The sequence below is a fragment of the Pseudomonas sp. LJDD11 genome (assembly GCF_024584215.1).
Lineage (GTDB): Bacteria > Pseudomonadota > Gammaproteobacteria > Pseudomonadales > Pseudomonadaceae > Aquipseudomonas.
The window spans coordinates 114150-171820 of record NZ_JANJFL010000010.1 but is presented as its reverse complement, the minus strand read 5'-3'; the positions used below and the strand labels follow the sequence as shown (position 1 = coordinate 171820).

The window sequence follows — 57671 nt, the reverse complement described above, 5'->3', positions numbered from 1 at the left end:
GCCACCACCTGGCGCAGCACTTCGCGCGGGTCGGCAAAGAACGGCTGGCCGTCCAGCTCGTGCATGGTCATCAGCAACTGCGCAGTCGGGCGCTTTTGCCAGGGCTCATAGGCCAGGGTGCCGGGGATCGGGTAGCAAACCCGGTCCGAGTCGCCGATGTCCAGGCCAAGCCCGGTGCTTTCCACCGTCGAGCCGTTGATGTCCAGGGCGAACAGCGACGCTGGCAGATTGATGCCGCGCTCGTAGACCTTATGCAGGCTGGGGCGCTCGATGCGCTTGCCGCGCACCACACCGTTCATATCAGAGATCAGCAGATCGACGAACTGGACTTCAGGGTGAGCCTGGAGGAACTCACTCACTTCATCAGCACAGACAATGGCGCGCGGGGATACCGACGACATGATGGACACCTTCTGGTTTTTTGTGGGGCAACAGAGGTGGCAGAGAGAAAGCAGCAAGCGACGCAGTGAAGATTGGCGGCATTGTTGTTTTTCTGTGCCTTGTGCCCCGAAGAATTACGTTCTACGGCGTTTTTGCCGTGGCCTGCCAAATAACCCTTGGCAGCCCGAAGTCACTGTAAATTACAATCAGTGCAATAAATATTGGCGTTTTGGCAATCCGGGTTTGCATCGATGCAATATGAAATCAACCATAACGACCTGACTCTGGTGCTCGCGCTGGTGCGCGGCCGCTCGTTGGCCAGGGCCGCAGAACTGCTGCAGGTCGACATTTCCACGGTGTTTCGTTCGATCCGCCGGCTGGAAAGTTCATTGGGCAGCGCGCTGTTTGAAAAGAGCCGACGCGGTTATGTGCCCACTGACATCGCCCAAGCCATGGCCGAGCAGGCCGAGCGCGCCGAACAGGCACTGAGCGCTGCACGCATGGCGCTGCAACAGGGTGAACAGGTGGTCAGCGGCACGGTGCGCCTGACCTGCACCGAAGCGGTGTTGCACAGCCTGTTGCTGCCAGCACTGGCGCGCTTCATGCCGGCTTATCCGGCGCTGAACCTGGAGCTGTCGACCTCCAATAATTTCGCCAACCTCAGCCGCCGCGATGCCGACATCGCCCTGCGCCTGACCGACACCCCGCCCGAGCATCTGGTGGGCCGCGAGCTGGGCAGTGCCGACTATGTGATCTGCGGGCGGCCGGATTATCGTGAAGCGCTGGAAAAAGACCCCACCTCGGTGCCATGGATCGCCCCGGACGACTCGATGCCCGAGCACGTTTCGGTGATCTGGCGCGAGCGTACCTGGCCCAATGTCGTGCCGCGCTATCGCTGCAGCAGCATGGCGGCGGTCTCGCAACTGGTCGGCGCCGGCCTTGGCGTGGCAGCGCTCACCGACTTCACCGCCCGTGACCTGCAGGGCGTCGAGGCCTTGAGCGAACCACTGGTGGGCTGCAACACTGGCGTCTGGCTGCTGACCCGTCCCGATTGCCGGGCACTGCGCTCGGTGCAGACGCTGTTCGATGAACTGACACCGAGGCTGCGCGAAGCACTGGAATGATGTCGGGCGTCGTACCATTGAGCCACCACGTTCGACTGCCTTAGCAGCACAGCCTGCCGCGTCAAGCCCCGCGTCGCTAGACCATCGTCGAGTATCCGGGCTAGCCCCCATTCCAGAGCGTTCGAACTGATCCAGGCGCACCTTGCAAGGTGCGCAACACGACCTAATATCTCAATCAGCATTGACACATTTTTTTAAGATTGCTATCAATCTTAATGTCGTACGACAACGCACAACAAAAACAAAAAATGATGAGTATGCCCATGTCGCCACTTTATCCGTTCGCCCACGATCCCCCCTTCTGTACGCCCTCGATAGCAGTCGGTAACCGCGCCGGCCACGCCAGGCGTTGAACCGCACTGCGTCAGCTACTCGGACTCAAGGCCCCACGGCTCAGCCAGGCCGGGCCTGATGACTCCTGCCACAGGCGTTCGCAGCCTGACGGCTGGAAGCTCTTTGCAACTTGGGAGTGCACAAGGATGAATACCCGCAAGACGCTACGCCTCGCGCTGATTGGCGCCAGTGTGATCGGTAGTTTGCCATGCGCTGCCAGCGCCGCCGGTTTCACCGACGACGCCAAGGCCACCCTCGGCCTGCGCAACTTCTACATCAACCGTAATTTCACCAACCCGGCCAACGCTCAGAGCAAGGCTGAGGAATGGACCCAGAGTTTCATCCTCGATGCCCGTTCCGGCTTTACTGAAGGGCCGGTCGGCTTCGGTGTCGATGTGCTTGGTCGCTGGTCGCTCAAGCTCGATGGCGGCGGCGGCACTTACGGAACCGCGCTGCTGCCACGCCATGACGACGGCCGCCCGGCGGATGATTTCGGGCGCCTGGGGGTAGCGGCCAAGGCGAGGATTTCCAAGACCGAACTGAAAGTCGGTGAGTGGATGCCGGTGTTGCCGATCCTGCGGGCCGACGACGGACGCTCACAGCCACAGACCTTGCGCGGCGGGCAGATCACCTCCAAAGAGATCGATGGCCTGACCTTGTATGCCGGGCAGTTTCGCGCCAATAGCCCGCGCAACGATGCCAGCATGGAGGACATGAGTTACGGCGGCGGTCTGTCAGACCGTTTCAACTTTGCCGGTGGTGAGTACACGTTTAACCAAAACCGCACCCTGATCGGTTTGTGGAACGCGCAGCTCAAGGACGTCTACCAACAGCAGTACCTGCAACTGACTCATAGCCAGCCGCTTGGCGACTGGACCCTGGGCGCCAACCTGGGCTATTTCCGGGGTGATGACGACGGCGCCCGACGCGCTGGACGGCTCGACAACAAGACCTGGTCGGGCCTGTTCTCAGCCAGGATCGGCGCCAACACGTTCTACCTTGGCCTGCAGAAAGTCGATGGCAATACCTGGATGCGCGTCAACGGCACCAGCGGCGGCACCCTGGCCAACGACAGTTACAACTCAAGCTTCGACAACGCCAACGAACGCTCCTGGCAAGTGCGCCACGACCTTAACTTCGCCTCTCTGGGCGTTCCTGGCCTGACCCTGATGAATCGCTACATCAGCGGCCAGGACGTGCACAGCGGCGTGATTACCGATGGCAAGGAATGGATCCGTGAATCTGAACTGGCCTACGTCATCCAGAGCGGCAGCCTCAAAAATCTGAGCGTCAGATGGCGCAACTCCAGCATTCGTCGCGACTTCAGCAACAACGAGTTCGACGAGAACCGGCTGATTTTCAACTACCCGCTGTCGATTCTCTGACGCCGACCGATCAGCTAACGATCCCCTATTAACCATTGACGATTACAGGCAGAGCCAAGCATGACTCACACACCCTTCAAGCGCCTGCTGCTCACCGGAGCGGCAGGCGGACTCGGCAAAGTGCTGCGTGAACGCCTCAAGGGCTTTACCGAAGTGCTGCGCCTTTCTGATATCAGCCCGATCGAGCCGGCCAGCACCGCGCAGGAAGAAATCGTGCAATGCGACCTGGCCGACAAGGCCGCGGTGCACGACCTGGTCGCCGGCGTCGACGCGATCATCCACTTTGGCGGCGTATCGACCGAGCACGCCTTCGAAGACATCCTCGGCCCGAACATCTGCGGCGTGTTTCATATCTACGAAGCGGCGCGCAAGCACGGGGTCAAACGCATCATCTTTGCCAGCTCCAACCATGTGATTGGCTTCTACCGCCAGGACGAGCGCATCGACGCCCACTCGCAACGGCGTCCCGACAGTTACTACGGGCTGTCGAAGTGCTACGGCGAAGACGTCGCCAGTTTCTACTTTGACCGCTATGGCATCGAGACCGTCAGCCTGCGCATCGGCTCGTCATTCCCGGAGCCGGCCAACCGGCGGATGCTCAGCACCTGGCTGAGCTATGACGACCTGACCCATTTGATTGAGCGCAGCCTGTTCACCCCTGACGTCGGTCACACCGTGGTTTACGGCGCCTCAGCCAACCGCGAGGTCTGGTGGGACAACCGCCACGCTGCCCACCTGGGTTTTCAGCCCAAGGATTGTTCAGAGCAGTTCCGCGCGCAGGTCGAGAAGCAGCCGGCACCGGCCGCCGATGATCCGAACCGGGTCTATCAGGGCGGTGCCTTCGTGGCGGCTGGCCCCTTCGACTGATCGACAACCCGCAAGGATGCCCGACATGCAAAGTGAATTGCCTGTTACCCCGCTCACAGCAAGCACCTTTGGCAGACGAGCCAGCATGGCGCTGGCCATCGCTCGGCTCCCCTTCTCGGCATCCTCTGCCCGGTCCATGCACGCCAAATCAGACAATAACAACACCGGAGTTTCATCATGACCTTCAAACGCAAGCTGCTCCTGGCCGTTCTGCCGTTCGCCCTCAGCCTGTCGACCAGCGCCTCGGCGCTGGATATCAAGTTCGCTGAAATCCACCCGGCGGGCTACCCGACCGTGGTCGCTGAACAGAACATGGGCAAAAAACTCGAACAGGCCACCAACGGCAAAATCACCTTCAAGATGTTTGCCGGCGGCGTGCTGGGCTCCGAGAAGGAGGTTGTCGAACAGGTCCAGATCGGCGCGGTGCAGATGGCCCGTGTCAGCCTGGGCATTGTTGGGCCGGTGGTGCCGGATGTGAACGTGTTCAACATGCCGTTCGTGTTCCGTGACCACGAACACATGCGCAAGATCATCGACGGCGAGATCGGCCAGGAGATCCTCGACAAAATCACCAATTCCGACTTCAACCTGGTAGCGCTGGCCTGGATGGATGGCGGCACCCGCAGCATCTACACCAAAAAGCCGGTGCGCAAGATCGAAGACCTCAAGGGCATGAAGATCCGCGTACAGGGCAACCCGCTGTTCATCGACATGATGAATGCAATGGGCGGCAACGGCATTGCCATGGACACCGGTGAGATTTTCAGTGCCCTGCAGACCGGGGTCATCGACGGTGCCGAGAACAACCCGCCGACCCTGCTGGAGCACAACCACTTCCAGAGCGCCAAGTTCTACACCCTGACCGGCCACTTGATCCTGCCAGAGCCGGTGGTGATCTCCAAAACCACCTGGAACAAGCTCAGCGCCGACGAACAGACCCTGGTCAAGAAACTGGCCCGCGAAGCGCAGATGGAAGAACGCACCCTGTGGGACGCCAAGTCGGCAGCCAGTGAAGAAAAACTCAAGGCCGCCGGCGTTGAATTCATCACCGTCGACAAGAAGCCGTTCTATGACGCCACCGCGCCGGTACGGGAAAAATACGGCGCGCCGTTTGCCGACCTGATGAAACGCATCGCCGCCGTACAGTAACCCTGGCCCCTGCCCCGAGACCTGCAGCAGGGCGGCCTTACCGCCCTGCTGCCCTGGATGTGCCTTATGAAAAACCTCTTCCTGCGCCTCAACGATGTGTTGTACAGCAGTTGTATCTGGATCGCAGGCCTATCGATCCTGGCCATGTCGCTGATCATTCCCTGGGGCATCTTCGCCCGCTATGTGCTCGGCAGCGGCTCCAGTTGGCCGGAGCCGGTGGCAATCCTGCTGATGGTGGTGTTCTGTTTCATCGGTGCAGCCGCCAGTTACCGGGCCGGAGCGCACATGGCCGTGGCCATGGTCACCGACCGCCTGCCACCGGTCCCCAAACGAGCCGCCGCCCTGCTCGTGCAAGTGTTGATGGTCGCCGTGTGCGTGTACATGACCTATTACGGCACCCGGCTGTGCATGACCACCTGGAACCAGTACCTGGCGTCACTGCCGGGCGTGCGGGTCGGCATGACCTATGCCCCGATTCCGGTCGGCGGTCTGCTGACCCTGAGCTTCGTACTGGAAAAACTCATCTGGGGCGACCAGAGCCACCGCAAGGTGGTGCGTTTCGACCTGGTGGAAGAAAACGAGGGAGCAGCATAAATGGATGCCTTCATTCTCCTGGGCAGTTTTATCCTGCTCATCCTGTTGGGCATGCCGGTAGCCTATGCGCTGGGCCTTTCGGCGCTGATCGGCGCCTGGTGGATCGACATTCCCTTGCAGGCCATGCTGATTCAGGTCGCCAGCGGGGTTAACAAGTTTTCCTTGCTGGCCATCCCGTTCTTCGTGCTGGCCGGTGCGATCATGGCCGAGGGCGGCATGTCACGCAGGCTGGTGGCGTTTGCCGGGGTGCTGGTGGGCTTTGTCCGTGGCGGGCTGTCACTGGTCAACATCACGGCCTCGACGTTCTTTGGCGCCATCTCCGGCTCGTCGGTGGCCGACACCGCCTCGGTCGGCTCGGTGCTGATTCCGGAAATGGAGCGCAAGGGTTACCCGCGCGACTTCTCCACGGCGGTCACGGTCAGCGGTTCGGTCCAGGCCCTGCTCACCCCGCCCAGCCATAACTCGGTGCTCTACTCACTGGCCGCTGGCGGCACGGTGTCGATTGCCTCGTTGTTCATGGCCGGGGTCATGCCGGGCCTGCTGATGAGCGCGGTGCTGATGGGCCTGTGCCTGATCTTCGCCCGCAAGCGCAACTACCCCAAGGGTGAAGTGATTCCGCTGCGCCAGGCCTTGAAGATCGCCGCCGATGCACTCTGGGGGCTGATGGCCATGGTCATCATCCTCGGCGGCATTCTGTCGGGGGTGTTCACTGCCACCGAATCGGCGGCCATCGCGGTGGTCTGGTCATTCTTCGTGACCATGTTCATCTACCGTGACTATAAATGGCGCGATCTGCCGAAACTGATGCACCGCACGGTAAGAACCATCTCGATCGTGATGATCCTGATCGGGTTTGCGGCCAGCTTCGGTTACGTCATGACCCTGATGCAGATCCCGGCGAAGATCACCACGACCTTTCTGACCCTGTCGGACAACCGCTATGTGATCCTGATGTGCATCAATGTCATGCTCCTGCTGCTGGGTGCGGTGATGGACATGGCGCCGCTGATCCTGATCCTGACCCCGATCCTGCTGCCGGTGATCAGCGGCATCGGCGTGGACCCGGTGCACTTCGGCATGATCATGCTGGTCAACCTTGGCATCGGGCTGATAACGCCGCCGGTAGGTGCGGTGCTGTTTGTCGGCTCGGCGATCGGCAAGGTCAGCATCGAGGCGACGGTCAAGGCACTGCTGCCGTTCTACCTGGCGCTGTTTCTGGTGCTGATGGCTGTGACCTACATTCCGGCCATTTCCCTTTGGCTGCCTGGCGTGGTGCTTTAAACGTTATCGGCGGGCTGTAAAAGGCCCGCCCCTGTTCTGCAAATGGATGTGCACATGGCGGTTGCTTCTGTTACTCCAAATCTTTTACCGCGCAAGCTGGCCGTCGCGATTCTCGCGCTGCTGGCATGCTCGTTTGCCGGCAATCACATTGCCGCACGCTTTGCCTTCGACAACGACACCGGGGTGCTGCTGACGATTCTGTGTCGCTCCGGCATCACCCTGCTGGTGCTGGCGGCGGTGGTGGCCTGGCAACGCCAGCCACTGGGGCTGCCGGTTGGCACGCGGGGCTGGCAGTTGTTGCTGGGCCTGCTGATCGCCACCCAGAGCCTGTGCCTGTACTCGGCCGTGGCGCGGATCCCGGTTGCCCTGGCGTTACTGGTCGGCAACACCTTTCCGATTCTGCTGGTGCTGCTCGGCTGGAGCCTGGGCGGGCCACGTCCGACCCTGCGTACAGTGCTGCTGATGGGGGTGATCCTGATCGGGCTGATCCTGGCGCTGGACGTCCCTGCGCGGCTGGCCAGCCGCGGCGAGGCCAATGCGCACTGGACGCTTGGCATCAGCCTGGCGTTCTGCGCCGCCTGTGTATTTGCCGGCGCGCTGTGGATAACCGATCACAAGCTGGCCAGCGTGCGGGGGCCGGTGCGCAGCCTGCTGACCCTGTCGGTGGTATTTATCAGCATGCTCGTTGCCGGCGCCAGCGGGGTCATGCCGTCAGGCTTGTCCCTGCCGGGCAACAGTACCGGCTGGATCGCCCTGGCAAGCCTGGTGGTGTTGTACGGCATGGCCTTTACCTTGCTGTTTGTCTGCGTGCCGCGGTTGAACATGGCGCAGAACGCGCCGGTGATGAATGTCGAGCCCATTGCCACCTTGCTGCTGGGCTGGACACTGCTGGATCAGGCGCTGGGCACTCTGCAAGTGCTGGGCGCGGCAGTGGTGGTGTGTGCGATTGTGCTGCTGACTTATCGTAAATAACCCCATCAGCATGGGGAGCATTGCCCCCCATGCGTCAGCAGGACTTACTTCTGCTGCTGCCTACTGCTGCTGCCCTGACTGCCCGATGGCGCGTCGTCATCCTGGGACTGCTCGGGTTGATCGTCTTCATCCTGAGAAGTCGAACCGCCTTGACTGCCACCTTCCGAACCCTGCTGGCCTTTGTCATCAGAAGACTGACCGCCTTGACTGCCGCCCTGGGATCCGGACTGGTTACTGCTGTCAGAAGACTCGCTGTCCTTGCTACCACCTTCGGCGCTGTTGCCCCCAGAGGCCTGACCGCCTTTACGGCCGGCCTCGGCCGCTTTCTCAGGATCATTCTTGAAATTGCCCCCCGAAACGCTGCCACCTTTGGCGCCCTCTTCCGAGGCACGCTTGGGGTCGTTGGCAAAGTTGCCGGGGTTGCTGTTATCAGTGCTGGACATTTGCATATTCTCCATAAACGCGGACCGCTTTAGCGCAGTCGCATTGGTTATGAGTGTGGCCAGTAGTACGGGTGATCCATGCACGCGACCAATGGAGACACTCAGGAGCGGCAAACCGCTGCCGATGGTCGGATCAGCAATCAGCAACAGAACGCCGAGCAAAGAAGAGCATCGGTTATAACCTTAGAACATATCTCTCTAACCATTCAGAACATAAGCCGCTATGCTGCCCGCCACTTTTTACCTGACAACAGATAACAGTGATACAGGGCGTGATAATGGATGTTGGCGGTCTTGGCTTTACAGTGGCTGGCCTGGTAGTCGGCTTTATCGTCGGCATGACCGGCGTGGGTGGCGGTTCGTTGATGACCCCGATCCTGCTGTGGTTCGGCATCAACCCCGCCACAGCGGTGGGCACCGACCTGCTTTACGCAGCGGTAACCAAAGCCGGCGGTGTGTACGTTCACAAGAAGAACGACAACATCGACTGGAAAATTACCGGCTGGCTGACCCTCGGTAGCGTACCGGCAGTGCTGCTGACCCTGTGGTTCCTCAGTTCTCTGGACCATGCCCCGGACGCCCTGAATGCAATCATCAAACAGGCGCTGGGCTTTGTCCTGCTGCTGACGGCGCTGGCGATTCTGTTCAAGAACAAGCTGCTGGCCTTTGCCCATGACCGGGTCGAAGGCCATTCGCTGTTCAAAGGCTCCAGCCTCAATGCCTTCACGGTCATCACCGGGATGATCCTTGGCACGATGGTGGCGCTGACCTCGATTGGCGCCGGCGCGCTGGGCACCGTGGCGCTGTTCATCCTCTACCCGCTGCTGCCCACCCGCCGTCTGGTGGGCACCGAGATCGCCCACGCCGTACCGCTGACCCTGGTGGCCGGTATCGGTCATGCCAGCATGGGCAATATGGACTGGAGCCTGCTGGGCTTCCTGTTGCTGGGTTCGCTGCCAGGCATCTATCTGGGCAGTCATATGGCCGGCCGGGTTTCCGACAACCTGCTGCGGCCATGTCTGGCGATCATGCTGGGCCTGATCGGCTTCAAGCTGGCGTTCTGATGGCCAAACGGCGCAGGGCCATGGCCCTGCGTCGTTACGCCTCATCAGTGGCCCGCCGGTCATTGATCAGCAGCATGACATTCATCGCATCACGCAAATAGCACTGGAGCCTGCCGCCAATCAGGTGCACGATGGCCTGCGCGATTACCCGTGCCGGTCATCCGGCTCCGTTCACCTTGGCTGACAAGCCTGCTATTGGAGATTGCGTCATGCTTATCCAGATAGAAGAAGGGATCAGTGCTTCAGAGTGGATCGTGAAACTCGACGACTACCCGGTTATTTGCCGCAGTCGCCAAGAGGCCGATGAATTCGCTGAGCGGATGCAGACCCGGCTGGCGGCCCCCCACCCCCTGCCAGGCCCGCCCCGGCCTGCGGCAGACGAGCCGCCAAGCCCAACCGCCCATTGAGCGGCCGTTACAGGCTCGAAATCAAAGCGTGAACATCGCGGCCATAAGGCACGCTGGTAACTTGCATTTCCCCTACATCCATTTCACATCCTCTTCACGTCCGGGGTCTTACAGTTACCTCACTCCTTTGATGAATCCCCTTGGCTCGCCGTTTGGCGGGCCATTTTTTTTGCCTGCCCGTTTTTCATTTTGACGGTCAGTGAGCCGTGCCGTCTGCAGGCTGGGTCGTCACCGCCGCGGTAACCGGCCCGCCCAGCATCGGAGCAGGCTGTAGCTGGGCCAGCCGCTCGCTGCTGGTGCCATTGATCATCTTGCTGCTCCACTGCCCCGCCACGCTGGCAAGCCAGGCGAACAGGAACAGAACCGCAAGTTGCAGCGTCCATTTGGCGACGGTCGACATGGTTAATCCTCCAGGCTGTTTTCGATGGAGGGATCTAACCATTGCTGTGTTGCAGAGGCATTGCAGCGAGCACTGCAACGCAGGGCCGGGGGCTGCAGCACGGAGCCACCCGGCGGGGGGAAAGCCTCAGTAGCGCGCGGCGTCCGAGGCGTGGCGTGGGCCGGCGACGATCCAGGCCAGTACCCCGATAATCGGCACAGCGACGATACCGATGATCCACATGGCTTTGTTGGATGAGTTGGTCTGGCTTTTGCGGACCCGCAGTACGGCCCACAGGTCGGCCAGAATAATGACTGCGACCAGCAGGGCGCTTGTCCACAAGCCCATTTCTGATAATGGCATCTGAAACCTCCCGACATTTATTGTCTGCGGCGCCCTTGTGGCCCCCTTGCAATAGAAGAGGGTATCGAGCGTCGTAAAGTTCAGATTAGTAGAAGAATCGGGCTGTCTAGTGCTCGCCTATCCAGTAGGAGCGGCTTTAGCCGCGAAGATCTTTAGCCGCGAAGATCTTGCGGTCGGTGGAAGGTTCTTTGCCACAGTTGACTGAACTGTGGGTTTCGCCCCGACGGGCGACCCCATTTTGTGCTTGGTGTACGGACCGGGGAAAACCGCTTGCTCCTGGTTTGGGTCTGCCCTGCGGGCAGACTTCCCTCCGTCCGGCGCCGATTCGCGGCGTCTGTGCCCTCTCGGCTCACAGAGCAAAAGCAAGATCACGATCAACGGCAAAATCAACGGCTATATAGCGTTGATCCCGTTGAGAAGGTCTGGATGCGGGCTTGCGGGGCGCCAGGTCGTGGCGAACACAGTGAGGGGAGAAGCTGACGAGGTGTGCCAGCCCGTGATACAGCACGGGCCGGCACGCTCGGTGAGGCAGGATCAGGTCACTGGAGCGGGGTTGAACAGCGCCAGGTCGTTGTGCAACCGGTAGTGTTCGGTCCAGGTTTTTTTCTTGCCGCTGGCCACATCCAGGTAGTAGTGGAACAGCTCCCAGCCCAGGTCTTCGATGCTCGCCCGACCGGTGGCGATACGCCCGGCATCGACGTCGATCAGGTCCGGCCAGCGGTGTGCCAGCTCGGTGCGGGTCGAAACCTTGACCACCGGTGCCATGGCCAGCCCGTAGGGCGTGCCGCGGCCAGTGGTGAACACGTGCAGGTTCATCCCGGCTGCCAGTTGCAAGGTGCCGCAGATAAAGTCGCTGGCCGGGGTGGCGCAGAAGATCAGCCCCTTGCCTTTGACCCGCTCGCCAGGGCCCAGTACGCCGTTGATGGCGCTGTTGCCGGACTTGACGATCGAGCCCAGCGACTTCTCGACAATATTCGACAACCCGCCCTTCTTGTTGCCCGGCGTGGTGTTGGCGCTGCGGTCAGCCTCGCCCTTGGCCAGATAACGGTCGTACCAGTCCATCTCGCGCACCAGCTCACTCGCGACCTGCTGGTCCTGAGCACGGGAGGTGAGCAGGTAGATGGCGTCACGAACCTCGGTAACTTCCGAGAACATCACCGTGGCGCCGGCCCGCAGCAGCAGGTCGGAAGCGTAGCCCAGGGCCGGATTGGCGGTAATGCCCGAGAAGGCGTCACTGCCACCGCACTGCATGCCCAGAATCAACTCCGAAGCCGGCACGGTCTCGCGACGGCGCAGGTCAAGCTTCTTCAGCCGCACTTCGGCCAGGTCCATGATCTGTTCGACCATTTCATTGAAGCCGTTGCCAGCATCCTGCAAGCGATACAGCCATTCGTCGCTCAGATCTACCGACGGGTCATCTTCGTGCATCACCTGGCCGGCCTGGAGCTTTTCGCAGCCCAGGCTGATTACCAGGGCTTCACCGCCCAGATTGGGGTTGCGGGCCAGATTGCGCACGGTGCGAATCGGGATATACGCATCGGTGGCGGAGATCGCCACGCCACAACCATAGGTGTGGGTCAGGGCGATCACGTCATCGACGTTGGGATACTTGGGCAGCAACTCGTCGCGAATGCGCTTGACCGCATGGCCAAGCACGCCCGCCACGCACTGCACCGTGGTGGTAATGCCAAGGATGTTGCGAGTGCCGACGGTGCCGTCGGCATTGCGATAGCCCTCGAAGGTGTAGCCTTCCAGCGGCGCCTCCTTCTCGGGGACTGCGTCGGACATCGGCAGGCTGTCCAGTTCAGGCGCTGCCGGCATGCGCAACAGATCTTCCCTGACCCAACTGCCGCGTGGAATCGGCTGCAAGGCGTAACCGATGGTCTGGCCGTAACGGACTACGGCGTCACCTTCGGCCAGATCAACGGTATTGATCTTGTGGCTCTGTGGAACGTTGTCCACAGTTTCCAGGCCATCATCGAATCGGGTGCCCGCAGGCACACCCTGGTCATTGACCACCACGACCACGTTATCCAGCGGATGCAGCCGGATAGAACGCGGTGAATCGGCATGTTGAATCAGGTTCATCACGATTTTCCTCAGGATTTGGCTTGGGAAAGGTCGCTGCCAGGTTCGCTCAGCGATGACCCCTTGGTTGGGGGTTCTTTCAATTCCACACGCTTGATCTCACCCACCACAAACAGATAGCTGAATACCGCTATCAGTGCGTTGGCACCGACATACACCAGCGCCCATTTGAACGAGCCGGTGCTGCTGATGATGTAGCCAATCACGATTGGCGTAGTGATCGAAGCAATGTTACCGAAGGTGTTGAACAGGCCACCACTGAGACCGGCGATCTGTTTTGGCGATACGTCGGACATGACTGCCCAACCCAGTGCGCCAATGCCTTTACCAAAGAATGCCAGGGCCATGAAGCCCACGACCATCCACTCCAGGTCGACATAGTTGCAGGTGACGATACTGGTCGACAGCATCAGGCCACAGATGATCGGTGCCTTGCGGGCGAAGGTCAGGGTGTGACCGCGACGCAGCAGCCAGTCGGAGATCACCCCGCCCAGTACCCCACCGATGAAGCCGCAGATGGCCGGCAAGGAGGCGATAATGCCAGCCTTGAGGATGGTCATGCCGCGCTCCTGAACCAGGTACACCGGGAACCAGGTCAGGAAGAAGTAGGTGATGGCGTTGATGCAGTACTGGCTCAGGTAGATGCCCAGCATCATGCGGTTGGTCAGCAACTGGCGGATGTAATCCCACTTGGGACCGCTGGCAGCCTTGCCACCGGTTTTGTCCTTGGCCTTCTCGTCCAGGTCGACCATGCCGCCGTTGCTGGCGATGTGCTCAAGTTCGGCTTCGTTGATCATCGGGTGCTGGCGTGGGCTGTAGATCACTTTCAGCCAGATACCGGAGAAGATGATGCCGGCCGCGCCCATGACGACAAACACGTGCTGCCAGCCGAAGCGGTAGACGATCCAGCCCATCAGCGGAGCGAACAGTACAGTGGCGAAGTATTGCGCCGAGTTGAAGATCGCCGAGGCGGTGCCGCGCTCGGAAGTCGGGAACCAGGCCGCAACGATACGTGCGTTACCAGGGAACGACGGTGCTTCGGCCAGGCCCACCAGAAAGCGCAGCATGAACAGCGCAACCACGGCAGTGGACATGCCGAACTCGCCGACATAGCCCTGCAGCAGGGTAAACAGCGACCAGGTGAAAATACTCAAGGCATAGACTTTCTTCGAGCCGAAACGGTCGAGCAGCCAGCCACCGGGAATCTGGCCAGCCACGTAGGCCCAGCCGAATGCGGAGAAGATATAACCGAGGGTTACGGCATCGATGCCGAGGTCTTTTTGCAGGCTTGAACCTGCGATAGCGATGGTGGCGCGGTCAGCGTAGTTGATCGTGGTAACCAGAAACAGCATCAACAGGATCAAATAGCGGACGTGCGTCGGCTTGGACTTTTGCATTTGGTAGAACTCCCACTCATTATTTTTTTTACGCGGGTTAATGCTGATTTTGGTGTAGCGCTACAGGCCCCTTGGAAACACCGGTGGCGACGGCGTTTTCCACCTGCAGGTCGTGCAACGACAAAGACCGCGGAGCGAACTCAGCGGCCTTTGTGCGGTGTTACTTATTGCTTGCCTTGCTTGTCCATCAGCGCAGCGAGCATGTCCACTTCTTCGTTGGTCAGGTCGGTCAATGGCGCGCGAACCGGACCTGCATCGTAGCCAGCGATCTTGGCACCGGCCTTGACGATGCTCACCGCGTAGCCGGCTTTACGGTTACGGATGTCCAGGTAAGGCAGGAAGAAGTCGTCGATGTACTTGCCGACTGCTTCGTGGTCGTCACGGGCGATGGCGTGGTAGAAGTCCATGGCCAGCTTCGGTACGAAGTTGAAAACCGCCGAGGAGTAGACCGGTACGCCCAGTGCCTTGTAGGCAGCGGCGTAGACTTCAGCGGTCGGCAGGCCACCCAGGTACGAGAAGCGGTCGCCCAGACGGCGGCGGATCGAAACCATCAGCTCGATGTCACCCAGGCCGTCCTTGTAGCCGATCAGGTTAGGGCAGCGCTCAGCCAGTTTTTCCAGCAGTGGTGCGGTCAGGCGGCAAACGTTGCGGTTGTAGACAACCACGCCGATCTTGACCGACTTACATACGGCTTCAACGTGAGCGGCAACGCCGTCCTGGCTGGCTTCGGTCAGGTAGTGCGGCAGCAGCAGCAGACCTTTGGCACCCAGGCGCTCGGCTTCTTGAGCCATTTCAATGGCCTGACGGGTCGGGCCACCGACGCCGGCCAGGATTGGCACGCTTTTCTCGCAGGTATCAACGGCAGTCTTGATGATCTGCGAGTATTCGCCGGACGACAGCGAGAAGAACTCACCGGTACCGCCAGCGGCGAACAGGGCGCTGGCGCCGTACGGGGCCAGCCACTCCAGACGCTTGATGTAGCCTTCGCGATGGAAATCGCCTTGAGCATTGAAGTCAGTGACAGGGAACGACAGAAGACCGTGGGAGAGGATGGACTTGAGTTCTTGTGGATTCATTATTCGAACACCCTGGGGGACATGAATGAAAAAAATCATCAGCTCCGTGCTGATGTCGTAGGTCATCGTACAACTGAACTTGAAATGTCACAACAGGGATTTGCAGATTTTTCTTACGAGCCCCTTTTTTTGCCTTCAAACCCTTTGGCTATAAGGGATTGATCAGAAAATCAAGAGCGACCATAGTCATACGATCACCCTATATCACAGGCACGAATAGCTTGCCCGATCAGGCGACAGGAGGTCTGGAGAGGCTTCAGGCGGGGGGTGCAGGACAAACTGCAGAAGGTGTAGCGTGCCCGGCGGGAGAAACCCGCCAGGCAGTGCGAACGCTCAGGCGCTCTGCGAGGCGGCTTCTTCGTGGGCCTGGCGCAGGCGCTCACGACTGTTGGTCAGATGCAGGCGCATCGCGGCGCGGGCCGCGTCGGCATCCTGGCGCGCGATGGCGTCGTAGATTTCTTCGTGCTCACGGCTCAGGCGCACCATATAGTGCTGCTGGTCATCATGGGCCAGACGCGCCGAGTTCAGCCGGGTGCGCGGAATGATACTGGCGCCCAGGTGAGTCATGATGTCGGTGAAATAGCGGTTGCCGGTCGCCAGGGCAATCTGCAGATGGAACTGGAAGTCCATGGCCACCGCATCGCTGGCGTGCGCGGCGCTCTCGTTCAAGGCATCGAGGGCCTGGCGCATCAGTTGCAGTTGCTCATCGGTGCGCCGCTGCGCCGCCAGGCCTGCGGTTTCGACTTCCAGGCTGATGCGCAATTCCAGAATCGCCAGCACGTCACGCAAGGTGACGATAGTCGCCGGATCGATGCGAAAACCGCTGGTACTCGGCACGTCGAGCACGAAGGTACCGATACCGTGACGGGTTTCCACCAGACCGGAAGCCTGCAGGCGGGAAATCGCTTCGCGCACCACGGTGCGGCTGACGCCCTGCTCTTCCATGATGGCCGATTCGGTGGGCAGCTTGTCCCCGCGCTTGAGCTGGCCGCTGCGAATACGCTCGGACAGCTCGGCAACCAATTCCTGAGCAAGACTGCGATGCCTGCGCCGTGCGCGGGGTTGCTCGCTTTGAGTATCCATATCCAACGTGGGTTTCCAGGTATGTTATGACGCACAATCATAGCGCAGCGCTTGTACGATCACACCCCATGATACCGAGGGTGTGAGCCCCATCTGCCCATTGGTCATGGGCCGCACGCCATACAATGCGTCGCAGATTGTTGCGCTGGCGCTCAAGGCCGGGCCTTTGAGCCGTTAGCCGATGTCGCCGGCAATGCTCAGCGACGCACCGGACGCTTCTGCAATTTGCGCTGCAAGGTACGCCGGTGCATGCCCAGCGCACGGGCGGTTGCCGAAATATTGCCCTCATGCTCGGTCAGCACCCGCTGGATGTGCTCCCACTGCAGACGGTCGACCGACATCGGGTTTTCCGGCACCAGGTTGTCGAGGTTGGCATGTTCCGACAGCAATGCTGCCAGCACATCATCAGCATCGGCCGGCTTGCACAGGTAGTTGCAGGCGCCGCGTTTGATGGCTTCGACAGCGGTGGCGATGCTCGAATAGCCGGTCAGGATCACCACCCGCATGTCCGGGTCCATTTCCAGTAGCTTGGGCAGCAGTACCAGGCCCGAGTCACCGTCCATTTTCAGGTCCAGCGCGGCGTATTCAGGAATATCCTGCTGCGCCAGGATCAGGCCTTCTTCGGCTGAGCCTGCGGTGCTGACCCGAAAACCGCGGCGGGTCATTGCCCGGGCCATGACCCGGGTAAACGTCGCATCGTCATCGACCAGCAACAGGTGCGGCAGCTCTTCGCCATCGGCCTGTTCGGCCAGGTTCTCTTCACTCATGCTTGTTCTCCTTTCTTGTCACGGGGCAGGCGCAACTCGGTGAGCGTGCCGCCTTCTTCATGACGATAGAGCCTGACCGAACCACCCGCCCGGGTGACGCTGGCCTTGCTCAGAAAAAGACCCAGGCCGAAGCCTTTGCCTTTGGTGGTGAAAAACGGTTTGCCAATTTGCTCGGCAATCGCGGCAGGCACACCCGGCCCCTGATCGCGAATCCTGATAAAGACCTCGGCACTGTCCCAGTCGAGACTCACCTGCAAATTCTCGGCGCAGGCATCGGCGGCGTTGTTGAGCAGGTTAAGCAACGCCTGGGTCAGGTCCGGCGGCGGCGCCAGCATCGGCACGCTGCCCTGCCCCAGCTGCTGGAAGCGGTAGCTGACCTCAGGGCGCATCAGGTGCCAGCGGTTCAGTGACTCGTCCAGCCAGCGTGATGCGGTCTGGTACTGCACGGCCATACGCCGGTTGGCTTCTGCGGCACGAACCAGCTGTTGCAAGGTGTGCTTGCACTGCCCGACCTGTTCCTGAAGCACCGCGAGGTCTTCTTGCAGCCCCGGGTCCTTGTGGTCCTGGCGCATTTCATTGAGCAACACGCTCATGGTTGCCAGCGGCGTGCCCAACTCATGGGCCGCGCCGGCTGCCTGGGTTGCCACCGCCAGCAGTTGCTCGTCGCGCAGGCCCTCTTCGCGGCGCTCGGCGCGCAGTTGTTCCTGACGCCGCAGTTCTTCGGCCATCCGCGCGGCAAAAAAGGTAATCACCCCGGCGGCAAGCACGAAGCTCAGCCACATGCCGTAGATCTGCATGTTTTCCTTGGCGATCGGGTAAGTCTCCAGCGGGTAGACCTGGGCCAGCAACCAGGTGTACAGCGCCAGCGCAATCCCGGAGAGAATCAGCGAATAGCGCCATGGCAGGGTGACCGCGGCGATGGTCAAGGGCACCAGGTAATAAGACACGAACGGGTTGGTCGAGCCGCCGGAGTAATACAGCAGGGCGCTGTGGATGATCAGGTCCAGGGCCAGTTGCACGGCATATTCCTGTTCGCTGACCAGCCACGGCGTGCGCAGGCGCAGCGCCGTCAGGGCGCAGAGGATCGCCGAACAGCCGAGGGTGATCGACAGCGGCAGCCACGGCAGCGGCAACACCTCAAACAACCAGGCAATGCCCACCGAGCCTGCCTGGGCAGCCAGGACCAGCACACGAATAAAGGTCAGACGCCACAGGTTTTGCCGGGTGGCTGAAAGCATTTGAACGGGGACGAGCATGAGCTCTCCTGCTGAGCGCACCGGGCGCGGATGAATCACAATGAGTATAACCAAGCACAGGTCAAAACCGGCAATCATGCGGCAATGCGCCACAGATACAATCGCTGCAATGAATTGTTCAGCCACACTGCCGGAACCGGCCCCGCAGCCCATAGTCTGATGGGCCATGCCGAACGACAACCGTCGCAGGCCATTCAACAAGGAGTTCCCATGCTTAAACTTCGCCCTGCCGCCGCCCTGCTGGCCCTGAGCGCCGCCGTGCTGGCCAGCGTCCCGGCGCTTGCCGATGAGCCGCGCTACAACCAGGTTTCGCTGCGCGCCGAAGTCGACAAGGAAGTGGCCCGCGACCTGATGGAGGTCACCCTGTACACCGAAGCCCAGGACCGTGATCCTGGCAAACTCGCCGCGCAGGTCAGCGAAGCCCTCAACAAGGCTATCGGCCAGGCTCGTCAGGTCAAGGAAATCGAGGTCCGCCAGGGCAGCCGCAACAGCTCGCCGATCTACGACGACAAAGGCCAGAAAATCACCGGCTGGCGCGAGCGTGCCGAGATTCGCCTGGAAAGCGCCGACTTCACCGCATTGTCGAAACTCACCGGCGAGCTGCTCACCGATCTGAAAATGGGCGGCATGGAGTTCTCGATTTCTTCGCCAACCCGCAAAACCAGCGAAGACGCCCTGCTCAAAGATGCCGTGGCCGCGTTCAAGGCCCGCGCCCAACTGGTCACTGAAGCCATGGGTGGCCAAGGCTACAAAGTGGTCAGCCTGAACCTCAATACCTCAGGTTATCCACAACCCTACCTGCGCTCGCCGGCACCCATGATGATGAAAGCCGACCGTGCCGAAGCGTCGGTCACCCCGGATATCGAAGCCGGCACCTCGAAGGTCACCGTCGCCGCAGACGGAGTGATCGAGGTGCAGATCCCCTGACACCTGCTGCCTTGCCCGCGATGCCTGATCGCGGGCGAGGCTGTTTGTGCTGAACGGCCCTGCCTGACGCTTTCTGCCTGCCACACCAGCCAACACCCCGCGCCGGCGCCTAAAAATCCCACAGCCTGCGTATAGCGCGTCCGATTTTGCATTCCTGATCAAACCGTACACTCGGTCCTTGCAAACACTCATTGACAGTTGTTCAAGGAATCAAGGAATGAATCCTCTTATCTCGGCTACCCGGCCCCATCACTCGCGCCACCAGAGCCTGCTGGCCAAGGGCAGGCCGCAGCCCCAGCATCGCCAGCGCGTGCCGTCGGGCGTGCTGCACAGCCGCTTCGCTCTGGAGCAATTAACCGAGCTGGCCAGGCGTTGCCAGGCGCCAGAATTCGTCATGCTGCTGGCGCCGGTGTTCGGCCTGGACCTGCCGCCCAAAGTCTATTTAAGACTACAGACCGCCTTGCAAGATAAAGAGATCAGTGCGCCGCGCTGCCAGATCGTCGCTGACGGCTTCTACCCGGCCGAATACGACAGCCAGCAGCGCACGGTGCGCTTGCACAGCGCAGCGCTGGACTATGTACAGGCCAATCCGCAGGCGGCCTGGGAACTGCTGGAAATTCTCCTGCATGAGTTCGGCCATCACCTCGACACGCTGTTGCGCGAAGACCTGAGTATCGATGGCCCGGTGCATCGCGATGCACCGAATGAAGAAGGCGGCCGCTATGCACTGCGCATGGCCAGGGCAGGATGGTCTGGCGCGCAGCCGGTACTGCTGGCCAGCTACCAGGACAACAACGGCCAGCCCGTCAGCCTGCGCATCGACGCGCAACAGGCCCTCAAGCAGATCCTGTCCAGCGAGTCGCTCATCGGGCGCAATACCGGTAAAGCGGGCAACGAGCATCACGAGCAGTTCGAAGCCACCGGCGAGCAAGACGGCAAGTTCAGCCATGAGCGTATCGAAAGGCGCTTGCTGAAACTGGGTTTGTCTGAACACGAGCGGCAGACCATTTACTTCGGTAACTGGCTGCGTGACTACTCGCAGTTGCTGGACCCCAAGCTGGTACGCGGCCCCGGCATGGCCAAGGACTTTCCAAAACTACTGTCGCGCCCGGCGCTGACCGAGATTGTCGATATCCTCGCCACCCGCCGGTTTGCCGAAGCACGCCTGCGCGACCCGGACAGCTTCAAGGTCACCGCGCAACGGCTCGGGGTTTATCGGCCCAGCGAACACATCGACAACCCCAAGGTCGAGACGGCGGCGTTCGATCTGACTGAACGCGACGCGGACTTCGAGCCGTGGGTACTGGCCGGCGACCCGGCGCTGCAGGTTGATTTCGCCACGTCAATGAAAAGCTATATCCAGCGCTCGATCGACTATATGCAGGACGAGCTGCGCGCAGCCATGCAGCACGGCCGTACACCCGAGGGGCTAAGGCGCTTCGGTGCAGCGCTGCATGTGCTGGAAGACTTTTTCGCTCACTCCAACTTCATCGAACTGGGGCTGACCAAGCTCGGCTATCCGGTGCTGGCCTGGACCTCACCGGTCGACTGCAAGTGGCAGCTACCGCTGGTCACCGGCCGCTTTGCCGGCGCCGATGTGATCGCCAGCCTGGCCCAACCGGTGGCCAGGCTAATCGCCCCGGACGAGAACTGGCAGTTCAATCCGGACAAACCAGGCGAGTTGAGCGACACCGACCGCATGCTGCTGGTGTTGCTCAATGAACACCGTGACACCAGCCTGCTAAGCGCCTACGAGAACTGGATCGAGGCCCGCGACGTATTGCGCGAAAACAGACTGGTGCAGCTACTCAAGCTCAAGGCCTGGGCCCAGACCGCCCCGCTGCGGTTGGTCAGTAACGCCTGGAATGAGGTGCAGCGCGGCGTCCTGAGCCTGCTTGGCAGCCATGTCGACGATGCCCAGACCTTGTTTGACGGCGACCCCAACAGTAACGGTTCCAGCGACCCGACCCACTCGCAACTGGCCAAGGACCATGCCGAACACCCCCTGCATGAGCCCGCCGGGCTGCTGGCCTCGCAAGCCGTCGGCCAGGTGGCGCAAGCCATGATCGACCACTGGAGCGGTCAGCCTGGTGAGGACCCGCTGCACCTGGCAGCCAGCTTCTTCTGCCACGCCCGTGACAGCGACTGGCAGGACGAACTGCTCGCCGAATGGGCGATCAGTAACCCGCATCAGATCGAGCGCGCCAGTTCGCTTACGGAACTGCAAACCCTGCAAGAGCAATTGCACAGCCAACTCGCCCAGACCTTGCACAATTTCGAACAGCAAAGCCGCTCGACCTGGGATTACCTGAAGGGGCTGTTCGAACACCTGCTGGGCGATCTGATCAGCCTGGACACTGCGGAATCCGCAGACTTGTAGGAAAAGTCGCCAGTGGGGCATGCTGCGGCAACTCTGACTGCCGCCTTAGCGTGGGGATTTAATGAAAAGCGACCTGATGGAAAAGACCGTCTTCAAACCCTTGCTGTTGACTGCTGCACTGCTGGCCTGCGCGCCGCTGACGCAGGCCGCGACCACCCTGGTGTATTGCTCCGAAGCCAGCCCGGCCGGCTTCGACCCGAGCCAGTACACCAGCGGTACCGACTTCGATGCCTCTGCCGAAACCGTCTTCAACCGCCTGACCCAGTTCAAGCGTGGCGGCACTGAAGTCGAACCGGGCCTGGCCACTGAGTGGCAGGTAGCCGCCGACGGCCTGAGCTACACCTTCACGTTGCGCAAGGGGGTGAAGTTTCATACCACCGAGTTCTTCACCCCAAGCCGTGACTTCAACGCCGACGACGTGCTGTTTACCTTCAACCGCCTGCTCGACCCCAACCAGCCGTTTCGCAAAGCTTACCCGTCCGAGTCGCCGTATTTCACCGACATGGGCCTGAACACCACCATCAAAAGCATTGAAAAGCTCGACGAGCAGACCGTGCGTTTCAACCTGAACAACGTCGATGCAGCGTTCGTGCAGAACCTGGCCATGAGCTTTGCCTCGATCCAGTCTGCCGAATACGCCGAGCAATTGCTCAAACAGGGCAAGGCGGCCGACCTGAACCAGAAGCCGGTGGGTACCGGGCCATTCGTACTCAAGCGCTACCAGAAAGATTCACAGATCCGTTACGTCGCCAACAAGGATTACTGGAAGCCTGAGGATGTGAAGATCGACAATCTGATTTTCTCGATCAACACCGATGCTGCGGTGCGCCTGCAAAAGCTCAAGGCCGGCGAATGCCATGTCAGCGGTTACCCGCGCCCGCAGGATATCGAAGAAGTCGAAAAGGACCCGCGCCTGAAGGTGCTCAGCCAGCCGGGCTTCAACCTGGGCTTTATCGCCTATAACGTGACCCACCCGCCGCTGGATCAACTCAAGGTCCGCCAGGCACTGGACATGGCCATCGACAAGCCGGCGATCATCAACGCGGTGTACCGCAGCGCCGGGCAACTGGCACAGAACGCCTTGCCGCCGGGCCAGTGGGGCTTTGATCCGAATATCAAGGACGCCCCGCACGACCCGGAGAAAGCCCGCCAGTTGCTCAAGGAGGCCGGGGTCGCGCCAGGCACGCAGATCAACCTGTGGGCGATGACCGTACAGCGCGCCTCCAACCCCAACGCACGGTTGTCAGCGCAAATGATCCAGGCCGACTGGGACAAGATCGGCATCAAGGCCAATATCGTCAGTTATGAATGGGGCGAGTACATCAAGCGCGCCAAGGCCGGTGAACATGATGTGATGATCTACGGCTGGACCGGTGACAACGGTGATCCGGATAACTGGCTTGGCGTGCTGTACAGCTGCGCAGCGGTCAAGGGCAGCAACTACGCCAAATGGTGTGACCCGGCCTACGACAAGCTGGTGCAACAGGCCAAGGTCACCAGCAACCGCGATGAGCGGGTCAAGCTGTATCAGCAGGCCCAGCAGATTCTCAAGACCCAGGTGCCGATCACCCCGATTGCCAACTCAAAGGTGTTTCAGCCAATGCGCAAAGAGGTTCAGGACTTCAAGATCAGCCCCTTCGGCCTGACGCCTTTTTATGGCGTCAGCCTGAGCAAGTAACCTGCTAGTAACAAACCGCTTCAGGCGGGTGCATCTTACCCACCCGCCTGACGCATTTTGACGCAGAAAACGATGGCAAAGTGCCCACGCAAACGATCAAACGCTGCCGTTTGATTCATTTTTGCGACATTCCTGTACGATCGTTCCACATTTATTCCCTCCTCACCGAGCTGTTTCTGGATTCGGGTATATACCCTGCATATCACGTGACAAGGTTGGCTCATGAGGCTGACCACATTCCAATGACAATAACTTGAGGCCACCATGCTCAAAACTGCGGTCATTCCGTTTTTCGTCAGTGCCAGCCTGCTGGCGGCTACCCCTTACGCCCACGCGGCAGGCAATCTGGTGTTCTGCTCTGAAGGCAGCCCGGCAGGGTTTGACCCCGCGCAATACGTGGCCGGCACCGACTTCGACGCCAGCGCCGAAACCATCTTCAACCGCCTGACCCAGTTCGAGCGTGGCAGCACCGCCGTGGTGCCGGGTCTGGCCACCCGCTGGGACATCGCCCCGGACCTGCTGAGCTACACTTTCCACCTGCGTGAAGGCGTGAAGTTCCATACCACCCCGTGGTTCAAGCCCAGCCGTAACTTCAACGCCGATGACGTGCTGTTCACCTTCAACCGCATGATCGACAAGGACCAGCCGTTCCGTAAGGCCTACCCAACCGAGTTTCCGTATTTCACCGACATGGGTATGGACAGCAACATCAAGCAGATCGAAAAGCTCGATGAATACACGGTGAAGTTCACCCTCAACAGCGTCGACGCCGCGTTCATCCAGAACCTGGCCATGAGCTTCGCCTCGATCCAGTCTGCAGAATACGCCGAACAACTGCTCAAACAGGGCAAGCCCGAAGACATCAACCAGAAGCCGGTGGGCACCGGGCCATTCGTGTTCAAGAGCTACCAGAAGGACTCGAACATTCGCTATACCGGTAACAAGGAATACTGGCACCCCGAAGACGTGCGGGTCGACAACCTGATCTTTGCCATCACCACCGACCCGTCGGTGCGCATGCAAAAGCTCAAGCGCAACGAATGCCAGGTCACTGCATATCCGCGCCCTGCCGATCTGGAATCGCTCAAGGCCGACAAGAACCTGCAGATGCCTGAGCAGGCCGGTTTCAACCTGGGCTATATCGCCTACAACGTTTCCGACAAGATCAAGGGCAGCGATGCTGCCAACCCGCTGGCCCAGTTGCAGGTCCGCCAGGCGCTGGACATGGCGGTCAACAAGCCGGCGATCATCAATGCGGTGTATCAGGGTGCCGGGCAACTGGCAGTCAACGCCATGCCGCCCACCCAGTGGTCCTATGACGACACCGTCAAGGACGCGCCTTACGACCTGGACAAAGCCAGGGCACTGCTCAATCAAGCCGGTATCAAGGAAGGCACCGAGATCAGCCTGTGGGCCATGCCGGTGCAACGTCCCTACAACCCCAACGCACGGTTGATGGCCGAACTGATCCAGGCCGACTGGAAGAAGATCGGCATCAACGCCAAAATCGTCAGCTACGAGTGGGGTGAATACCTCAAACGCGCCAAGGCCGGCGAAATCGGTGCCATGCTGATTGGCTGGAGCGGCGACAACGGCGACCCGGACAACTGGCTCGGGACGCTGTTTGGCTGTGATGCGGTCAACGGCAACAACTATTCCAAGTGGTGCGATCAAGCGTTCGACAAACTGATCAAGCAGGCCAAGGCCACTCCTGGCCAGGACCAGCGCACCGTGCTGTACAAACAGGCGCAGCACCTGCTCAAAGACGCAGTCCCGCTGACCCCCATCGCCCACTCAACGGTCTACCAGCCCATGCGCGCCAATGTACTGGACTTCAAGATCAGTCCGTTCGGCCTGAACTCGTTCTATGGGGTGGGCATCAAGTAGCCTGCTTTGATGCTTCGCTGCCTCAATACTTCGCTGCTAAAGCAGCTCCTACAGGCATGAGCCTGTAGGAGCTGCTGTAGGAGCCGCTTCAGCGGCGAACTCTCGGACTTTTCCTACGAAACATGAAGCCTTCTGACCGACATACCAGACGAATCGACTGACATACAGTGCAGAACCTGGCGAATCCGGGCACTCCCCGGCCTATGCCCGTTCCGTCTTGAGACCTGAAAAAGGGAAGATCATGCGCTCTACCATCGCAACGGCATCTCTATTGAGCCTGGCGCTGTTCACCGCCGCGCCTCATGCCCTGGCCGCCAACAGCCTGGTGTTCTGCTCCGAGGCCAGCCCGTCGGGCTTCGACACGGCGCAATACACCTCGGCCACCGATAACGATGCCGCCCAGCCGCTGTATAACCGGCTGGCCGAGTTCGAAAAAGGCGGCACAGTGGCCATCCCGGCGCTGGCCACTTCATGGGATGTATCGGCAGATGGCCTGGTTTATACCTTCCACCTGCGTGAAGGGGTGAAATTCCACAGCAACAAGGCCTTTACCCCCAGCCGCAACTTCAATGCCGACGACGTGCTGTTCACCTTCAACCGTATGCTCAACACCGAGCATCCGTTTCGCCTCGCCTACCCCACCGAGTTTCCGTACTTCACCGGCATGGGCATGGACAAGAAGATCCATTCGGTGACCAAGAGCGGGCCGATGACGGTTGTCTTCACTCTCAACAGTGTCGACGCGGCCTTTATTCAGAACCTGGCGATGAGCTTCGCCTCGATCCTGTCAGCCGAATACGCCGAGCAGCTGATGGCCGCAGGCAAGGCGCGGGATATCAACCAGCAGCCGATCGGCACCGGCCCGTATATCTTCCAGCGTTACCAGAAAGACGCGCAGATTCGTTACAAGGGCAACCCCGACTATTGGGCGCCGGAACAGGTCAAGCTGGATCAGTTGATCTTCGCCATCAACACCGACGCCTCGGTACGCCTGCAAAAGCTGCGCAAGAACGAATGCCAGGTCACCCTGCATCCACGGCCTGCCGATGTACCGGGGCTCAAGGCCGATCCACAGCTGCAGGTGATCGAAAGCCCCGGCTACAACCTGGGCTACATCAGCTACAACGTGCGCCATGCGCCGCTGGACAAGCTGGCAGTGCGCCAGGCACTGGACATGGCGGTCAACAAGCAGGCGATCATCGATGCGGTGTATCAGGGTGCCGGGCAAAAAGCCGTCAACGGCATGCCGCCTTCGCAGTGGTCCTACGACAGCAGTATTCAGGACGCGCCCTATAACCCCGACAAGGCCCGCGAACTGCTGCGCGCCGCCGGGGTCAAGGAAGGAACGGAGTTGACCCTGTGGGCCATGCCGGTGCAGCGCCCGTATAACCCCAACGCCCGGTTGATGGCCGAGATGCTGCAGGCCGACTGGGCCAAGATCGGGATCAAGGCGCGTATCGTCAGCTATGAATGGGGCGAGTACCTGAAACGCAGCAAGAACGGCGAGCACGACATCTCGCTGATCGGCTGGACCGGCGACAACGGCGACCCGGACAACTGGCTGGGCACCCTTTACAGCTGCGCGGCAATCGGTGGCAACAACTACTCGATGTGGTGTGACGAACAGTACGACCGGCTGATCAAGTCAGCCATCGCCAGCACCGACCGGGAACTGCGCAGCGGGCTGTATCAACAGGCGCAGCGTTACCTCAAGCAACAGGTGCCGATCACCCCGATTGCCCACTCGACCGTCAGCCAGCCGCTGCGCGCCGACGTTCAGGGCTTCAAGGTCAGCCCGTTCGGCCGTAACGACTTTTCCGGGGTGAGCATTGTCGATTAACTGCTGCAGAGCACAGGAGTGCAGCCATTGAAACTGACTTTCAGCCACTGGCCGCTGGTTCTGGCGCTGTCAGCCGCCAGCCTGGCGGTGCAGGCCAAGCCGTTGGTGGTGTGTACGGAAGCCAGCCCGGAAGGCTTCTACATCGTGCAATACACCACCGCAGTGACCGCGGATGCTTCGGCCGAAACCATCCTCGAACGGCTGGTGGCTTTTAAACCGGGCAGCACCGACCCGCAGCCTGGCCTGGCCGAACGCTGGGAGATCAGCGAGGACGGCCTGCAGTACACCTTTCATCTGCGTCGCGGGGTGAAATTTCACAGCACCGATGACTTCAAGCCAAGCCGTGAAATGAACGCCGATGACGTGATATGGAGCTTTAAGCGCCAGCTCGACCCGGCCCACCCCTGGCACAAACTGTCGTCGGTGGGCTTTGCGTATTTCGAGAGCATGGGGTTTCGCGCCCTGCTCAAGGCCGTCGAAAAGCTGGACGAACACACGGTGCGCTTCACCCTGAGCCGCGCTGAAGCGCCTTTTCTACGTGACCTGGCGATGCCCTTCACCTCGGTCTATTCCGCCGAATACGCCGGGCAATTGCTGCAACAGGGCAAGCCGGAACGCCTCAACAGCCAACCGGTGGGCACCGGCCCCTTTATCCTGACCCGCTACATCAAGGACGCCCAGGTACGCTTCAAGGCCAACCCGGATTACTGGAAAGGCCCGGTACCCAGCGAAGTTCTGGTGTTCGCCATCACCCTGGACAGCAATACCCGGCTGCAAAAACTCAAGGCCAACGAGTGCCAGGTGGCGGTCTACCCCAAGCCTGACGACATCGAAGTGATCAAGGCCGATCCGCAGTTGGCCATCGATGAAATGGAAGCCATGATGACCAGCTATGTGGCGCTCAACACCCGCAAACCCTGGCTCAGTGATGTCAGGGTGCGCCAGGCAATCAATCTTGCATTCGACAAACAGGCCTATCTCAAGGCATTGTTCGGGGATGGCAAGGCGACAGCAGGCAGCGGCCCTTATCCGCCGACCCTGTCAGGCTTCGATCATACGCAGCACAATCAGGCCCATGATCCGCAAAAAGCCCTGGCTTTGCTCAAACAAGCCGGGGTGCCGAAAGGCCAGGTACTGACCCTGTTCACCCGCAACGGTGGCGGGGTGACCAACCCCAATCCGTTGCTCGGCGCGCAGATGTTGCAGGCCGATCTGGCCAAGGTCGGCCTGAGCGTGGATATTCGCGTCATGGAGTGGGCCGAAATGCTGCGCCGGGCCAAACGCGGCGAGCACGATATGGTGTTCGCCGGCTGGGCAGGCGACAACGGCGACCCGGACAACTTCCTGACCCCCAACCTCGGTTGCGAGGCGGCAGGCAACGGCGAAAACTACGCCCGCTGGTGCAATCCCGAATTCGAGGCGGCCATCAGCCAGGCACGAGGCACCACCGAACCCTCTACTCGGGCGGCCCTCTATCAGAAAGCCCAGCAGGTTTTCATCCGGGAACAACCCTGGATCAGCCTCGCTTACCCGAAACTGTTCGTGGCCCGGCGACACAACGTCGAAGGCTTCGTTATCAGTCCGCTAACCAATAACAACTTCGCGACCACGAGCGTGAAGTAGACAACCACTCCGCCACACCCCGCACGGGGCAAGCGGCGGATTTGCCTGAACGGCCTAATGAGGAACATCGCAGAATGTTGAGTTTCATTGCCCGCCGGGTGGGGTTGCTGATCCCCACCTTTTTCGGGATTACCCTGCTCACCTTTGCCCTGATTCGCCTGATCCCCGGCGACCCGGTGGAGGTGATGATGGGCGAACGCCGGGTCGACCCCGAAATGCACGCCCAGGCCATGGAGCGCCTGGGTCTGAACAAACCGCTGCATGAGCAGTACGTCGATTACATCGCAAAACTCGCCCAGGGCGACCTCGGTGAATCGCTGCGCACCCGCGAAAGCGTCTGGAAAGAATTCCTCTCGCTATTCCCCGCCACCGTAGAGCTGGCCTTGGCCGCTCTGCTGTTTGCCGGGGTGCTGGGGCTGCTGGCCGGAGTGATCGCGGCGCTCAAGCGCGGCTCGCTGTTCGACCACGGGGTTATGGGCGTCTCGCTGGCCGGCTATTCGATGCCGATCTTCTGGTGGGGCCTGATCCTGATCATGTTCTTCTCGGTGACCCTGGGCTGGACCCCGGTCTCCGGACGCATCGATCTGCTTTACGACATCCCGCCCGTCACCGGCTTCATGCTGATCGACACCCTGCTCAGCGACGAACCGGGCTCGTTCCTCGATGCCCTGCACCACCTGATTCTGCCGGCCATCGTATTGGGCACCATCCCGCTGGCGGTGATCGCCCGGATGACCCGCTCCTCGATGCTCGAAGTGCTGCGTGAAGACTACGTACGCACGGCACGGGCCAAAGGCCTGTCGCCGGCACGAGTAGTGTTCGTCCACGGTCTGCGCAACGCGCTGATTCCGGTGCTCACCGTGTTCGGCCTGCAGGTCGGCGCGTTGCTGGCCGGCGCCGTGCTGACCGAAACCATCTTTTCCTGGCCGGGCATCGGCAAGTGGTTGATCGAGGCGATTGGCGCCCGTGACTACCCTGTCGTGCAGAACGGCATCCTGTTGATCGCCTGCCTGGTGATCCTGGTCAATTTCGTTGTGGATATTCTTTATGGCATCGCCAACCCGCGCATCCGTCACCAACGCTGAGATACCAGCCATGAGTGAAGAGCAAGCCAAGGGCGAACAAAGCAGCGCCCAAGCCGTCGATCAGAGCCTGTTCTACCCGTCGCCATTCAGGGAGTTCTGGCAGGCGTTCGCTAAAAACAAAGGCGCCGTGGCCGGCCTGGCGTTCATGCTGCTGATCATCTTTTGCGCCCTGTTCGCCCCGTGGGTCGCCCCCCATGACCCGAGCGAGCAATACCGCGACTTCCTGCTGACCCCGCCAGCCTGGCTGGAGGGTGGCCAGTGGCAGTTCATCCTCGGCACCGATGAGGTCGGCCGCGATCTGCTCTCGCGACTGATCCACGGTGCGCGACTGTCGCTGCTGATCGGCCTGTCGTCAGTGGTCATGTCGTTGATTCCCGGCATCCTGCTCGGCCTGCTGGCCGGGTTCTTCCCGCGCCTGATCGGCCCGTCGGTGATGCGTCTGATGGACGTGATGCTGGCCCTGCCCTCGCTGCTGCTGGCGGTGGCCATCGTCGCCATCCTCGGCCCTGGCCTGATCAACACCGTGATCGCGATTGCCATCGTCTCGCTGCCGTCCTACGTGCGCCTGACCCGCGCCGCCGTGATGGGCGAGCTGAACCGCGACTACGTCACCGCAGCAAGGCTGGCTGGCGCCACCCTGCCACGGCTGATGTTCGTCACCGTGCTGCCCAACTGCATGGCGCCGCTGATCGTGCAGGCGACCCTGAGCTTCTCCTCGGCGATTCTCGACGCCGCCGCACTGGGCTTCCTGGGCCTGGGTGTCCAGCCGCCCACCCCTGAGTGGGGCACCATGCTTGCCTCGGCACGGGACTATATCGAACGTGCCTGGTGGGTGGTCAGCCTGCCCGGCCTGACCATTTTGCTCAGCGTGCTGGCAATCAACCTGATGGGCGACGGCCTGCGCGACGCGCTGGACCCGAAACTCAAGAACGCCGCCTGAGGAACCTGCCATGTCACTGCTTGAAATCAATAATCTCAGCGTGCGCTTCGGCGATGCCAAAGCCGTCCCCGTGGTCGATGGCCTGTCGCTGAAAGTCGAAAAAGGTGAAGTGCTGGCCATCGTCGGTGAGTCCGGCTCGGGCAAATCGGTGACCATGATGGCCTTGATGGGCCTGATCGATCATCCCGGCATCATCCAGGCCGATGCGCTGCGTTTCGACGGTAACGAACTGCTCAAACTCAATGCCCGGCAACGACGCAAGATCATCGGCAAAGACCTGGCCATGGTGTTCCAGGACCCGATGACTGCACTCAACCCCAGCTACACCGTGGGTTACCAGATCATCGAAGTGCTGCGCCAGCACCTGGGTCTGTCCGGCAAGGCGGCGCGCCAGCGCGCCCTGGAGCTGCTGGAAAAGGTCGAGATTCCTGGCGCGGCTCAGCGGCTGGATGCTTATCCGCACCAATTGTCGGGCGGGATGAGCCAGCGGGTGGCGATTGCCATGGCGATTGCCGGTGAGCCCAAGCTGTTGATCGCCGACGAGCCCACCACCGCGCTGGACGTTACCATCCAGGCGCAGATCATGGACCTGCTGCTGAACCTGCAAAAAGAGCAGGACATGGCCCTGGTGCTGATCACCCACGACCTGGCAGTGGTGGCCGAAACCGCCCAGCGGGTCTGCGTGATGTATGCCGGGCAAGCCGTGGAAGTCGGCCAGGTGCCTGGCCTGTTCGACGTACCGGCCCACCCTTATAGCGAAGCGCTGCTGGCCGCCATCCCGGAGCACAGTCTGGGCGCCGAGCGCCTGGCGACCCTGCCGGGTCTGGTGCCGGGCCGCTACGACCGACCACTGGGCTGCCTGCTGTCACCGCGCTGCCCCTATGTGCGCGATAACTGCCATACCCAGCGCCCGGCCCTGGACCCCAAGGCGCATAGCCTGGCACGCTGTTTCTATCCCTTGAATCAGGAGGTGGCGTAATGAGCGTCGTACTGACTGCCCGCGACCTGCACCGCCATTATGAAGTCTCCCAGGGGCTGTTCAAGGGCAGCGCCACCGTGCGCGCCCTTAACGGTGTGTCGTTCGAGCTGGAGGCCGGCAAGACCTTGGCGGTGGTCGGCGAATCGGGCTGTGGCAAGTCCACCCTGGCCCGGGCCCTGACCCTGATCGAGGAACCGTCAGCGGGCTCATTGCAGATTGCCGGTCGGGAAGTGACCGGGGCCAGCAAGGCGGACCGCAAGCAGTTGCGCCGCGATGTGCAGATGGTGTTCCAGAGCCCTTACGCGTCGCTCAACCCACGCCAGAAGATCGGTGACCAGCTTGGCGAGCCGCTGCTGATCAACACTGACCTGAGCCGCGCCGAACGCCGCGAGCGGGTGCAGGCGATGATGAGCCAGGTGGGGCTGCGCCCGGAGCATTATCAGCGCTACCCGCATATGTTCTCCGGTGGCCAGCGCCAGCGCATTGCCCTGGCCAGAGCGATGATGCTGCAACCGAAGGTGCTGGTGGCCGATGAGCCGACTTCGGCGCTGGACGTGTCGATCCAGGCACAAGTGTTGAACCTGTTCATGGATCTGCAGCAGCAGTTTCAGACCGCCTATGTGTTTATCTCGCACAACCTGTCGGTGGTCCGCCATGTGGCTGATTCGGTGCTGGTGATGTATCTGGGTCGGCCGGCGGAAATGGGGCCGAAAGAAGCGATCTACGAGCGGCCGCTGCACCCTTATACCCAGGCGCTGTTGTCGGCAACGCCGACGATTCATCCTGATCCGTTGAAGCCGAAGATCAAGATTGTGGGGGAACTGCCCAATCCGCTGAGCCCGCCGAGTGGCTGCGCGTTTCACAAGCGCTGCCCGTATGCGACGCAGCGTTGTGCCGAGGAGGTGCCGGCGTTGCGTGAGGTGGATCGACGGCAGGTGGCTTGTCACTATGCGGAGCAGTTTGTGGCGGCGTGACTTGGCGACGGGCCGCTTGTGGGCTCCGTAGGAGCGGCTTCAGCCGCGAAGCTCTTCCGATCGGTGCAAAGGTCTTTGCCGCAGTTGTCTGGGCTGCGGGTTTCGCCCCGACGGGCGACCCTATTTTGTGCTTGGCAACGTGCCCCGGGCAAAATAGGGGAAAACCGCTTGCTCCTGGTTTGGGTCCGCCCTGCGGGCAGACTTCCCTCCGTCCGGCGCCGATTCGGGGGCCGGCGCGATGGGCGTCCTGCCCAGAGCGCCTGCCCTCGGTTTCAAAATCAGCAGCATCCATGCTGATTTCTCCCCCAAATCGACGCCTACCTTCGGCCTGCACCCAAGTCGCGATTCGCGGCGTCTGTGCCATCTCGGCTCGAAGATCAAAAGCAAACTCAGCGGCAGCGGCAGATCCGAGCCTATGCAGGCTCGTCCGCCGTCAAGGCTTGCGCTTGCGCGGCCCGGTATTGAAAGCAGGCACTTTGCGGACCGGTTTGACCGGTGGGGCGCTGGGTTCGGCTTCGCCGCTGTCGATCCATTTGCCCAGGTTGCCTTTGCCGCCGCTGGCTTTGGGCTTTTTGGGTTTTTTCGGCTTTTTGAGGATCTGGCCGCTGGCGTCAGTAACCGGGACGCGGTGGTCGGGGATGAAGTCAGGCTCGTCGTTGCGGGTCAGGACCTGACGGATCAGGGTTTCGATAGCCGACAGTTGTTCGACTTCGTCGGCACATACCAGCGAGATCGCTTCACCGGTCTGGCCGGCACGGCCGGTACGACCGATACGGTGCACATAGTCTTCGGCAACGATCGGCAGGTCGAGGTTGACCACGGTCGGCAGGTCGTCGATGTCCAGGCCACGGGCGGCGACGTCGGTGGCGACCAGTACCTGGATTTCACGGGCCTTGAAGCTGTCCAGTGCGCGTTGGCGGGTGGCTTGCGGGCGGTCGCCGTGGATACCATCGGACTTGATGCCCAGGCCTTGCAGGCGCTCGGCGAGCTGGTCGACGCCGGCCTTGGTCTTGGCAAACACCAACACCTGGCCCCAGCGCTGTTTTTTGAGCAGATGGATGAACAGTTCAGTCTTGCGCTTTTTGTCGACCGTCACCACCCATTGCTTGACCGTATTGGCTGCGGCGTTGCGCGGGCTGACTTCGATGCTCAGCGGGTTGTCGAGCATCTGCCCGGCCAGCAGCCGGATCTGCTCGGAGAAGGTCGCGGAGAACAGCAGGGTCTGCCGGCGTTTGGGCAACGCAGCGTAGACGTTACGCAGTTCTTCGCTGAAGCCCAGGTCGAGCATACGGTCGGCTTCATCGAGCACCAGAATCTGCACCTGGTTGAACTTGACGGCGTTCTGCCGGTGCAGGTCCAACAACCGGCCTGGCGTCGCCACCAGCACGTCAACACCACGGCGCAGGCGCATCATCTGCGGGTTGATGCTCACGCCGCCATACACCGCATAGGTGCTCAACGGCAGGTGTTCGGCGTACTGCCGAAAACTCTCGTGGACCTGCTCGGCCAGTTCACGGGTCGGCGCCAGCACCAGGGCACGCACCGAGTTGGCAGCGACCTTGGGGCCTTCCATGGTCAGGCGTTGCAGCAAAGGCAAGGCAAACCCGGCGGTCTTGCCGGTGCCGGTCTGGGCGGCGGCCATCAGGTCGCGGCCGTCCAGTACGGCGGGAATCGCCTTGGCCTGCACCGGCGTCGGGGTCTGGTAGTCCAGCCCCTGGAGGGCGCGCAGCAAGGGTTCGATCAGGCCGAGGGAAGCGAATGTCATGGTAATACCGTAGGGAAAATTCAGCGCAAGGCGCGCAGTTTACCCTATGGGTGCGCCGATGCGTCAGGCGCTGGCCTGGTTGACCACCGGCCGCCGCCACTGCGGCAGCCCGATGAGCACCACGGCGCTGACGATCACCAGCATCGCCAGACCTTCTTCCATACCGATGTATTCATCGGCAAACAACATGCCCAACACCACCGCCACCACCGGATTGACATAGGCATAACTGGTTGCCGCCGCCGGACGCACGTTTTTGAGCAGGTACAGGTAAGAGCTGAAAGCGATGATCGAGCCAAACACCACCAGGTACAGCAGCGCGCCCCACCCTGCTGCCGTGGGCATCTGCTCCAGGTGTTCGCCACTGAGCTGGCTGCCGATCATCAGGATAACCCCGGCGCTGATCATTTCAGTTGCGCTGGCCATGGGGCCGGCCGGCAGTGGCAGGTGTTTGCTCCACACCGAGCCAAACGCCCAGGCCGCCGCTGCAAAAATCAGCAGCGCCGCCCCGTAAGGGCTGGCCTGCAGATTGGAGCCCAGGTTGAGCAAGGCGATGCCGAGCATGCCCAGAGCGATACCGGCCCATTCCAGGCCACTGGTGCGGTTGCCCCACAACAGCCCGGACAACAAGGTGAACAGCGGCACGGTCGCTACCGCCAGGGCGGCCACGCCAGACGACACGTCAGCGTGCTCAGCCAGGGTCACGCCGCCGTTACCGCAGGCCAGCAATAAAAAGCCAATCAGGGTCGCGGCCTTCCATTGCTGCCAGGTCGGTGCCGGCACACCGCGCCAGCGCAGGTAGCCATACATCAAGACACCGGCAAGCAGAAAGCGGATGGCAGCCATCATCAGCGGCGGCCAAGAGGCCACGCCAATACGGATCATCAGGTAAGTCGACCCCCAGATCAGGTACAGGGCCAGGAAGGCGCCAATCAGTAACAGGGGAAAGCGGCGGGAATCAGGCATGGCAGGCTCGAAGTCCATTCGTATGGTTGGGCTATTTTAGGAAGCTCAACCGGGATTCATAAGCCATTAAGCTTGTTTAAACGCAGCGTTTACCTGTAAATCAACGGTAATATCCGTTTTTTACTTTCGATTCGAAATCCAGCCCTTTGCCTGCCGGGAGATCCTTGTGGAACTGGACAAATATGACCGCATGCTGCTCAACGCGTTGCTGGAAAACGGGCGGGCGTCTTTTGCGCAACTGGCCCGGCAGGTCAACCTGTCGGCACCGGCGGTCGCCGAACGGGTGGCCAAGCTGGAGGCCAACGGGGTGATTACCGGCTATGAAGCCAAGGTCAACCTGGCCAGGGTCGGCCTGCCGATTCAGTGTGTGATCGAACTGCGCCTGGACAGCCACAGTAAACAGCGCGCCTATGAAGAGCTGTACACGTTTGCCGAACTGATCCAGTGCCACCGGGTGACCGGCGACCCCTGCTTTATCATGCGTGCAGCGGTCGACTCGATGGAGCATCTGGAACAGTTGCTCGACCGCGTGGCGAGCTATGGCGTCAGCAAGACCTCAATGGTGTTGTCCACGCCCATCGAACGCAGCCTGCCAGTGGGTCATCTGGACGTCGGGGTACGCTTGGAAAAGGCCACCGTCAAAGCCCGCGCTGACGCTTGAGGGCTTCGAGGATGCGTGAGGCCGGGACTTTCTGCAGGGTGCAGAACAACTGGTGGGAAACGCTGGCAATCCCGTGTGAATCGCGCAACTGGCCGACCATATGGTTGACCAGGTTGGCCGCCATCTCGGCATCAGCCATGGCCCGGTGCGCCTTGCCGGTGTCAGGCAGGCGCGCATAACGGGTCAGGGTGCCCAGCTTGTGGTTGGGCGCACTCGGCATCAGGCGTCGGGCCAGCAGCATCGAACAGGCAAAGCTTTGCACACGACTGCGCTGGATACGCGCCAGTTCGTAGTCCCAGAACTTCTGGTCGAATGATGCATTGTGCGCGACCAGCGGTGTACTGCCGACAAAATCTGCCACATCGCCCATGACCTGCTCGGCACGCGGCGCGCTGCGGATCATCGCATTGCTGATACCGGTCAGGTTTTCAATGAACGATGGAATGGGCACGCCGGCGTTCATCAGGCTCTGGAACCGATCGACCACCCGACCTTGTTCGGTGATGACCACAGCCACCTCCGTGGCACGGCAACCGGGGCCTGGCGAGATACCCGTGGTTTCAAAGTCGATGACGGCAATACGTTCCACAATCCTGTCCTTCCTGGGGGGTCAATTCTTGAGCAACAGCGCGCCTTCGATCGGCACATAGCGGTCGGCGGCGCGTATCAGTGAGTTGGCGGTCAGCCCTGGCACACCGTAAGCGGCGGTGGCAACAGCGTAACGGCTGGAGATCCGCTCAAGCAGCATGTCGAAGTCGCCATCGCCGGAAGCCAGCACCACTTCATCGACCTGCGGGGCAAACTCCATGACATCCAGGGTGATGCCGACATCCCAGTCGCCCTTGGCCGAGCCATCACTGCGCTGGATGTAGGGTTTGAGCCTGACGGTAAAACCCAGGTTGCGCAGGATCTGCTGGAACTGTTGCTGTTTGCTGTCACCCCGGTCAATGGCGTAGGCATAGGCCTGGACAATCTGCCCGCGCTGGCTGACATCGGCCCAGAACGCCGCGTAATTGAAGTGACACCCATGAGCCTGGCGCACGGTGTAGTAGAGGTTCTGCACATCGGCAAACACCGCGATCTTTTTCACCCCAACCACCCCGCGACATAAACAGGCACGCAGTATGCCAGTTATGCGCAGGGCGCGGGGTACGCCAGAGGGGTCGGATCACCGCTCAGACAAAACTGTCGTCGTCATCGAACGAGCCGCTGTCGTCACTCCAACCCGTTTGATTCGGGTTCGACCAGTCATCGGCCTGATAGCTTTGCAATGGCGCATCATGAACAACTTCGATAATTTCCTGCGCTGCGTTGTGGTGACCGAACAGGCTGCTGATGCCTTGCGCCAGCATCACACCACCGGCAACTCCGGCCGCGGTCTGCAACGCACTGCCCAGAAAACCGCTGGCCCTGGACGGCGCTGCGGCGGCGGGCGCAGGCGGTGCGCTATAGCCACTGTCACGCCAGCCGCCGGACGATGCGGGCTGCGCGGCGGGCTGCGGCTCGCGGGCACTGCCGGAGCCGAACAGGCTTGAAAGAAATCCGCCACCGCTGGCCGCAGCGGGGCCGGGACGGCTCTGCTGCAACTGAGCCTGGAGCTGGCGGATCTGCTCGTCACGCTCGCGCAGTTGCTGGTTGAGCTGATTGACCGCCGCTTCCTGGACCACAATCGCCTGAGCCATGTAATACGGCGCAGCTGGCTGACGGCGCAAATGCTCGTTGATATGCGCCTCGACTGCCGCATCCCGCACACCCGAGGCGCTTTCGGCACTTTTGAGTTTGCCGAACAGTTCATCGATCAGGACTTGCTCTTGATTGTTCATAGTGACCTCACAAGGATCGTTAAAAGGCCAGCAGACGGCCCTACAGAGGTAATGGGGCTGGGCAAAACCACTTCAAGGACATGACGAAAAAGTTAAAAAGGCCGCCGCCCCGGGCGTGCTTGGTTCGTCACCGGCCTTGGGCTACAGTGTTCGCCGACTTTTTCAAACGACACGCTTACATGAATCCGCTGAACATCCTCCGGGACTCCCTGTATTTCTTTCGCAGCAACCTGCTCAGCATCGTGCTGCTGTGCCTGCCACCGGTGGTGCTCGAAGCGCTGATCAAGCAGGCCGTGGATGGCAGCCTGCCAGCCAATGCCTCACCGGCCTACGGCTTGCTGGTGAGCCTGTTTTTCTACCCGCTCTACAGTGGGGTCCTGATCCTGTTTCTCGATGCCCGCAGCCGTGGCGATCAACCGGGCTTTGCCGAGCTGTGGAGCAGGACATTGCGCCTGTGGCCGAGCTTTGCCGTGCTGTCGGCCATGAGCACGCTGCTGATCATGTTCGGCCTGTCGCTGTTCGTGCTGCCGGGCCTGTGGGTGATGATCAAACTGGCATTCAGCGAATACCTGCTGGTGCTGCGCCAGCGCACCCCGTTCATGGCCATGCGCGAAAGCATGCTGATGAGTACCGGGCACTTCACCCGGATCATGGTGTGCCTGCTGATCATCTACATCCCGCTGTCGCTGATCGAAGCAGGCGGCCTGTATCTGCTGCCGCAACCGCAAAGCCCGGGCGTGTCGCTGCTGCTCAGCAGCCTGGCCAGTTTTCTGCAACTGTTCATGGGCGTGGCGATGTTCCGCCTGTTCATGCTCATTGAGCAGGACCGCCCACACACATAACTCGGCTATGCTGCCAGCACGCCCATCAGGACCCCGAACAGACCCATGAGCCGAATCCTGCTGCGCCTGATCCTGTTGCTACTGCTGCTGACCGGCGTGTTGTGGATCGCGGTGCAGAATCTCACCTGGCGGCCGGCCGAACGCGAGACGGTCACCGCCCGTTGCAGCAGCTCAGTTCAGCCCGATCTGCTGATGCCGGGGCAGGCGCTGAAAGTCATGACCTGGAACATCCAGTACCTGGCCGGCAAGCGCTATGTGTTCTGGTATGAACAGCCCGACGACAACGGCCCGGACGAGCGCCCTACCCCTGACGACCTGGCGTACAACCTTGATGAAGTGGTGCGGGTGATCCGCGATGAGGCACCGGACCTGGTGCTGCTTCAGGAAGTCAGCGACGGCGCCAGAAACACCGACTACCAGGATCAACTGGCGCTGCTCCAGGAGCGTCTGGTGGATCTGTATCCGTGCAGCACCGAGGCCTTCAACTGGCAGGCCGAGTTCATCCCTGCGCCGCAGATCTGGGGCAGCGCCGGGCTCAAGCTGGCGACCCTGAGCCGTTATCGCATCGACAGCGGCGAGCGCCTGCAACTGCCGGTGCAACCGGCCAACCTGCTGAGCCGCCAGTTCCAGCCCAGACCCGCGCTGCTGGTCAGCTACCTGCCACTGCGCGACGGCGGCCGCCTGGCGGTGATCAACACCCAACAGTACGCCCGGCATCCTGACCAGACGACCTTGCGCCAACAGACCGAATTCACCGTCGGGTTACTCGATCGTCTGCAAGGCAGCGGTACGCCCTGGCTGGCCGGTGGCGACTTCGGTCTGCTTGCGCTGGGCCAGTACCAGCGCCTGGACCCGGCCCAACGGGCAGGCTACCAGCGCGACAGCGAACTGCACCTGCTGTGGGACAAATACCCGATGATCCCCACCAACGCCGAAGCCGGCGGCATCGAACGCAGCCAGTGGCTCACCCACTGGCCCAACGACCCACAGCTCAAAGGCCCGGACCGGACCGTCGACTACCTGTTCTACAGCCCCGCACTCAAACGTCTGGAGGCCCGGGTGCGGCAGGAGGACAGTTTGCAGATATCCGACCATCTGCCGCTGATCGGGCGGTTTCTGTTGCCGGCCAGGCCTTGAGATCAGACGCTGCCGTTTGAGGCTCAAGGCGTGCCGTTGCGCCCGAACACTTGATAGCCGGGCCGCTCGGCCAGCCGGTCATAATAGGCCCGCACATTCGGCAGGTCTGGGTGGTCGATGGGGGTTTCATACCAGCGATTCACCGACAGCCCCACGGGAATATCAGCCAGGCTGAACTGCGCGCCGACTGCATGGCCGCCGGTAACGGCCAGTTGCCGGTCAAGGATTTCCATGGAGCGATTCCAGTTTTGCACCGAGGCGCGAATTTGCGCCGGGTCGTCATGGGCCGGTGAACGCCGCACCAGCGCCATGAATGCGTAGGACCAGGTGCGATTGAGGTCCGCAGCTTGCCAGTCAATCCACTGATCGACGCGGGCACGTTGCGCAGCCACTGCGGGGTAGAGCCACCCGGCCTGCTCGCGGTTGGCCAGATAACGAATGATCGAGTTCGACTCCCAGAGCACAAAACCTGCATCGTCGATGACCGGCACCAGCGCATTGGGGTTCAGGTGCTGAACGTCATCGCCGTTTGCCTGCTCGTGGCTAAGCGGAATGTTCAACTCCGCACAGGCCCACAGGACTTTTCTGACGTTGATCGAGGTGGATTTACCGAACAGCTTGAGCACGAGTGGATTCCTTTCTGTGCATAAGGAGGGTGCGTAACGCCGGGCACGCCGGGAAAACACAATGCCAGATCTTGAGCACCGCCCAAGATGAAATTTCATCCTTGCAAATTTAAGTTATGTTGTAACATAACAATTCAACTTGTTAGGAAAGATTTCAATGTCCGCCCACCACCTTCCCGTCCTGACGGCTCTGGCCGCAGCCCTGCTCGCGGCGCAGCCGGTATTCGCCGCTCAAACCGCCGTGACGCTTGATCCGCAAGTCATCACCGCCAACCCGCTGGGCAGCGATGCGCTGGCCTCCCCGACCAGTGTTGTAGAAGGCGACGACTTGACTCTGCGTCAGTCGGCACAATTGGGTGAGACGTTGAACAAGCTGCCGGGCGTGTCTTCGACCTACTTTGGCCCGGCCGCCAGTCGTCCGGTAATCCGCGGCTTCGATGGTGATCGCATTCGAGTGCTGCGCAACGGCGTCGGCGCGCTGGATGCCTCGTCACTGTCCTATGACCACGCCGTGCCGTACGACCCGGCCAGCGCCGAGCGCATTGAGGTGGTCCGTGGCCCGGCGGCGTTGTTGTATGGCGGCAGTGCGGTGGGCGGGGTGGTCAACAGTTTCGATAACCGCATCCCGACAGAACCGGTAGACGGCGTGCACGGTGGCGGCGAGTTGCGTTACGGCGGTGCCGACACCACGCGCAGTGCAGCGGGCAAGCTCGAAGCCGGCGACGGCAACTTTGCCCTGCATGTGGATGCCAACTCGCGGCAGTTCAACGACCTGCGCATTCCTGGCTACGCCCACTCGCGCGATCAGCGTGCGATTGACGGCGACGATAGCAAGCATCGGGTCAACAACAGCGACGGTCGCCAGGACGGCGGCGGCGTTGGCGGCGCCTATCACTGGGACCACGGCTATGTCGGGCTGTCTTACGACGAGTACGACAGCAACTACGGCTCACCGGCAGAACAAGACGTGCGCATCGACATGGAGCAGCGCCACTACGCGCTGGCCTCGGAAATCCGCGACCTGGAAGGCCCGTTCAGCTCGGTGAAGCTCAACTTCGGCCACACCCGCTATGAGCACAGGGAAATCGAAGACGGCGAAACCGGCACGGTATTCAAGAACGACGGCTATGAGGCACGCATCGAAGCCCGTCACCAGGCCATCGGCCCGGTCGAAGGCGTAGTCGGCGCGCAGGTCGCCAGCAGCCAGTTCCAGGCGTTGGGCGCAGAAGCCTTCGTGCCCAAAACCGATACCGACAGCGCCGCGCTGTTCATCCTCGAAGACTGGAAAGCCACTGACCGGCTCGACCTGACCCTCGGCGGACGCCTGGAACATACCCGTTTGCGCCCGGACGCCGCAGGCAACGAACGCTTTGCAGGCGCCGACGCCAGCCACAGCTTCAGCGCCGGCAGCCTGTCATTCGGTGCCATTTATGACCTGACCAACGTCTGGTCGCTGGCCAGCACCCTGAGCTACACCGAACGCGCGCCGACCTTCTATGAGCTGTACGCCAACGGCCCGCACGAAGCCACTGGCACTTATGAAGTGGGCGACGCCAATGCCGAGAAGGAGAAATCCTGGTCCACCGACCTGGCCCTGCGCTTTGACGATGGCACCCACAAAGGCAGCGTTGGGGTGTTCTACAGCCGCTTCTCCAACTATATCGGCCTGCTGGGCAGCGGCCGCTACCTGAATGATGACGGCGAACAGGTTGATGCCAGCGACGACGACGCCTTGCCGGAATACCTGTACAGCGGCGTCAAAGCCGATTTCTGGGGTCTGGAAGCCCAGGACCACTGGCGCCTGGCGCAAACCCGGTACGGCAATTTTGCCCTGCAAAGCTCAGCCGACTACACCCGCGCCAAAAACCGCGAAACCGGCGAGCCGCTGCCGCGCATCTCGCCGCTGCGCCTGAACACCGCGCTGCTGTGGGACTACAACCACTGGCAAGCCAGCCTCGGCGCCGAACACGCCAGCGCCCAGCGCCGCGTCGCCCAGGCCGAAACCGATACCGACGGCTACACCACCCTCAACGCCAGCCTCGGTTACCACTTCGATGTCGGGCAAAGCCAGTGGCTGGCGTTTCTCAAGGGCGACAACCTGAACAACCAGACCGTGCGCTACGCCAGCTCGATCCTGCGCGATGAAGTTCCGGCAGCCGGGCGCAGTGTGCAGGCGGGGGTGAAGGTAATGTTCTAAAGCTGTAGGGGTAACGCAAATCAGTTAAGCGATTTCAGGCCTGGCTCGTTCCTGGTGGGAGGGAGCAACTGTCTTTGATTGTTCAGAACATTGACAGCGCGATGCCCTGCGTTCGCCAGCAGAGCTGCCTCCCACACATCCGAGTCGAGCCGGGATCTTGCGTTCGACATCAATCCGGTGAGAGGAAGCTTTGCTCGCGAAGAGTCCACAGCAGATGTGCCGGTTCCACCGGCCCTTTCGCTGTGGTCCGGTACCCCGGCAAGCCAGCTCCCACCGAGGTTTGTGCCTTGCTCCAGTATCGGCATGACACAAAACCGGTGGGAGTCGGCTCAGCCGACGAATACTGCGGAACATTCACAACTGGAATCAGGAGTTTTCCGAAAATCATAGAATCTCCCACCGAGACCGAGCCAAGCCTCACAATCTCTTAACTGACCGGCATTAACCTGTAATTGCGCTTTGCGATCCTGCCGGTGATGCGTTGATAATCACCGTTCTGCGGCTAGCACTCTCTCGCACGACAACCTGACCGACATGCCGCCCGCCACAGAGGTGGCCATTACCGGGTGCAAACCGATTAAACTCTTGTCGTTCGTGCTCATACCCCCCATTACAGAGGCTTCAAGATGACTCACAAGATCTATGTCGACGGCCAGGAAGGCACCACCGGCCTGCGCTTGCTGGACTACCTGGGCAAACGCGACGATATCGAGCTGCTGCGCATCGATGAAGCCAAACGCAAAGACCCGGTCGAGCGCGGTCGCCTGCTGAACGCCGCTGACCTGGCGTTCCTGTGCCTACCGGACGCCGCGTCCCGCGAAGCGGTATCGCTGCTGGAAAACCCCAATACCTGCGTGATCGACGCCAGCACCGCGTTCCGTACCGATCCGTCCTGGGTTTATGGCCTGCCGGAACTGGCTGCCGGGCAGCGCGAGAAACTGCGCGCCAGCAAACGCATCGCCAACCCCGGCTGCCATGCCACTGCCTTCATTTTGTTGGTCCGCCCGCTGGTCGATGCCGGCCTGCTGCCAGCCTCGACCCTGCTTAGCGCCACGTCGATCACCGGTTACAGCGGTGGCGGCAAGCAGATGATCGCCGACTACCAGTCGCTGACCCCACAACTGCAAAGCCCACGTCCTTACGGGCTGGGTCAGGGGCACAAGCACCTGCCGGAAATGCGCTTTCAGACCGGCCTGGACAACGTGCCGGTGTTCAATCCGATCGTGGGCAGCTTCCTCAAGGGCCTGGCGGTGACCATCCCGCTGCACACCTCGCAACTGGCCCCAGGCGCCACGCCACAAGCCCTGCAAGCAGCGCTGGCCAAGCACTATGAAGGCGAGCAGTTCATTCGTGTGCTGCCGTTCGGCGACGATGCCGGCAATCTGGACGGCGGCTTCTTCGACGTACAGGCTTGCAACGACACCAACCGCGCCGACCTGTTCGTGTTCGGCAACGATGAGCGTATCAACCTGATCTGCCGCCTGGACAACCTCGGCAAAGGCGCCGCCGGCGCTGCCGTGCAGTGCATGAACATTCACCTGGGCGCTGACGAAGCCACCAGCTTGTAAGCTCGCGCATCTGTTTCACCGGAGGCTGCCCCCGCCTGCAGCCTCCGCTGTTTCCAGGCTTCAAGACACTGTCAGCGGTTCTTTACCTTCCCTTTACCGACTCTGTACCAGGATTTACGCCAACCCGGTGTCTCATGGATACATGGCGAATACATTTGCCGCCTGAGGAGACATCATGTTTTCGAAGATCACCAAAATCCTGATGCTGTCCGCCAGCCTGCTGGTGGCCGGTACCGCCAGCGCCGCAGATCGCAATGTGATCGTGCCCGTGCTGGCCGGTGCGGCGGTCGGTGCAGTAGCGGCCACGCTCATTGCCCGCAACGACCGCGATGATGATCGTCATCGTTATTATCGTAAGCCGCCACGTGAATACCGCGAATACCGCCACTATCGCCGGCATCACCCGCCCGTGCAGTACGTGCCGGTGCGGCCATACTATGAACAGCGTCACTATGCGCCACCACCACCGCACTACTACCGTCATGATCGCTACGACCGGCATCGCTGGTAAATGATGCCCAACCATTAACCCTTGCGCGGTTTGGCCCGGGCCGTGGCTTCGGCCACCAACGGGTCATCCGGCCAGTAATGCTTGGGATAGCGGCCCTTGAGATCCTTTTTCACCTCGGCATAGGTGCTGCGCCAGAAGTTGGCCAGGTCCTGAGTCACCTGCACCGGACGTCGCGCCGGTGACAACAAGTGCAACTTGACGATCTGCCGACCATTGGCGATGCGCGGGGTGTCGGACAGACCGAACAGTTCTTGCAGACGCACCGCGAGAATCGGCGGCTGCTCGCTGTAGTCCAGCCGGATCGACGAGCCGGACGGCACCTGAATATGCTGCGGAGCCAGTTCGTCGAGGCGTTGCGGCAGCGGCCAGGGCAACAGGTTGCGCAACATCGACGACAGGTCCAGTTGGGCGAAGTGGCTCAGGCGGCTGACCTTGCCCAGATACGGCAACAGCCACTGCTCCAGACTGTCACGCAGGGCGCTGTCGCTGACATCCGGCCATTCGCTGCTGGCCTGTTGCTGCGCATCCAGCTCACGCAACAGCATCACCCGCGCCTGCCACTGGCGCAGTTCCGGGGTCCAGCCCAGCAACTCCAGGCCCTTGCGCCGTACCAGCCCCAGCAACGCCTGGCCTCGTGCAGCATCGTCCAGCTTCGGCAGCGGTTCACTGCTGAGCACCAGTTCACCGACCTTGCGTTGGCGCTCAGCACGCAGTACGCCTTCGCGCTCGTCCCAATCCAGATAATCGATGGCCAGCACCTGTTCGGCCAGCACATTGTCGAACAGTGCCGGGTCAAGATCGGCGGCCAGATAAATGCGCTCCTCGCGCTGGCCCTGGCGGCTGCCGAGGTCCGCGACGACCAGCCATTCATGCTTCATCAGCGCATCGGTTTCACTGAACAACGCCGCCCGACCATTGGCCAGACGATACTCCGCGCCGCCATCGCGGCGCTGGCGGGCGACCCGGTCCGGATAGGCCAAAGCCAGCAAAGCTCCCAGCCAGCGCGGGTGGTCAGGGTCAACAACCGCCTGGCCCGCTTTGCCGCGCAGGTAACCACGATACTGGCGGGAAAGTTGCCGGGCACGCTGCACGCCACCCTGGGCATTGCGCTGGGCTTTTTGTTCACCCGACAGCAGCACCAGACGACTGTGCACATCGGCCCCGGCGCCGCGCAGAATGTCGCGTTCGCCCAACAGCGCGGCTACATCACAAGCCATGTTTGCCAGTCCAAGCTCCTGGCCGCGCAATAGCAGATGGGCAATGCGCGGATGCGCCGGTATTTCGGCCATGGCCTGGCCATGCGTCGACAAACGACCATCGGCTTGCAGCGCGCCGAGACGCTGCAACAGATCGCGAGCCTGGGCAATCGCGGCCGCTGGGGGCAGGTCCAGCCACTGCAACTGCTCCGGGGTCACGCCCCAGCGCGCCAGTTGCAGGGCCAGCCCGGCCAGGTCGGCCTGCAGAATCTCCGCACTGCCGTAGCCAGCCAGTTGTTCATGCTGCGCTTCGGACCACAACCGATAGCAAACGCCCGGCTCCAGACGTCCGGCCCGACCGGCACGCTGGGTCGCGCTGGCCCGGGAGATGCGCTGGGTGTCCAGCCGGGTCATGCCGCTGCCGGGGTCGAAGCGCGGTACCCGGGCCAGCCCTGCATCGATCACCACCCGCACGCCGTCGATGGTCAGGCTGGTCTCGGCAATATTGGTCGCCAGCACCACCTTGCGACTACCCGCAGGTGCAGGATCTATGGCCGCGCGCTGGGCATTGAGATCCAGCTCACCATGCAAGGGACACAGCACAATGTCGCGACGCTCACCCAAGGCATCGGCCAGTTGTTGATGCACCCGGCGAATCTCCGCCTGGCCGGGCAGGAACACCAGCAGGCTGCCGGTCTCGTTGCCCAGCGCATCCAGCACGGTCTGCACCACTCGTGGCTCGACAAACTCACCGGGTTGAAACGGCCGCCCCCATTGAATGTCCACCGGGAACATACGCCCTTCACTGCTGACCACCGGCGCGTCGTCGAGCAACGCCGACAGCCGCTCGCCTTCTAGGGTCGCGGACATCAGCAGGATTTTCAGCGGCGGGTCATCACGCAACAGCTCACGGCCATTGAGACTCAGCGCCAAGGCCAGGTCGGCATCCAGACTGCGCTCGTGAAATTCGTCGAAAATCAGCAAACCCACGCCTTCCAGCGCCGGATCATCCTGCAAACGACGGGTCAGGATACCTTCGGTGACCACCTCGATACGGGTGTTGGGCCCGACCTTGCTGTCCAACCGAATCCGGTAGCCGACCGTCTCGCCGACCTTCTCGCCCAGTTCACTGGCCAGCCGCTCGGCCGCCGCCCGAGCCGCCAGCCGCCGGGGCTCGAGCATCAGAATGGTCTGCCCGGCCAGCCAGGGCTCGTTGAGCAACGCCAACGGCACACGTGTGGTCTTGCCGGCGCCGGGCGGGGCTTCAAGAACCGCTTCGTGGCGGGTAGACAATGCCTGGCGCAGAGCAGGCAATACGGCGTCGATGGGCAGGGAAATCATGGGCACTCCAAAGCTGGGCGGGCAGTATAGCGGCCACGTATGGATACCCGCTCAGAGGTTTTTCAGCGCGCGCTCCAGTTGCGAATGTTCCCAGCCACTAAGGAACGCGGCCGGGTCAGTGCCGCAGCGATGCCAATGCTGCAAAGAACCCTCACGACCATCCGGCGCCATGCAGTATTCACAACACAAGGGGCTACCCTCCTCATTGCGCAGGGTCAGTTGCCAGCCGTCAATCTCGGCACGGATGGTAAGCAGGTCAGTTTTGCAGACTGATAAAACAACAAGCTGACGCACACCCTGGGCCACATCTTTGAGAACTTGATAAACCTCCCGCGCCGACAATGGCATTTGTTCGCTCATTTTCATCTCGTGTTCAATAAGATACGGGCATTATGCCGGTATGGCTGCCGAACCAGTGCCTGGCCAGACAGTCTTAGCCTCGCGGTCTTTGCCTTGTATAGTTGCCACTTTTCTACAGGAGTTTCCCATGCGCATTCCTTCCCGATTGATCGGTGGCGTTCTGGCTGCCGCTTTGGTGACCCAATTGTCGGCCTGCGGCAGTATTTTCTATCCTGATCGCCGTGGGCAGATCGAAGGCAAGATCGACCCGGCGATTGCCGTGCTCGATGCCCTGGGTCTGCTGTTCTACGTGATTCCAGGGGTGATCGCACTGGGCGTGGACTTCGCCACCGGCGCCATTTACTACGGCCCGAATGAACAGGCGCAGGTCGATCCGCAGAAGCTGCAACCTGCGGTGCAGGCTGACGGCAGTGTCGATACCCAAAAGCTGCAAGTCATTCTGGAAAGCGAACTGGGCCGCAAAGTGCCGCTGGATGATCCGCGCCTGATCCAGAGCAAGGGCAGCTTCGAGCAACTGGCAAGCCTGGGCCTGAAACCTGCTGCCTGAAGCCCCACGGCATGACCCCAAGGAGGTTGAGTGAGCCGTAACACCGAACATGCACGCCTGCTGCGCCTGGCGACCCGGGCTTCGCTGGCCGTGGCGCTGGTGCTGATCGTTGCCAAGGGTGTGGCCTGGTGGCTGAGCGGCTCGCTGGCCCTGCTGGCCGGCCTCACCGACTCGTTGCTCGATGGCGCAGCTTCGCTGCTCAACCTGCTGGCGGTCCATTACGCGCTGCGCCCGGCCGATGAAGATCACCGCTATGGTCACGGCAAGGCCCAGGCGTTGTCGGGCATGGCCCAGGCGTTGTTCATCAGTGTCAGTGGTGTGTTGATCGGCATGCAGGCCATCGAGCGTATCCAGAATCCTGAACCGCTGATGTCGCAGTGGCCGGGAATCATCGTGACCCTGTTGGCGCTGGCCCTGACAGTCGCGCTGCTCAGCTTTCAGAGCCGGGTAATCAAAGTCACCGGCTCCAGCGCGATCAAGGCTGATTCGCTGCATTATCGCTCCGATCTGCTCCTCAATCTGAGCATCTTGCTGGCGCTGGCACTCAGTGCGCTGGGTTGGCCGCAAGCCGATGCCTGGTTCGGTCTGGGGATTGCCGGTTACATCGTCTGGAGCGCGCTACAGATCGCTCGCGAGACCTTCTCGGTGCTGATGGATCAGGAACTGCCGCCGGATGTCAGCGCGCACATGCTGGAGCTGGCCTGCACGGTGCCCGGCGTGTTGGGCGCCCATGACCTGCGCACGCGCATTTCCGGGCAAGTGTGGTTCGTGCAGGTGCATCTGGAGTTACCCGGCTCGCTCACCTTGTCGGTAGCGCATGAGCTATGCGACCTTGCGGCGGCAACCATTACCGCCCAGTATCCGCAGGCCGAGGTACTGGTGCACGCCGACCCGCAGGAAGTGGTGAAGCAAGCTCCAGCCTGATGGTCTAGGCTACTGGACGCTGTAACCGCGCTCATACAGACACGCGCCCATCGCGCGACGGTAGGTGTCCACTACCTGCTCCGAAGGCTGATAGGTCACGTTCGCCGGGTCGAAGCCACTCTGGTCAACGGCCTGGCGGTAGCATTGGTAACGATCGAATTCGACCTGCTCGGCGGTCTGCCCGGCAATCGGCGAGAACTGCGGATCATAGCTGTTGTTGCCTGGCACCGGCTGGGCATAGCCCTGCGGCGGGCTGACCACTTCATAATCCTGGCTGTCGGCCTGCCAGGCATAGTAAGTACCAGCCGCCATAAACAGCAGCGAACCACCGATCCAGACCTCGCGGGTGTAGTCCGGCAGGCTGCGGACCCGGACACCGTAAGGCGGGGTCACCACCACGTACCGTGAATCCTGCGGGCGATACCAGTAACCACCGGAATAGAAGTAATCCTGACCACGCCACGGAATGCGCGCATAGCCTTGCGGTGCGCGGTCGAAGTGCTGGCCCGGACGATAGCGCGGCCCCGCCCCCCAGCCATCGCCGCGTCCGTCGGGGCGACCGGCCCAATTGTCACGAGGGCGCTGGTCACGCGGCAGGTCGCGGTAGTAACCCTGGCGCGGTGGCTGAGTCTGCCATACCTGGTCCGGGCGGCCCTGGATCGGCAGATTGTTCTGTTGCTGACGCAGTTGCTGGCGCTGCTGGTTCTGCTGTTCCTGAATCTGGCGCTGCTGCTCGCGTTGCTGCTGGTAGAGCTGCTGCTGTTGCTGGCGCTCGACATTACGCATCTGGTTCTGTTGCTGCTGGATCTGCTGATCTTGCTGGCGCTCAGCCTGGCGCTGCTGGTTGTACTGCTCCTGAAGCTGGCGCTGTTGCTGCTGTTGTTGCTGGTAGATCTGCTGCTGTTGCTGACGCTCGGCATTGCGCATCTGGTTCTGTTGCTGCTGGATCTGCCGATCCTGCTGCAACTCAGCCTGGCGACGCTGGTTCTGCTGATTGTGTTGCGCCCCACCATCGCGCAACTCGTCCAGCGGCGAGCCTGCACGGCGCTCGTCGGCCAGGCTCTGGGCACTGAAGCCAAGGCACAGCAGACCGGAAATCGCTAACTGCCAGAGACTGGATGTCATGCTTTGTTCACCAGGAATGTCACGTTTATAAAAGTAAGACTGCGCAGCCATGGCGCTGTTCGTCGCACTTTAGCAGAGCCAGAAAATAAAAAAGGGGGCCAGATGGCCCCCTTGGGATACGTCGTCCTGGCTCGACGCTTGTGGCGCCGGCTCACTTCATACCGTCTTCTGGACAGTATGCAGCCCGGGGGCCGGGTCCACCCTGTAGGGTGGCGGGCCGCCGCTCATCTGATTCGACGAGCGGCTGTGGACGCTGGGTCCGGGCAGTGATTGGGAGCAGCTCTAAAAATCACTCAGGTTTTTAGAAGTGCCCAGCTGTGAAAAATAATAAACCCGACCAAGCGGCAGATGATTGCTCATATTGCTCAATAAATCATTACTTGCGCAATTTTTCACTTATAGAAAATAATTATGCGCAATTGAACTCGTAAAGGTAAACATCGTGAGCAAGCTCGATAGATATGACCTGAGCATTTTGGCTGAACTGCAGCGCGATGCGCGCATCTCCAACCAGGAGTTGGCCGAACGCATCGGCCTGTCGCCCTCGCCTTGTTCGCGCCGGGTCAAACAGCTCGAAGACGACGGCTATATCGTGCGCCAGGTCGCGTTGCTGGACCGCAAGAAGCTTGGTCTGAGCCTGACCGCCTATGTGCTGATCGGCATGGACCGGCATACCCCGGAGCGATTCGAGAACTTCGAACAGCATATCCGCAACCTGCCTCAGGTTCTGGAATGCAGCCTGGTGACCGGGATGGACGCCGATTACCAACTCAAAGTGGTGGTGCCAGACATGGATCATTACCAGAAGCTGCTGCTCGGCCACCTGACCCGTATCGAAGGGGTCACCAGCGTCAAATCCAGCTTTGTCCTCAATCAGGTGCTGGCCAGCACCGAAATGCCGCTTGCCCATTTGCGCAACTGATGCGGTACGAATGATCAGGCCTGGCGTTTTCCTGAAGCCTACAGCTCAAAGCTCTCCAGCTCGCGAAACTGCCCCTGTTCCAACCCGTCCAGGCTCCACGGTCCAATCCTGACCCGCACCAGCCGCAGGGTCGGCAAACCGACTGCGGCGGTCATGCGCCGCACCTGGCGGTTGCGGCCCTCTTTGATTATCAGTTCCAGCCAGCGCGTGGGAATACTCTGACGAAACCGCACCGGCGGATTGCGCGGCCATAGCTGAGGCTCTTCGATGGCCCGCGCCTCAGCCGGCAGGGTCGGGCCGTCATTGAGGGTTACCCCGTCACGCAGCTGCTGCAACTGGGCTTCGCTGGGTTCACCTTCGACCTGTACCCAATAGGTTTTAGCCAGCTTGTGCTTAGGGTCAGCAATGCGCGCCTGAAGCTGGCCGTCATTGGTCAGCAACAACAGACCTTCGCTGTCACGGTCCAGACGCCCGGCCGGGTACACACCTGGAATATCGATGAAGTCCTTGAGCGTGGCGCGGCCTTGATCGTCATTGAACTGGGTCAGTACATCGAACGGTTTGTTGAACAGAACCAGCTTCGGCTCGGCCGGGCGCGCCTTGGCGACACGCCGGGGCGCGCCGCTTTTGCCCTGTGCAGGGCGCCGGGAGGCGGAAGGTTTGGCTGGAGGGCGTGGAGTGCGGGACATGAATCTGGCCAGAAAAACAAAGTGCCACTTTAGCAGATTGACCCGAGCCGCCTGAAAAAACCGCCCGGCAGGAACCGCCGGGCGGCATCCGGCTCAACGGAACGGTGGCTCGTCGAAGCTGCGCAGTTTGCGCGAGTGCAGCGAGTTGAGCTCGGCACGCAACAGGTCCAGCGCGGCGATGCCGATTTTCAGATGCTGGCTGACCGCCCGGTTGTAGAAGGCGTTGGCCGAGCCCGGCAGCTTGATCTCGCTGTGCAGCGGTTTGTCCGAGACGCACAGCAGCGTGCCGTAGGGCACCCGCAGGCGATAACCCTGAGCGGCGATGGTGCCGCTTTCCATGTCGACAGCCACCGCGCGGGACAGGTTGATCAAAGGTCGCTCCTGCGCCCAGGCCAGCTCCCAGTTACGGTCGTCGTAGGTCAGTACCGTGCCGGTGCGCAGGCGTTTTTTGAGTTCTTCACCCCGCTCACCGGTCACCTGCGCGGCAGCTTCCTGCAAGGCCAGTTGCACCTCGGCCAGCGCCGGAATCGGAATGTGCGGCGGCAGCACCCGGTCGAGAATCCCGTCACGGCGCATATAAGCGTGGGCCAGCACGTAATCGCCAATGGTCTGCGACTGACGCAGGCCGCCGCAGTGGCCGATCATCAGCCAGCAATGCGGACGCAATACTGCCAGGTGGTCGGTGATGTTCTTGGCGTTGGACGGGCCGACGCCGATATTGACCAGGGTTACGCCATTGCCGTCTTCGGCCACCAGATGGTAAGCCGGCATCTGATAGCGATGCCAGACCACACTGGCCACCACACTCTGCGCCTCCTCGGCGTCCATGCTCTTGTCGACGATGACATTACCCGGCAGTACCAGACGCACGAAACGTGGGTCGTCACGCAGGACTTCCAGGCCATGCAAGATGAACTGGTCGACATAGCGGTGGTAGTTGGTCAGCAGAATCCAGGGCTGCACATGGCGCCAGTCACTGCCGGTGTAATGCACCAGCCGGCGCAGGGAAAAGTCAGTACGGGCGGCGTCGAACAGCGCCAACGGTAGCGGGTCGGCGTTGGCCCAATCGTGCAGGCCGTCAGCGATACCGTCGGTGGTGGCCGACAGGTCGGTGCTGGGGAACACTCGCGCCAGCGCCGCAGCGGTCACGCCGGTGCCGGCCAGCTCATCACCCTGCTCGACCACGTAGGGGTACGGGATGGTCTTGTCACTCAGGCCGACTTCCAGCGTCACATTGAAGTCGCGGATCAGCGGCTTGAGCTGTTCGAGCAGGTATTTGCGAAACGCCGCCGGCTGGGTCACGGTCACACTGTAGGTGCCCGGCAACTGGACCTTGGCGTAGGCACGGGTGGTGCTCGGCACCTCACCATGGACGACATAGGTCAGGCGCAGTTCGGGGTAGCGAAACAGCGCGCGCTGCTGCTCATCAGGCTCGATGCGGTCTTTCAGATAGCGCTTGAGAGCCTGATTCAGTGCGCCGGTGGCACGCTCATGCAGGGCGGCCAACTGTTCGACGGCTTGTTCGGCGGTTTCAACGACAACAAAAGCTTGGGTCACGGTGCGGGTCCTGTATGACGTGCAGAACTGCATCCTGATAGGTTCGGCTGCTTATGTCACCTGCGGCGATGCACGAGCCAGCAAAGTTTCACAGTCCACCCCTCTGGGCAGCCCGCCATAGACCCTGGCTGGTGCGCGCAGGCGAGCGGCAATAAAGGCATCGCTGACGGCACTGACTCCGGCATCGAGCAACAGCCGGGCCTGCAGGGCCACGGCAATGTCTTCGGTCAGTTGCCGCGCGCGGTACGCCAGCTCTTCGCCATCGGCCAGGTCATCCTTGAGCTGGCGGACATGCCGCGCCAGGTCAGCATCGCCCCGGCCGTCGTCGAGCTCATCAAGCAAGGCGTCGATGATGCCCGGCTCACGGGACAGAGCGCGCAGCACATCCAGGCACTGCACGTTACCGGAACCCTCCCAGATCGAATTGACTGGTGCCTCGCGGTACAGCCGCGGCAGGATGCTGTCTTCGATATAGCCGGCACCACCCAGGCATTCGGCAGCCTCGTTGATCATCGCCGGCGCCCGTTTGCAGATCCAGTATTTGCCAACTGCGGTAACCAGCCGAATGAAGCGGGCCTGATGGCTGTCGTCGGCGTGATCCAGCGCGTGCCCCATGCGCAGCGTGAGGGCCAGCGCAGCCTCGCTTTCCAGGGCCAGGTCGGCCAGCACATTCTGCATCAGCGGCTGCTCGCCGAGCAGTTGACCACCGACCTTGCGATGCGCACAGTGATGAGTGGCCTGGGTCAGCGCCTGACGCATCAGCGCGCTGGAGCCGATCATGCAGTCATAGCGGGTCATGGCGACCATCTCGATGATGGTTGCCACACCCCGACCCTCTTCACCCAGCATCCAGGCCAGCGCGCCACGAAACTCCACTTCGCAGGACGCGTTGGAGCGGTTGCCCAGCTTGTTTTTCAGACGCTGGATCTGGAAGGCATTGAGGGTGTCGTCCGGCCGATGACGCGGCAACAGAAAGCAACTGAGCCCTTTATCGGTCTGCGCCAGGGTCAGGAAGGCATCGCACATCGGTGCCGAGCAGAACCACTTGTGGCCGACCAGTTCATAGGCCTGGCCCGCCCCGCCTGCACCAAGCGCAAAGGCACGGGTGGTGTTGGCGCGCACATCGGTCCCGCCCTGCTTCTCGGTCATCGCCATGCCGATGGTCACACCGGCCTTGTGGGCCATGCCGACATTGCGCGGGTCGTATTGTGTAGCAAGGATCTTCGGCAACCAGGCTTGCGCCAGCTCCGGCTGCACACTGATGGCCGGTACGCTGGCAAAGGTCATGGTCAATGGGCAGCCGCTGCCCGGCTCGGCCTGGGTGTGCAAATAACTCAAGGCCGCACGCGCCACATGGGCGCCTGGCTGCGGATCGCGCCAAGGCAAGGACGGGATACCATGCTCGATGGCGGTTCTCATCAACAGATGCCAGGCGGGATGGAACTCGATCAGGTCGATACGGTGGCCGTAGCGGTCGTGGCTGTGAAACTGCGGCGGGTGCTGATTGGCCAGAAAACCGGCTTCCATCAACGGTCCGCCGGCCAGTGCGCCGTAAGCATCAAGCCGCCGGTCCGCCCAGCCGCCGCCGAAATGCCCGACCCAGGCTTGCAGAGCCAGGTCGCAGCGGTACAGATTGAGGCCATCAAGCGGCGGTGGCTGGTTGGTGACTTCGTGGGTGCTGGCCTGTGAGTAAAGATTCATCAAACGCCTCCTCTCTGTCAGTGAACAGAATCAGGAACAGCCAGTGAATCACGCACCCCGCATCTTAAACAGCGCCATATTGGACGAATTGTCGGCGTTTTTGCCCTGACGCGCGCCAGCGGTCGTCAGCGACTGCGCCTGCAAAGGCAGGCTCAGGCAGAACCGGCTGCCGCGTCCGGGCTCGGAGTGATGACTGAGGCTGCCACCGAGCAGCTCGATCAGCTGCCGGCAGATCGCCAGGCCAATCCCCAGGCCGCCATATTCCCGGGTCATCGAGCTGTCAGCCTGGAAAAATCGTTGATACAGCACCGCATCATTCAGGCGGCTAAAGCCGATCCCGGTATCGATGACCTCAATGCGCAGGGTGAAATGGTCTGCTTCGCGGCGCATGCCATCCATCCGCAAGGTCACGGTGCCGTGGCGGGTGAACTTGATCGCGTTGTCCATCAGGCACTCAATGCACTGATACAGCTTTTCGGCATCGCCGCGCAGCAACCGCGGTACGAAGGGGTCCACTTCAAACGACAGACGCAGCCCCTTGGCCTGCGCAGGGCCGATGAAGCGCTGATGCAACCGATGCGTCAACACCGGTAACTCGAACGGCCCGCACTCGGCATGCAGCACCCCGGCTTGCAGCTCGGTGAGGGTCAGGATGCCATTGATCATACGCATCATGTCCTGAGCCGAGGCCGAGGCGGTCTGCTGATACATCGACACTTCGCCATCCAGCGGCACGGTCTGCATCAGGTCCAGCGAACCGATAATGCCATTCATCGGCGTGCGCAACTCATGGGTCAGGGTGGCCAGAAACTCATCCTTGAGCCGGTTGCTGGTCGCCAGTTGCTGGTTCAGACGCTCCAGGTCCCGCCCCGCCTCGAGCAGGGTACGGGCCTGCAATTCGCGGGCGTAGTTGATCCGGTCGGCCAGCGCCAGTGACAGCAGCGCGACCTCGATCACCGAGCCGATCTGGCTGGCGTACATGGTCAGGAAGGTATTGGGCAAATAACCGAGCAACATCACCGCGTTAACCAGACCACCGAGCAAAAATGCCGACCAGGCCAGCAAAAAGTAACGCGCCACCCGCACGCCTCGCAGCCAGGCGGTAATCCCGGTGGTGAACACCACCACGGTGAAGACCAGCACCAGCAGGGTGACCATCCGCAGCGCCAGGCCATAATCGGCAAACAGTGCAAGGGCGATCACCAGCACCGCACTGCCCATCACCCACAACAACAGATTATCGACCCAGCGGCCAAGCAACGGGCTTTGCAGAAAGCTGCGGGTGAACTGGCTGGCGAACAGCACCGAGGCGCCGATCAGAAAAGGCGTGGCGGCGTTGGCCCACCATGGGCTGTCGGGCCACAGGTATTCGATGGCGGCGCCATTGATCGATACCTGGTACAGCCCGAACGACGCGATATACAGGATGTAATACAGATAGCTGGTGTCACGCACACTGACATAGATGAACAAGTTATAGACCAGCATGCCCAGCAACACGCCGTAGATCAGCCCGAGCACATAGATGCGCGCGGGCTGTTCTTCGAGATAGGCATGGCTGGACCACAGGTTCAGCGGCGCCTGGACCGAGCCATTGCTTGCCACGCGAACATAGGCAGTCATGGTCTGACCGGGCTTGAGCGGCAGTTCGAACAGGTAGTTGTTCTGGCGAATCTGGCGGCTGGCAAAGGGCAGCATGTCGCCGGTTTTCCAGGCCATCTGCTGTTCGCCCTGAGCATCGATCAGATAGACATCGACATGGTCCATCGGCGGATAGGCCAGTTCCAGAAGCCAGTCGGAGTGCTGCTGCGCATCACGCGGGACGTACGACAGGTCAATTTTCATCCAGAACGCCGAGCGGGAATAACCGGCATTGAGCGTCGGCTCACCCAGGGGGCGAAACGCTGAGGCCATCTCGGCACTGCTGATCTGTTTGATGTCAGCCTGACCACTGGCATCTTCCAACACCTGAGTCCAGCGGCCCAGAGAAAGGCTACGGGTGCTCTCGTCAAACTCGACGGCGCCGGCCAGTAACGGCAGGCAGGCAACCAGCATTATCAGCAAATAGCGCATGAAAGCCCCAAGGTAGTCCGTCGCGGTTCATCGGTCCATGAAGCGACGCCCTGCAGTAGTTTCATCCGTGAAGCAGGCTGAATGATTCCATAAAAGCGGTGAGGCAACCGACGCGCATCTACCAGATGCAAACCCTGGCGTCGTTGGTATGCCAAATGTCTAGACAGCCAAGCATAGCTGTTAATCGTCACAGAGTGTGTTCCCGTTTCAGCACAAATCGCATTTGCGGGGTGACCTGCAGCCACGAAAATTCCATACCACCAGCAACAGCGCCAGGAGGGTTTGATGATAAGCTCGCGCACCATGAACACTATCTATAGCACCCGCCCCGTAGTTCTCTGCCTGTCCGGCCATGACCCCAGTGGTGGCGCCGGCCTGCAGGCCGATATCGAAGCCCTGCTTGCCCAGGGCTGCCATG

51 protein-coding genes and 1 pseudogene (2 of these 52 cut by a window edge) are annotated in these 57671 nt (G+C 61.3%); 29 read left to right on the top strand and 23 right to left on the bottom strand.

The features are described from left to right. Positions 1–401 carry the start of a glutamine synthetase family protein gene (locus tag NRB16_RS14160; RefSeq protein WP_045487530.1) on the bottom strand. It extends 985 nt beyond the left edge of the window, so 401 of the gene's 1386 nt are visible here — the first part of the coding sequence; it begins with the start codon at positions 399–401; the stop codon falls past the left edge of the window. 231 nt (positions 402–632) lie between these two features. Here NRB16_RS14160 and NRB16_RS14155 point away from each other — a divergent pair, with 231 nt between their 5' ends. From NRB16_RS14155 to NRB16_RS14125, 7 genes are all read left to right on the top strand, one after another. Then, entirely contained in the window at positions 633–1505 is an 873-nt protein-coding gene (locus NRB16_RS14155) for a LysR family transcriptional regulator (RefSeq protein ID WP_253114798.1), read from the top strand. A 479-nt stretch (positions 1506–1984) separates the two neighbouring features. After that, positions 1985–3223 carry an OprD family porin gene (locus tag NRB16_RS14150; protein ID WP_257106360.1) on the top strand — a complete coding sequence of 413 codons (1239 nt, stop codon included), beginning with the start codon at positions 1985–1987 and terminating at the stop codon, positions 3221–3223. 60 nt (positions 3224–3283) lie between these two features. Next, entirely contained in the window at positions 3284–4090 is an 807-nt protein-coding gene (locus NRB16_RS14145; RefSeq protein ID WP_253142204.1) for an NAD(P)-dependent oxidoreductase, read from the top strand. A gap of 177 nt (positions 4091–4267) precedes the next feature. Then, complete coding sequence (locus tag NRB16_RS14140) at positions 4268–5239, top strand: TRAP transporter substrate-binding protein (RefSeq protein ID WP_253114810.1); 972 nt, start codon at positions 4268–4270, stop codon at positions 5237–5239. Between the two features lie 66 nt (positions 5240–5305). After that, positions 5306–5833, top strand: coding sequence for a TRAP transporter small permease (locus NRB16_RS14135; RefSeq protein WP_045487514.1), 528 nt, complete (start codon positions 5306–5308; stop codon positions 5831–5833). Next, on the top strand, positions 5834–7114 hold the full coding sequence (locus NRB16_RS14130; protein ID WP_045487510.1) for a TRAP transporter large permease: 1281 nt from the start codon (positions 5834–5836) through the stop codon (positions 7112–7114). A gap of 54 nt (positions 7115–7168) precedes the next feature. Next, on the top strand, positions 7169–8086 hold the full coding sequence (locus NRB16_RS14125; protein WP_257106359.1) for a DMT family transporter: 918 nt from the start codon (positions 7169–7171) through the stop codon (positions 8084–8086). 278 nt (positions 8087–8364) lie between these two features. On the opposite strand, the pseudogene NRB16_RS14120 reads toward NRB16_RS14125, so the two are convergent. After that, positions 8365–8529, bottom strand: a pseudogene (locus tag NRB16_RS14120) (general stress protein); the annotation flags it as partial. A gap of 278 nt (positions 8530–8807) precedes the next feature. Here NRB16_RS14120 and NRB16_RS14115 point away from each other — a divergent pair. Both NRB16_RS14115 and NRB16_RS14110 read left to right on the top strand, forming a co-directional pair. After that, positions 8808–9593 carry a sulfite exporter TauE/SafE family protein gene (locus tag NRB16_RS14115; protein ID WP_045487504.1) on the top strand — a complete coding sequence of 262 codons (786 nt, stop codon included), beginning with the start codon at positions 8808–8810 and terminating at the stop codon, positions 9591–9593. 209 nt (positions 9594–9802) lie between these two features. After that, positions 9803–10000: a hypothetical protein gene (locus NRB16_RS14110; protein WP_257106358.1), complete on the top strand. Its 198-nt coding sequence runs from the start codon at positions 9803–9805 to the stop codon at positions 9998–10000. A gap of 196 nt (positions 10001–10196) precedes the next feature. On the opposite strand, the gene NRB16_RS14105 is transcribed toward NRB16_RS14110, so the two are convergent. From NRB16_RS14105 to NRB16_RS14070, 8 genes are all read right to left on the bottom strand, one after another. Beyond that, a complete protein-coding gene (locus NRB16_RS14105) occupies positions 10197–10400 on the bottom strand; it encodes a hypothetical protein (protein ID WP_045487501.1) in 204 nt (67 codons plus the stop codon). 126 nt (positions 10401–10526) lie between these two features. Then, positions 10527–10742, bottom strand: a complete 216-nt coding sequence (locus tag NRB16_RS14100; RefSeq protein ID WP_045487498.1) for a PLD nuclease N-terminal domain-containing protein — start codon at positions 10740–10742, stop codon at positions 10527–10529. Between the two features lie 534 nt (positions 10743–11276). Then, the gene (gene garD / locus NRB16_RS14095) at positions 11277–12830 is read right to left on the bottom strand and encodes a galactarate dehydratase (RefSeq protein WP_045487492.1); all 1554 of its coding nucleotides are present in this window, start codon (positions 12828–12830) and stop codon (positions 11277–11279) included. Between the two features lie 11 nt (positions 12831–12841). Beyond that, a complete protein-coding gene (locus tag NRB16_RS14090; RefSeq protein ID WP_045487489.1) occupies positions 12842–14227 on the bottom strand; it encodes an MFS transporter in 1386 nt (461 codons plus the stop codon). Between the two features lie 164 nt (positions 14228–14391). Beyond that, positions 14392–15303 carry a 5-dehydro-4-deoxyglucarate dehydratase gene (gene kdgD, locus NRB16_RS14085; protein WP_045494261.1) on the bottom strand — a complete coding sequence of 304 codons (912 nt, stop codon included), beginning with the start codon at positions 15301–15303 and terminating at the stop codon, positions 14392–14394. A 333-nt stretch (positions 15304–15636) separates the two neighbouring features. Then, positions 15637–16386 carry a FadR/GntR family transcriptional regulator gene (locus tag NRB16_RS14080; RefSeq protein ID WP_045487486.1) on the bottom strand — a complete coding sequence of 250 codons (750 nt, stop codon included), beginning with the start codon at positions 16384–16386 and terminating at the stop codon, positions 15637–15639. A 197-nt stretch (positions 16387–16583) separates the two neighbouring features. Next, positions 16584–17153, bottom strand: coding sequence for a response regulator transcription factor (locus tag NRB16_RS14075; RefSeq protein WP_253114822.1), 570 nt, complete (start codon positions 17151–17153; stop codon positions 16584–16586). Beyond that, the gene (locus NRB16_RS14070) at positions 17150–18409 is read right to left on the bottom strand and encodes an ATP-binding protein (protein ID WP_045487481.1); all 1260 of its coding nucleotides are present in this window, start codon (positions 18407–18409) and stop codon (positions 17150–17152) included. The genes NRB16_RS14075 and NRB16_RS14070 overlap by 4 nt, the downstream gene beginning before the upstream one ends. 210 nt (positions 18410–18619) lie before the next feature. On the opposite strand from NRB16_RS14070, the gene NRB16_RS14065 reads away from it, so the two are divergent. The 10 genes from NRB16_RS14065 to NRB16_RS14020 all read left to right on the top strand — a co-directional run bounded on the left by NRB16_RS14065 (position 18620) and on the right by NRB16_RS14020 (position 32722). After that, on the top strand, positions 18620–19336 hold the full coding sequence (locus NRB16_RS14065) for an SIMPL domain-containing protein (protein WP_045494258.1): 717 nt from the start codon (positions 18620–18622) through the stop codon (positions 19334–19336). Between the two features lie 217 nt (positions 19337–19553). Further along, the gene (locus tag NRB16_RS14060) at positions 19554–21716 is read left to right on the top strand and encodes a Het-C domain-containing protein (RefSeq protein WP_257106357.1); all 2163 of its coding nucleotides are present in this window, start codon (positions 19554–19556) and stop codon (positions 21714–21716) included. Between the two features lie 76 nt (positions 21717–21792). Then, positions 21793–23394, top strand: a complete 1602-nt coding sequence (locus tag NRB16_RS14055) for an ABC transporter substrate-binding protein (protein WP_257106356.1) — start codon at positions 21793–21795, stop codon at positions 23392–23394. A gap of 264 nt (positions 23395–23658) precedes the next feature. Continuing rightward, the gene (locus tag NRB16_RS14050) at positions 23659–25281 is read left to right on the top strand and encodes an ABC transporter substrate-binding protein (RefSeq protein ID WP_257106355.1); all 1623 of its coding nucleotides are present in this window, start codon (positions 23659–23661) and stop codon (positions 25279–25281) included. 241 nt (positions 25282–25522) lie between these two features. Beyond that, positions 25523–27121 (top strand): ABC transporter substrate-binding protein, encoded by a 1599-nt coding sequence (locus NRB16_RS14045; protein WP_045487475.1) that lies wholly within the window; start codon positions 25523–25525, stop codon positions 27119–27121. A 27-nt stretch (positions 27122–27148) separates the two neighbouring features. Next, on the top strand, positions 27149–28744 hold the full coding sequence (locus tag NRB16_RS14040; protein WP_257106354.1) for an ABC transporter substrate-binding protein: 1596 nt from the start codon (positions 27149–27151) through the stop codon (positions 28742–28744). A gap of 74 nt (positions 28745–28818) precedes the next feature. Next, positions 28819–29829 (top strand): ABC transporter permease subunit, encoded by a 1011-nt coding sequence (locus NRB16_RS14035; RefSeq protein WP_045487471.1) that lies wholly within the window; start codon positions 28819–28821, stop codon positions 29827–29829. Between the two features lie 10 nt (positions 29830–29839). Beyond that, the gene (locus tag NRB16_RS14030; RefSeq protein WP_253114887.1) at positions 29840–30769 is read left to right on the top strand and encodes an ABC transporter permease subunit; all 930 of its coding nucleotides are present in this window, start codon (positions 29840–29842) and stop codon (positions 30767–30769) included. Between the two features lie 10 nt (positions 30770–30779). Beyond that, complete coding sequence (locus NRB16_RS14025; RefSeq protein ID WP_257106353.1) at positions 30780–31748, top strand: ABC transporter ATP-binding protein; 969 nt, start codon at positions 30780–30782, stop codon at positions 31746–31748. Next, positions 31748–32722, top strand: coding sequence for a peptide ABC transporter ATP-binding protein (locus tag NRB16_RS14020; RefSeq protein ID WP_253114890.1), 975 nt, complete (start codon positions 31748–31750; stop codon positions 32720–32722). The genes NRB16_RS14025 and NRB16_RS14020 overlap by 1 nt, the downstream gene beginning before the upstream one ends. Before the next feature lie 433 nt (positions 32723–33155). On the opposite strand, the gene NRB16_RS14015 is transcribed toward NRB16_RS14020, so the two are convergent. Next, positions 33156–34487, bottom strand: coding sequence for a DEAD/DEAH box helicase (locus NRB16_RS14015; RefSeq protein ID WP_257106352.1), 1332 nt, complete (start codon positions 34485–34487; stop codon positions 33156–33158). A gap of 63 nt (positions 34488–34550) precedes the next feature. After that, a complete protein-coding gene (yedA, locus tag NRB16_RS14010; RefSeq protein ID WP_257106351.1) occupies positions 34551–35453 on the bottom strand; it encodes a drug/metabolite exporter YedA in 903 nt (300 codons plus the stop codon). A 166-nt stretch (positions 35454–35619) separates the two neighbouring features. Between yedA and NRB16_RS14005 the strand changes: the two genes are divergently transcribed. Further along, a complete protein-coding gene (locus tag NRB16_RS14005) occupies positions 35620–36114 on the top strand; it encodes an Lrp/AsnC family transcriptional regulator (protein WP_045487455.1) in 495 nt (164 codons plus the stop codon). On the opposite strand, the gene NRB16_RS14000 is transcribed toward NRB16_RS14005, so the two are convergent. The 3 genes from NRB16_RS14000 to NRB16_RS13990 form a co-directional block, all read right to left on the bottom strand. Continuing rightward, on the bottom strand, positions 36092–36703 hold the full coding sequence (locus tag NRB16_RS14000; RefSeq protein ID WP_045487452.1) for a PolC-type DNA polymerase III: 612 nt from the start codon (positions 36701–36703) through the stop codon (positions 36092–36094). The two genes, NRB16_RS14005 and NRB16_RS14000, sit on opposite strands and share 23 nt — an antisense overlap. A 21-nt stretch (positions 36704–36724) precedes the next feature. Then, complete coding sequence (locus NRB16_RS13995; RefSeq protein WP_045494250.1) at positions 36725–37204, bottom strand: NYN domain-containing protein; 480 nt, start codon at positions 37202–37204, stop codon at positions 36725–36727. Positions 37205–37289: 85 nt separating this feature from the next. Next, positions 37290–37937, bottom strand: a complete 648-nt coding sequence (locus NRB16_RS13990; protein ID WP_257106350.1) for a DUF2076 domain-containing protein — start codon at positions 37935–37937, stop codon at positions 37290–37292. A gap of 179 nt (positions 37938–38116) precedes the next feature. Between NRB16_RS13990 and NRB16_RS13985 the strand changes: the two genes are divergently transcribed. Then, on the top strand, positions 38117–38779 hold the full coding sequence (locus tag NRB16_RS13985) for a membrane protein (RefSeq protein ID WP_045487448.1): 663 nt from the start codon (positions 38117–38119) through the stop codon (positions 38777–38779). 45 nt (positions 38780–38824) lie between these two features. After that, positions 38825–39916 carry an endonuclease/exonuclease/phosphatase family protein gene (locus tag NRB16_RS13980; RefSeq protein WP_257106349.1) on the top strand — a complete coding sequence of 364 codons (1092 nt, stop codon included), beginning with the start codon at positions 38825–38827 and terminating at the stop codon, positions 39914–39916. Positions 39917–39939: 23 nt separating this feature from the next. On the opposite strand, the gene NRB16_RS13975 is transcribed toward NRB16_RS13980, so the two are convergent. Next, positions 39940–40542, bottom strand: coding sequence for a glutathione S-transferase N-terminal domain-containing protein (locus tag NRB16_RS13975; RefSeq protein WP_257106348.1), 603 nt, complete (start codon positions 40540–40542; stop codon positions 39940–39942). Positions 40543–40699: 157 nt separating this feature from the next. Between NRB16_RS13975 and NRB16_RS13970 the strand changes: the two genes are divergently transcribed. The 3 genes from NRB16_RS13970 (at position 40700) to NRB16_RS13960 (ending at position 44818) form a co-directional block, all read left to right on the top strand. Continuing rightward, positions 40700–42739, top strand: a complete 2040-nt coding sequence (locus tag NRB16_RS13970) for a TonB-dependent receptor (protein ID WP_257106347.1) — start codon at positions 40700–40702, stop codon at positions 42737–42739. A gap of 626 nt (positions 42740–43365) precedes the next feature. Continuing rightward, entirely contained in the window at positions 43366–44307 is a 942-nt protein-coding gene (argC, locus tag NRB16_RS13965) for an N-acetyl-gamma-glutamyl-phosphate reductase (RefSeq protein WP_045487436.1), read from the top strand. A 175-nt stretch (positions 44308–44482) separates the two neighbouring features. Next, on the top strand, positions 44483–44818 hold the full coding sequence (locus tag NRB16_RS13960) for a hypothetical protein (RefSeq protein WP_045487432.1): 336 nt from the start codon (positions 44483–44485) through the stop codon (positions 44816–44818). Between the two features lie 14 nt (positions 44819–44832). On the opposite strand, the gene hrpB is transcribed toward NRB16_RS13960, so the two are convergent. Both hrpB and NRB16_RS13950 read right to left on the bottom strand, forming a co-directional pair. Continuing rightward, positions 44833–47355, bottom strand: coding sequence for an ATP-dependent helicase HrpB (gene hrpB, locus NRB16_RS13955; protein ID WP_257106346.1), 2523 nt, complete (start codon positions 47353–47355; stop codon positions 44833–44835). Positions 47356–47406: 51 nt separating this feature from the next. Continuing rightward, positions 47407–47715 carry a hypothetical protein gene (locus NRB16_RS13950; RefSeq protein ID WP_045494246.1) on the bottom strand — a complete coding sequence of 103 codons (309 nt, stop codon included), beginning with the start codon at positions 47713–47715 and terminating at the stop codon, positions 47407–47409. Between the two features lie 127 nt (positions 47716–47842). Between NRB16_RS13950 and NRB16_RS13945 the strand changes: the two genes are divergently transcribed. Beyond that, positions 47843–48262, top strand: coding sequence for a hypothetical protein (locus tag NRB16_RS13945; protein WP_045487426.1), 420 nt, complete (start codon positions 47843–47845; stop codon positions 48260–48262). A gap of 30 nt (positions 48263–48292) precedes the next feature. After that, positions 48293–49186 carry a cation diffusion facilitator family transporter gene (locus NRB16_RS13940; protein ID WP_253142174.1) on the top strand — a complete coding sequence of 298 codons (894 nt, stop codon included), beginning with the start codon at positions 48293–48295 and terminating at the stop codon, positions 49184–49186. 9 nt (positions 49187–49195) lie between these two features. Here the strand turns inward: NRB16_RS13940 and NRB16_RS13935 are convergent, their stop codons facing one another. Further along, complete coding sequence (locus NRB16_RS13935) at positions 49196–50311, bottom strand: DUF6515 family protein (RefSeq protein WP_177328606.1); 1116 nt, start codon at positions 50309–50311, stop codon at positions 49196–49198. A 442-nt stretch (positions 50312–50753) separates the two neighbouring features. Here NRB16_RS13935 and NRB16_RS13930 point away from each other — a divergent pair, with 442 nt between their 5' ends. Continuing rightward, positions 50754–51233 carry an Lrp/AsnC family transcriptional regulator gene (locus tag NRB16_RS13930; protein WP_045487421.1) on the top strand — a complete coding sequence of 160 codons (480 nt, stop codon included), beginning with the start codon at positions 50754–50756 and terminating at the stop codon, positions 51231–51233. A 38-nt stretch (positions 51234–51271) separates the two neighbouring features. On the opposite strand, the gene NRB16_RS13925 is transcribed toward NRB16_RS13930, so the two are convergent. The 4 genes from NRB16_RS13925 to NRB16_RS13910 all read right to left on the bottom strand — a co-directional run bounded on the left by NRB16_RS13925 (position 51272) and on the right by NRB16_RS13910 (position 57253). After that, complete coding sequence (locus tag NRB16_RS13925; protein ID WP_253142172.1) at positions 51272–51922, bottom strand: pseudouridine synthase; 651 nt, start codon at positions 51920–51922, stop codon at positions 51272–51274. A gap of 93 nt (positions 51923–52015) precedes the next feature. Further along, a complete protein-coding gene (gene amn / locus NRB16_RS13920) occupies positions 52016–53512 on the bottom strand; it encodes an AMP nucleosidase (RefSeq protein WP_162484334.1) in 1497 nt (498 codons plus the stop codon). Positions 53513–53530: 18 nt separating this feature from the next. Then, positions 53531–55180: an acyl-CoA dehydrogenase family protein gene (locus NRB16_RS13915; protein ID WP_045487415.1), complete on the bottom strand. Its 1650-nt coding sequence runs from the start codon at positions 55178–55180 to the stop codon at positions 53531–53533. A 48-nt stretch (positions 55181–55228) separates the two neighbouring features. Then, positions 55229–57253 carry a 7TM diverse intracellular signaling domain-containing protein gene (locus tag NRB16_RS13910; RefSeq protein ID WP_052483396.1) on the bottom strand — a complete coding sequence of 675 codons (2025 nt, stop codon included), beginning with the start codon at positions 57251–57253 and terminating at the stop codon, positions 55229–55231. Positions 57254–57556: 303 nt separating this feature from the next. Here NRB16_RS13910 and NRB16_RS13905 point away from each other — a divergent pair, with 303 nt between their 5' ends. Beyond that, positions 57557–57671, top strand: the beginning of a protein-coding gene (locus tag NRB16_RS13905) for a hydroxymethylpyrimidine/phosphomethylpyrimidine kinase (protein ID WP_257106373.1). It continues 686 nt past the right edge of the window; only the first 115 of its 801 coding nucleotides appear in the window; its start codon is at positions 57557–57559; its stop codon lies off the right edge, out of view.

Excerpts from the sequence above, each read along its gene's own strand:
- NRB16_RS14020 (WP_253114890.1), top strand. The coding sequence starts at position 31,748 with ATGAGCGTCGTACTGACTGCCCGCGACCTGCACCGCCATTATGAAGTC.
- NRB16_RS13970 (WP_257106347.1), top strand. The coding sequence starts at position 40,700 with ATGTCCGCCCACCACCTTCCCGTCCTGACGGCTCTGGCCGCAGCCCTG.
- NRB16_RS14145 (WP_253142204.1), top strand. The coding sequence starts at position 3,284 with ATGACTCACACACCCTTCAAGCGCCTGCTGCTCACCGGAGCGGCAGGC.
- NRB16_RS14150 (WP_257106360.1), top strand. The coding sequence starts at position 1,985 with ATGAATACCCGCAAGACGCTACGCCTCGCGCTGATTGGCGCCAGTGTG.
- garD (WP_045487492.1), bottom strand. The coding sequence starts at position 12,830 with ATGAACCTGATTCAACATGCCGATTCACCGCGTTCTATCCGGCTGCAT.
- NRB16_RS14025 (WP_257106353.1), top strand. The coding sequence starts at position 30,780 with ATGTCACTGCTTGAAATCAATAATCTCAGCGTGCGCTTCGGCGATGCC.
- NRB16_RS13950 (WP_045494246.1), bottom strand. The coding sequence starts at position 47,715 with ATGAGCGAACAAATGCCATTGTCGGCGCGGGAGGTTTATCAAGTTCTC.
- NRB16_RS13985 (WP_045487448.1), top strand. The coding sequence starts at position 38,117 with ATGAATCCGCTGAACATCCTCCGGGACTCCCTGTATTTCTTTCGCAGC.
- NRB16_RS13935 (WP_177328606.1), bottom strand. The coding sequence starts at position 50,311 with ATGACATCCAGTCTCTGGCAGTTAGCGATTTCCGGTCTGCTGTGCCTT.
- NRB16_RS14110 (WP_257106358.1), top strand. The coding sequence starts at position 9,803 with ATGCTTATCCAGATAGAAGAAGGGATCAGTGCTTCAGAGTGGATCGTG.
- NRB16_RS14130 (WP_045487510.1), top strand. The coding sequence starts at position 5,834 with ATGGATGCCTTCATTCTCCTGGGCAGTTTTATCCTGCTCATCCTGTTG.
- NRB16_RS13960 (WP_045487432.1), top strand. The coding sequence starts at position 44,483 with ATGTTTTCGAAGATCACCAAAATCCTGATGCTGTCCGCCAGCCTGCTG.
- NRB16_RS14125 (WP_257106359.1), top strand. The coding sequence starts at position 7,169 with ATGGCGGTTGCTTCTGTTACTCCAAATCTTTTACCGCGCAAGCTGGCC.
- NRB16_RS14065 (WP_045494258.1), top strand. The coding sequence starts at position 18,620 with ATGCTTAAACTTCGCCCTGCCGCCGCCCTGCTGGCCCTGAGCGCCGCC.
- NRB16_RS13910 (WP_052483396.1), bottom strand. The coding sequence starts at position 57,253 with ATGCGCTATTTGCTGATAATGCTGGTTGCCTGCCTGCCGTTACTGGCC.
- NRB16_RS14115 (WP_045487504.1), top strand. The coding sequence starts at position 8,808 with ATGGATGTTGGCGGTCTTGGCTTTACAGTGGCTGGCCTGGTAGTCGGC.
- NRB16_RS14100 (WP_045487498.1), bottom strand. The coding sequence starts at position 10,742 with ATGCCATTATCAGAAATGGGCTTGTGGACAAGCGCCCTGCTGGTCGCA.
- NRB16_RS14035 (WP_045487471.1), top strand. The coding sequence starts at position 28,819 with ATGTTGAGTTTCATTGCCCGCCGGGTGGGGTTGCTGATCCCCACCTTT.
- NRB16_RS14135 (WP_045487514.1), top strand. The coding sequence starts at position 5,306 with ATGAAAAACCTCTTCCTGCGCCTCAACGATGTGTTGTACAGCAGTTGT.
- yedA (WP_257106351.1), bottom strand. The coding sequence starts at position 35,453 with ATGCCTGATTCCCGCCGCTTTCCCCTGTTACTGATTGGCGCCTTCCTG.
- NRB16_RS13945 (WP_045487426.1), top strand. The coding sequence starts at position 47,843 with ATGCGCATTCCTTCCCGATTGATCGGTGGCGTTCTGGCTGCCGCTTTG.
- NRB16_RS14045 (WP_045487475.1), top strand. The coding sequence starts at position 25,523 with ATGCGCTCTACCATCGCAACGGCATCTCTATTGAGCCTGGCGCTGTTC.
- NRB16_RS13990 (WP_257106350.1), bottom strand. The coding sequence starts at position 37,937 with ATGAACAATCAAGAGCAAGTCCTGATCGATGAACTGTTCGGCAAACTC.
- argC (WP_045487436.1), top strand. The coding sequence starts at position 43,366 with ATGACTCACAAGATCTATGTCGACGGCCAGGAAGGCACCACCGGCCTG.
- amn (WP_162484334.1), bottom strand. The coding sequence starts at position 53,512 with ATGCAGTTCTGCACGTCATACAGGACCCGCACCGTGACCCAAGCTTTT.
- NRB16_RS13980 (WP_257106349.1), top strand. The coding sequence starts at position 38,825 with ATGAGCCGAATCCTGCTGCGCCTGATCCTGTTGCTACTGCTGCTGACC.
- NRB16_RS14080 (WP_045487486.1), bottom strand. The coding sequence starts at position 16,386 with ATGGATACTCAAAGCGAGCAACCCCGCGCACGGCGCAGGCATCGCAGT.
- NRB16_RS13925 (WP_253142172.1), bottom strand. The coding sequence starts at position 51,922 with ATGTCCCGCACTCCACGCCCTCCAGCCAAACCTTCCGCCTCCCGGCGC.
- NRB16_RS13915 (WP_045487415.1), bottom strand. The coding sequence starts at position 55,180 with ATGAATCTTTACTCACAGGCCAGCACCCACGAAGTCACCAACCAGCCA.
- hrpB (WP_257106346.1), bottom strand. The coding sequence starts at position 47,355 with ATGATTTCCCTGCCCATCGACGCCGTATTGCCTGCTCTGCGCCAGGCA.
- NRB16_RS14060 (WP_257106357.1), top strand. The coding sequence starts at position 19,554 with ATGAATCCTCTTATCTCGGCTACCCGGCCCCATCACTCGCGCCACCAG.
- NRB16_RS14105 (WP_045487501.1), bottom strand. The coding sequence starts at position 10,400 with ATGTCGACCGTCGCCAAATGGACGCTGCAACTTGCGGTTCTGTTCCTG.
- NRB16_RS14030 (WP_253114887.1), top strand. The coding sequence starts at position 29,840 with ATGAGTGAAGAGCAAGCCAAGGGCGAACAAAGCAGCGCCCAAGCCGTC.
- NRB16_RS14015 (WP_257106352.1), bottom strand. The coding sequence starts at position 34,487 with ATGACATTCGCTTCCCTCGGCCTGATCGAACCCTTGCTGCGCGCCCTC.
- NRB16_RS14090 (WP_045487489.1), bottom strand. The coding sequence starts at position 14,227 with ATGCAAAAGTCCAAGCCGACGCACGTCCGCTATTTGATCCTGTTGATG.
- NRB16_RS14140 (WP_253114810.1), top strand. The coding sequence starts at position 4,268 with ATGACCTTCAAACGCAAGCTGCTCCTGGCCGTTCTGCCGTTCGCCCTC.
- NRB16_RS14070 (WP_045487481.1), bottom strand. The coding sequence starts at position 18,409 with ATGCTCGTCCCCGTTCAAATGCTTTCAGCCACCCGGCAAAACCTGTGG.
- NRB16_RS14055 (WP_257106356.1), top strand. The coding sequence starts at position 21,793 with ATGGAAAAGACCGTCTTCAAACCCTTGCTGTTGACTGCTGCACTGCTG.
- NRB16_RS14050 (WP_257106355.1), top strand. The coding sequence starts at position 23,659 with ATGCTCAAAACTGCGGTCATTCCGTTTTTCGTCAGTGCCAGCCTGCTG.
- kdgD (WP_045494261.1), bottom strand. The coding sequence starts at position 15,303 with ATGAATCCACAAGAACTCAAGTCCATCCTCTCCCACGGTCTTCTGTCG.
- NRB16_RS14155 (WP_253114798.1), top strand. The coding sequence starts at position 633 with ATGCAATATGAAATCAACCATAACGACCTGACTCTGGTGCTCGCGCTG.
- NRB16_RS14075 (WP_253114822.1), bottom strand. The coding sequence starts at position 17,153 with ATGAGTGAAGAGAACCTGGCCGAACAGGCCGATGGCGAAGAGCTGCCG.